60 protein-coding genes, 1 tRNA gene, 1 pseudogene and 1 riboswitch (2 of these 63 cut by a window edge) are annotated in these 53,845 nt (G+C 63.8%); of the genes and pseudogenes, 37 read left to right on the top strand and 25 right to left on the bottom strand.

Annotated features, from left to right (window positions below; genetic code table 11):
- The 12 genes and pseudogenes from Q4S45_RS20410 to Q4S45_RS20355 all read left to right on the top strand — a co-directional run.
- Nucleotides 1-173, top strand: partial view of an ATP synthase subunit I gene (locus tag Q4S45_RS20410; protein ID WP_305507234.1) — the 3' portion only. Its footprint begins 166 nt before the window's first position; only the last 173 of its 339 coding nucleotides appear in the window; the start codon falls outside the window, past its left edge; it ends in the stop codon at nucleotides 171-173.
- 2 nt (nucleotides 174-175) lie between these two features.
- The gene (gene atpB, locus Q4S45_RS20405; protein WP_305507233.1) at nucleotides 176-1,060 is read left to right on the top strand and encodes a F0F1 ATP synthase subunit A; all 885 of its coding nucleotides are present in this window, start codon (nucleotides 176-178) and stop codon (nucleotides 1,058-1,060) included.
- A gap of 66 nt (nucleotides 1,061-1,126) precedes the next feature.
- Nucleotides 1,127-1,369, top strand: coding sequence for a F0F1 ATP synthase subunit C (gene atpE, locus Q4S45_RS20400; RefSeq protein ID WP_305507232.1), 243 nt, complete (start codon nucleotides 1,127-1,129; stop codon nucleotides 1,367-1,369).
- Nucleotides 1,370-1,442: 73 nt separating this feature from the next.
- On the top strand, nucleotides 1,443-1,913 hold the full coding sequence (locus Q4S45_RS20395; RefSeq protein ID WP_305507231.1) for a F0F1 ATP synthase subunit B: 471 nt from the start codon (nucleotides 1,443-1,445) through the stop codon (nucleotides 1,911-1,913).
- A gap of 2 nt (nucleotides 1,914-1,915) precedes the next feature.
- Nucleotides 1,916-2,449 (top strand): F0F1 ATP synthase subunit delta, encoded by a 534-nt coding sequence (locus Q4S45_RS20390; protein ID WP_305507230.1) that lies wholly within the window; start codon nucleotides 1,916-1,918, stop codon nucleotides 2,447-2,449.
- 62 nt (nucleotides 2,450-2,511) lie between these two features.
- Nucleotides 2,512-4,053, top strand: a complete 1,542-nt coding sequence (gene atpA, locus Q4S45_RS20385; protein ID WP_305507229.1) for a F0F1 ATP synthase subunit alpha — start codon at nucleotides 2,512-2,514, stop codon at nucleotides 4,051-4,053.
- A gap of 57 nt (nucleotides 4,054-4,110) precedes the next feature.
- The gene (gene atpG, locus Q4S45_RS20380) at nucleotides 4,111-4,986 is read left to right on the top strand and encodes a F0F1 ATP synthase subunit gamma (RefSeq protein ID WP_305507228.1); all 876 of its coding nucleotides are present in this window, start codon (nucleotides 4,111-4,113) and stop codon (nucleotides 4,984-4,986) included.
- A gap of 33 nt (nucleotides 4,987-5,019) precedes the next feature.
- Nucleotides 5,020-6,420: a F0F1 ATP synthase subunit beta gene (gene atpD / locus Q4S45_RS20375; RefSeq protein WP_305507227.1), complete on the top strand. Its 1,401-nt coding sequence runs from the start codon at nucleotides 5,020-5,022 to the stop codon at nucleotides 6,418-6,420.
- 30 nt (nucleotides 6,421-6,450) lie between these two features.
- Nucleotides 6,451-6,873, top strand: a complete 423-nt coding sequence (locus tag Q4S45_RS20370) for a F0F1 ATP synthase subunit epsilon (protein ID WP_305507226.1) — start codon at nucleotides 6,451-6,453, stop codon at nucleotides 6,871-6,873.
- Nucleotides 6,874-7,055: 182 nt separating this feature from the next.
- Nucleotides 7,056-8,156 (top strand): M28 family peptidase, encoded by a 1,101-nt coding sequence (locus Q4S45_RS20365; RefSeq protein WP_305507225.1) that lies wholly within the window; start codon nucleotides 7,056-7,058, stop codon nucleotides 8,154-8,156.
- A 58-nt stretch (nucleotides 8,157-8,214) separates the two neighbouring features.
- A pseudogene (locus tag Q4S45_RS20360) lies at nucleotides 8,215-8,393 on the top strand (ATP synthase delta/epsilon chain alpha-helix domain-containing protein); the annotation flags it as partial.
- 144 nt (nucleotides 8,394-8,537) lie between these two features.
- Nucleotides 8,538-9,581 (top strand): putative phage abortive infection protein, encoded by a 1,044-nt coding sequence (locus tag Q4S45_RS20355; RefSeq protein ID WP_305507224.1) that lies wholly within the window; start codon nucleotides 8,538-8,540, stop codon nucleotides 9,579-9,581.
- Nucleotides 9,582-9,605: 24 nt separating this feature from the next.
- Here the strand turns inward: Q4S45_RS20355 and Q4S45_RS20350 are convergent, their stop codons facing one another.
- The 3 genes from Q4S45_RS20350 to Q4S45_RS20340 all read right to left on the bottom strand — a co-directional run bounded on the left by Q4S45_RS20350 (nucleotide 9,606) and on the right by Q4S45_RS20340 (nucleotide 12,341).
- Entirely contained in the window at nucleotides 9,606-10,478 is an 873-nt protein-coding gene (locus Q4S45_RS20350) for an SIR2 family protein (protein ID WP_305507223.1), read from the bottom strand.
- On the bottom strand, nucleotides 10,468-11,529 hold the full coding sequence (locus Q4S45_RS20345) for a ParA family protein (RefSeq protein WP_305507222.1): 1,062 nt from the start codon (nucleotides 11,527-11,529) through the stop codon (nucleotides 10,468-10,470). The genes Q4S45_RS20350 and Q4S45_RS20345 overlap by 11 nt, the downstream gene beginning before the upstream one ends.
- Before the next feature lie 197 nt (nucleotides 11,530-11,726).
- The gene (locus tag Q4S45_RS20340; RefSeq protein WP_305507221.1) at nucleotides 11,727-12,341 is read right to left on the bottom strand and encodes a peptidoglycan recognition family protein; all 615 of its coding nucleotides are present in this window, start codon (nucleotides 12,339-12,341) and stop codon (nucleotides 11,727-11,729) included.
- 174 nt (nucleotides 12,342-12,515) lie between these two features.
- Between Q4S45_RS20340 and Q4S45_RS20335 the strand changes: the two genes are divergently transcribed.
- From Q4S45_RS20335 to Q4S45_RS20325, 3 genes are all read left to right on the top strand, one after another.
- Nucleotides 12,516-13,880: a S41 family peptidase gene (locus Q4S45_RS20335; protein ID WP_305507220.1), complete on the top strand. Its 1,365-nt coding sequence runs from the start codon at nucleotides 12,516-12,518 to the stop codon at nucleotides 13,878-13,880.
- A 185-nt stretch (nucleotides 13,881-14,065) separates the two neighbouring features.
- Nucleotides 14,066-14,491: a CoA-binding protein gene (locus Q4S45_RS20330; protein ID WP_305507219.1), complete on the top strand. Its 426-nt coding sequence runs from the start codon at nucleotides 14,066-14,068 to the stop codon at nucleotides 14,489-14,491.
- Nucleotides 14,488-15,318 carry a PPK2 family polyphosphate kinase gene (locus Q4S45_RS20325; RefSeq protein WP_305507218.1) on the top strand — a complete coding sequence of 277 codons (831 nt, stop codon included), beginning with the start codon at nucleotides 14,488-14,490 and terminating at the stop codon, nucleotides 15,316-15,318. The genes Q4S45_RS20330 and Q4S45_RS20325 overlap by 4 nt, the downstream gene beginning before the upstream one ends.
- 127 nt (nucleotides 15,319-15,445) lie before the next feature.
- On the opposite strand, the gene Q4S45_RS20320 is transcribed toward Q4S45_RS20325, so the two are convergent.
- Complete coding sequence (locus Q4S45_RS20320; protein ID WP_305507217.1) at nucleotides 15,446-16,801, bottom strand: HD-GYP domain-containing protein; 1,356 nt, start codon at nucleotides 16,799-16,801, stop codon at nucleotides 15,446-15,448.
- A 193-nt stretch (nucleotides 16,802-16,994) separates the two neighbouring features.
- Between Q4S45_RS20320 and Q4S45_RS20315 the strand changes: the two genes are divergently transcribed.
- Nucleotides 16,995-17,585 carry a glutathione peroxidase gene (locus Q4S45_RS20315; protein ID WP_305507216.1) on the top strand — a complete coding sequence of 197 codons (591 nt, stop codon included), beginning with the start codon at nucleotides 16,995-16,997 and terminating at the stop codon, nucleotides 17,583-17,585.
- Nucleotides 17,586-17,702: 117 nt separating this feature from the next.
- Here Q4S45_RS20315 and pabB read toward each other — a convergent pair whose 3' ends face one another.
- The 3 genes from pabB to Q4S45_RS20300 all read right to left on the bottom strand — a co-directional run bounded on the left by pabB (nucleotide 17,703) and on the right by Q4S45_RS20300 (nucleotide 20,906).
- Entirely contained in the window at nucleotides 17,703-19,523 is a 1,821-nt protein-coding gene (gene pabB, locus Q4S45_RS20310) for an aminodeoxychorismate synthase component I (protein WP_305507215.1), read from the bottom strand.
- Nucleotides 19,524-19,649: 126 nt separating this feature from the next.
- The gene (gene slmA / locus Q4S45_RS20305) at nucleotides 19,650-20,228 is read right to left on the bottom strand and encodes a nucleoid occlusion factor SlmA (protein ID WP_305507214.1); all 579 of its coding nucleotides are present in this window, start codon (nucleotides 20,226-20,228) and stop codon (nucleotides 19,650-19,652) included.
- Between the two features lie 33 nt (nucleotides 20,229-20,261).
- Nucleotides 20,262-20,906: an HAD-IA family hydrolase gene (locus tag Q4S45_RS20300; RefSeq protein ID WP_305512161.1), complete on the bottom strand. Its 645-nt coding sequence runs from the start codon at nucleotides 20,904-20,906 to the stop codon at nucleotides 20,262-20,264.
- 117 nt (nucleotides 20,907-21,023) lie between these two features.
- Here Q4S45_RS20300 and Q4S45_RS20295 point away from each other — a divergent pair, with 117 nt between their 5' ends.
- Nucleotides 21,024-21,893 (top strand): TraB/GumN family protein, encoded by an 870-nt coding sequence (locus Q4S45_RS20295; protein WP_305507213.1) that lies wholly within the window; start codon nucleotides 21,024-21,026, stop codon nucleotides 21,891-21,893.
- A gap of 22 nt (nucleotides 21,894-21,915) precedes the next feature.
- Here Q4S45_RS20295 and Q4S45_RS20290 read toward each other — a convergent pair.
- Nucleotides 21,916-21,990: transfer RNA gene (locus Q4S45_RS20290), tRNA-Thr, on the bottom strand.
- A 33-nt stretch (nucleotides 21,991-22,023) separates the two neighbouring features.
- Nucleotides 22,024-22,950, bottom strand: coding sequence for an acetylglutamate kinase (gene argB / locus Q4S45_RS20285; RefSeq protein WP_305507212.1), 927 nt, complete (start codon nucleotides 22,948-22,950; stop codon nucleotides 22,024-22,026).
- Between the two features lie 113 nt (nucleotides 22,951-23,063).
- Between argB and Q4S45_RS20280 the strand changes: the two genes are divergently transcribed.
- The 4 genes from Q4S45_RS20280 to Q4S45_RS20265 are packed head-to-tail and all read left to right on the top strand — an operon-like array spanning nucleotide 23,064 to nucleotide 24,293.
- Nucleotides 23,064-23,627: a sigma-70 family RNA polymerase sigma factor gene (locus tag Q4S45_RS20280; RefSeq protein ID WP_305507211.1), complete on the top strand. Its 564-nt coding sequence runs from the start codon at nucleotides 23,064-23,066 to the stop codon at nucleotides 23,625-23,627.
- A gap of 11 nt (nucleotides 23,628-23,638) precedes the next feature.
- Nucleotides 23,639-23,836, top strand: coding sequence for a zf-HC2 domain-containing protein (locus Q4S45_RS20275; RefSeq protein ID WP_305507210.1), 198 nt, complete (start codon nucleotides 23,639-23,641; stop codon nucleotides 23,834-23,836).
- On the top strand, nucleotides 23,833-24,030 hold the full coding sequence (locus tag Q4S45_RS20270) for a cysteine-rich CWC family protein (RefSeq protein ID WP_305507209.1): 198 nt from the start codon (nucleotides 23,833-23,835) through the stop codon (nucleotides 24,028-24,030). Before Q4S45_RS20275 ends, Q4S45_RS20270 begins: the two co-directional genes overlap by 4 nt.
- A complete protein-coding gene (locus Q4S45_RS20265; protein ID WP_305507208.1) occupies nucleotides 24,027-24,293 on the top strand; it encodes a SemiSWEET transporter in 267 nt (88 codons plus the stop codon). The genes Q4S45_RS20270 and Q4S45_RS20265 overlap by 4 nt, the downstream gene beginning before the upstream one ends.
- A gap of 113 nt (nucleotides 24,294-24,406) precedes the next feature.
- Here Q4S45_RS20265 and Q4S45_RS20260 read toward each other — a convergent pair whose 3' ends face one another.
- Nucleotides 24,407-25,609, bottom strand: a complete 1,203-nt coding sequence (locus Q4S45_RS20260) for a PHB depolymerase family esterase (RefSeq protein WP_305507207.1) — start codon at nucleotides 25,607-25,609, stop codon at nucleotides 24,407-24,409.
- Between the two features lie 23 nt (nucleotides 25,610-25,632).
- Complete coding sequence (locus tag Q4S45_RS20255; protein WP_305512160.1) at nucleotides 25,633-26,073, bottom strand: CopG family transcriptional regulator; 441 nt, start codon at nucleotides 26,071-26,073, stop codon at nucleotides 25,633-25,635.
- 75 nt (nucleotides 26,074-26,148) lie between these two features.
- Between Q4S45_RS20255 and Q4S45_RS20250 the strand changes: the two genes are divergently transcribed.
- From Q4S45_RS20250 to Q4S45_RS20230, 5 genes are all read left to right on the top strand, one after another.
- The gene (locus Q4S45_RS20250; RefSeq protein WP_305507206.1) at nucleotides 26,149-26,352 is read left to right on the top strand and encodes a DUF1289 domain-containing protein; all 204 of its coding nucleotides are present in this window, start codon (nucleotides 26,149-26,151) and stop codon (nucleotides 26,350-26,352) included.
- Complete coding sequence (locus Q4S45_RS20245; protein ID WP_305507205.1) at nucleotides 26,353-26,796, top strand: hypothetical protein; 444 nt, start codon at nucleotides 26,353-26,355, stop codon at nucleotides 26,794-26,796.
- On the top strand, nucleotides 26,793-27,704 hold the full coding sequence (locus tag Q4S45_RS20240) for an MBL fold metallo-hydrolase (RefSeq protein WP_305507204.1): 912 nt from the start codon (nucleotides 26,793-26,795) through the stop codon (nucleotides 27,702-27,704). The genes Q4S45_RS20245 and Q4S45_RS20240 overlap by 4 nt, the downstream gene beginning before the upstream one ends.
- Nucleotides 27,705-27,773: 69 nt before the next feature.
- Nucleotides 27,774-28,727 carry a nitronate monooxygenase family protein gene (locus Q4S45_RS20235; RefSeq protein WP_305507203.1) on the top strand — a complete coding sequence of 318 codons (954 nt, stop codon included), beginning with the start codon at nucleotides 27,774-27,776 and terminating at the stop codon, nucleotides 28,725-28,727.
- A gap of 156 nt (nucleotides 28,728-28,883) precedes the next feature.
- Nucleotides 28,884-29,043, top strand: a riboswitch (FMN riboswitch).
- Between the two features lie 177 nt (nucleotides 29,044-29,220).
- Entirely contained in the window at nucleotides 29,221-29,754 is a 534-nt protein-coding gene (locus Q4S45_RS20230; protein WP_305507202.1) for a 6,7-dimethyl-8-ribityllumazine synthase, read from the top strand.
- A 103-nt stretch (nucleotides 29,755-29,857) separates the two neighbouring features.
- Here the strand turns inward: Q4S45_RS20230 and Q4S45_RS20225 are convergent, their stop codons facing one another.
- From Q4S45_RS20225 to Q4S45_RS20185, 9 genes are all read right to left on the bottom strand, one after another.
- Complete coding sequence (locus Q4S45_RS20225) at nucleotides 29,858-30,418, bottom strand: hypoxanthine-guanine phosphoribosyltransferase (RefSeq protein ID WP_305507201.1); 561 nt, start codon at nucleotides 30,416-30,418, stop codon at nucleotides 29,858-29,860.
- A gap of 90 nt (nucleotides 30,419-30,508) precedes the next feature.
- Nucleotides 30,509-31,762, bottom strand: a complete 1,254-nt coding sequence (locus tag Q4S45_RS20220) for a phenylacetate--CoA ligase family protein (protein WP_305507200.1) — start codon at nucleotides 31,760-31,762, stop codon at nucleotides 30,509-30,511.
- On the bottom strand, nucleotides 31,762-32,109 hold the full coding sequence (locus Q4S45_RS20215; RefSeq protein WP_305507199.1) for an MmcQ/YjbR family DNA-binding protein: 348 nt from the start codon (nucleotides 32,107-32,109) through the stop codon (nucleotides 31,762-31,764). The genes Q4S45_RS20220 and Q4S45_RS20215 overlap by 1 nt, the downstream gene beginning before the upstream one ends.
- A 10-nt stretch (nucleotides 32,110-32,119) precedes the next feature.
- Nucleotides 32,120-32,935, bottom strand: coding sequence for an ABC transporter ATP-binding protein (locus Q4S45_RS20210; protein WP_305507198.1), 816 nt, complete (start codon nucleotides 32,933-32,935; stop codon nucleotides 32,120-32,122).
- 94 nt (nucleotides 32,936-33,029) lie between these two features.
- Complete coding sequence (locus Q4S45_RS20205; RefSeq protein WP_305507197.1) at nucleotides 33,030-34,334, bottom strand: ABC transporter substrate-binding protein; 1,305 nt, start codon at nucleotides 34,332-34,334, stop codon at nucleotides 33,030-33,032.
- 49 nt (nucleotides 34,335-34,383) lie between these two features.
- Nucleotides 34,384-35,442, bottom strand: a complete 1,059-nt coding sequence (locus Q4S45_RS20200) for a branched-chain amino acid ABC transporter permease (protein ID WP_305507196.1) — start codon at nucleotides 35,440-35,442, stop codon at nucleotides 34,384-34,386.
- Entirely contained in the window at nucleotides 35,443-36,339 is an 897-nt protein-coding gene (locus tag Q4S45_RS20195) for a branched-chain amino acid ABC transporter permease (protein ID WP_305507195.1), read from the bottom strand. It lies immediately after the preceding gene.
- 10 nt (nucleotides 36,340-36,349) lie between these two features.
- Nucleotides 36,350-37,153, bottom strand: coding sequence for an ABC transporter ATP-binding protein (locus Q4S45_RS20190; RefSeq protein ID WP_305512159.1), 804 nt, complete (start codon nucleotides 37,151-37,153; stop codon nucleotides 36,350-36,352).
- A complete protein-coding gene (locus Q4S45_RS20185) occupies nucleotides 37,153-39,141 on the bottom strand; it encodes a long-chain fatty acid--CoA ligase (protein ID WP_374046060.1) in 1,989 nt (662 codons plus the stop codon). Before Q4S45_RS20185 ends, Q4S45_RS20190 begins: the two co-directional genes overlap by 1 nt.
- Before the next feature lie 88 nt (nucleotides 39,142-39,229).
- Here Q4S45_RS20185 and Q4S45_RS20180 point away from each other — a divergent pair, with 88 nt between their 5' ends.
- The 8 genes from Q4S45_RS20180 (at nucleotide 39,230) to Q4S45_RS20145 (ending at nucleotide 45,360) form a co-directional block, all read left to right on the top strand.
- Nucleotides 39,230-39,916, top strand: a complete 687-nt coding sequence (locus Q4S45_RS20180) for a Crp/Fnr family transcriptional regulator (protein WP_305507194.1) — start codon at nucleotides 39,230-39,232, stop codon at nucleotides 39,914-39,916.
- A 216-nt stretch (nucleotides 39,917-40,132) separates the two neighbouring features.
- On the top strand, nucleotides 40,133-41,950 hold the full coding sequence (locus Q4S45_RS20175) for an aminopeptidase P family protein (RefSeq protein WP_305507193.1): 1,818 nt from the start codon (nucleotides 40,133-40,135) through the stop codon (nucleotides 41,948-41,950).
- A complete protein-coding gene (locus tag Q4S45_RS20170; protein WP_305507192.1) occupies nucleotides 41,951-42,217 on the top strand; it encodes a hypothetical protein in 267 nt (88 codons plus the stop codon).
- Entirely contained in the window at nucleotides 42,204-42,947 is a 744-nt protein-coding gene (locus tag Q4S45_RS20165; RefSeq protein ID WP_305507191.1) for an MgtC/SapB family protein, read from the top strand. Before Q4S45_RS20170 ends, Q4S45_RS20165 begins: the two co-directional genes overlap by 14 nt.
- Nucleotides 42,948-42,961: 14 nt before the next feature.
- Nucleotides 42,962-43,540 carry a DUF924 family protein gene (locus Q4S45_RS20160; RefSeq protein WP_305507190.1) on the top strand — a complete coding sequence of 193 codons (579 nt, stop codon included), beginning with the start codon at nucleotides 42,962-42,964 and terminating at the stop codon, nucleotides 43,538-43,540.
- Nucleotide 43,541: 1 nt separating this feature from the next.
- Nucleotides 43,542-44,357 (top strand): Rossmann-like and DUF2520 domain-containing protein, encoded by an 816-nt coding sequence (locus Q4S45_RS20155; RefSeq protein WP_305507189.1) that lies wholly within the window; start codon nucleotides 43,542-43,544, stop codon nucleotides 44,355-44,357.
- The gene (locus Q4S45_RS20150) at nucleotides 44,354-44,854 is read left to right on the top strand and encodes a GNAT family N-acetyltransferase (protein ID WP_305507188.1); all 501 of its coding nucleotides are present in this window, start codon (nucleotides 44,354-44,356) and stop codon (nucleotides 44,852-44,854) included. Before Q4S45_RS20155 ends, Q4S45_RS20150 begins: the two co-directional genes overlap by 4 nt.
- Before the next feature lie 140 nt (nucleotides 44,855-44,994).
- Nucleotides 44,995-45,360, top strand: coding sequence for a hypothetical protein (locus Q4S45_RS20145; RefSeq protein WP_305507187.1), 366 nt, complete (start codon nucleotides 44,995-44,997; stop codon nucleotides 45,358-45,360).
- 10 nt (nucleotides 45,361-45,370) lie between these two features.
- Here the strand turns inward: Q4S45_RS20145 and Q4S45_RS20140 are convergent, their stop codons facing one another.
- Nucleotides 45,371-45,970 carry a molybdopterin-dependent oxidoreductase gene (locus Q4S45_RS20140; RefSeq protein ID WP_305507186.1) on the bottom strand — a complete coding sequence of 200 codons (600 nt, stop codon included), beginning with the start codon at nucleotides 45,968-45,970 and terminating at the stop codon, nucleotides 45,371-45,373.
- A 46-nt stretch (nucleotides 45,971-46,016) separates the two neighbouring features.
- On the opposite strand from Q4S45_RS20140, the gene Q4S45_RS20135 reads away from it, so the two are divergent.
- On the top strand, nucleotides 46,017-46,613 hold the full coding sequence (locus Q4S45_RS20135; RefSeq protein ID WP_305507185.1) for an alpha-ketoglutarate-dependent dioxygenase AlkB: 597 nt from the start codon (nucleotides 46,017-46,019) through the stop codon (nucleotides 46,611-46,613).
- A 193-nt stretch (nucleotides 46,614-46,806) separates the two neighbouring features.
- A complete protein-coding gene (locus tag Q4S45_RS20130; RefSeq protein WP_305507184.1) occupies nucleotides 46,807-47,361 on the top strand; it encodes a porin family protein in 555 nt (184 codons plus the stop codon).
- Nucleotides 47,362-47,533: 172 nt separating this feature from the next.
- Here Q4S45_RS20130 and Q4S45_RS20125 read toward each other — a convergent pair whose 3' ends face one another.
- The 4 genes from Q4S45_RS20125 to Q4S45_RS20110 all read right to left on the bottom strand — a co-directional run bounded on the left by Q4S45_RS20125 (nucleotide 47,534) and on the right by Q4S45_RS20110 (nucleotide 52,600).
- Nucleotides 47,534-48,013: a transposase gene (locus Q4S45_RS20125; protein WP_305507183.1), complete on the bottom strand. Its 480-nt coding sequence runs from the start codon at nucleotides 48,011-48,013 to the stop codon at nucleotides 47,534-47,536.
- A 181-nt stretch (nucleotides 48,014-48,194) separates the two neighbouring features.
- Nucleotides 48,195-49,862 (bottom strand): energy-dependent translational throttle protein EttA, encoded by a 1,668-nt coding sequence (gene ettA, locus Q4S45_RS20120; protein WP_305507182.1) that lies wholly within the window; start codon nucleotides 49,860-49,862, stop codon nucleotides 48,195-48,197.
- 141 nt (nucleotides 49,863-50,003) lie between these two features.
- Nucleotides 50,004-50,873 (bottom strand): EamA family transporter RarD, encoded by an 870-nt coding sequence (gene rarD / locus Q4S45_RS20115; RefSeq protein WP_305507181.1) that lies wholly within the window; start codon nucleotides 50,871-50,873, stop codon nucleotides 50,004-50,006.
- 125 nt (nucleotides 50,874-50,998) lie between these two features.
- Entirely contained in the window at nucleotides 50,999-52,600 is a 1,602-nt protein-coding gene (locus Q4S45_RS20110) for a hypothetical protein (protein ID WP_305507180.1), read from the bottom strand.
- A 125-nt stretch (nucleotides 52,601-52,725) separates the two neighbouring features.
- On the opposite strand from Q4S45_RS20110, the gene Q4S45_RS20105 reads away from it, so the two are divergent.
- A protein-coding gene (locus tag Q4S45_RS20105; protein ID WP_305507179.1) for a hypothetical protein crosses the window boundary here: on the top strand, nucleotides 52,726-53,845 show its 5' portion. Its footprint extends 962 nt past the window's final position; only the first 1,120 of its 2,082 coding nucleotides appear in the window; its start codon is at nucleotides 52,726-52,728; its stop codon lies beyond the right edge, outside the window.

Raw genomic sequence — 53,845 nt, 5'->3', positions numbered from 1 at the left:
CCGGTGGCGCGAACCCGATGACGTTCATGATCGGTGAATTTATCAAGATTGCATTGACGGTGGCGCTGCTTGGCGCGACCGCATGGCTGTACCGCGATTTGAACTGGCTCGCACTGATTTGCGGCTTCATCGTGGCACTGAAAAGTTACATCATCTTATTGTTTAGGCGCTAGACATGACTACTGAAACCGTGGCGGCAGCAGCACACCCGGCAGCCGAGCATACGCTCACTGCAGGGCAATACATCACCCACCACCTGGGACACCTGCGTTCGGCGCCCCAGCCTGGCATCATCGATTTCCACGTCATCAACTACGACACCATCCTGTGGTCGGTGCTGATGGCGATCGTCGCCTTCTTCCTGCTGCGCGCGGCCGCTACCCGCGCCACCTCCGGCGTGCCGACCCGCTTCCAGGCGGCTGTCGAAGCGCTGGTCGAGCTGGTGGAAGACCAGTCGAAGGCCATCGTCCACGGCGACCGCAGCTTCATCGCCCCGCTGGCGCTGACCGTGCTGGTCTGGGTCATCCTGATGAACTCGATGGACTTCCTGCCGGTCGATACTTTCGCCTGGATCTTCGACAAGATGGGCATCCACAACGCCGAAGGCCACGGTCCGTTCTTCCGCGTCGTGCCGACCGCCGACCTGAACGGCACCTTCGGCATGGGCCTGGTGGTGTTCGCCTGCATGATTTACTACGGCATCAAGATCAAGGGCGGCGGCGGCTTCGTGCACGAGCTGTTCACCGCACCGTTCGGCAAGCACCCTGCGCTGTGGATCTTCAACTTCGGCCTGAACCTGATCGAATACGCGGCCAAGACCGTTTCGCTGTCGATGCGACTGTTCGGCAACATGTTTGCCGGCGAACTGCTGTTCCTGCTGATCGCGCTGCTGGGCGCTACCTGGGTCGGTTTCACCACCCAGAGCGTCGCACTGGCCGGCCTGCATGTTCTCCTCGGCACGGGCTGGGCGCTGTTCCACCTGCTGATCGTGCCTCTGCAAGCGTTCATTTTCATGATGCTGACGCTGGTGTATATCGGCCAGGCGCATGAAGGGCACTAAGTTTTAATTGTAGGTCGTAGTTTTTATTTTAACGTTTTACTTTTTTGATTATTTAAGGAGTTTTTGATGACTAACATCGCTTTCGTAGCACTGGCTTGCGGCTTGATCATTGGTTTGGGTGCTATCGGTGCATGTATCGGTATCGGCATCATGGGCGGTAAGTTCATCGAAGCTTCGGCACGTCAGCCAGAACTGATGAACACCCTGCAGACCAAGATGTTCCTGCTGGCCGGTCTGATCGACGCTGCATTCCTGATCGGCGTTGGTATCGCGATGATGTTTGCGTTCTCCAGCCCGTTCCCTGCGTAAGCGGTAGTTCTCAATAGCCGGGCTTTGCGTTTGCGCGGGGCCCGGCATACGTCATTCTGAGAAGGAAAATGCTGTGAATTTAAATTCGACAATGTTCGTCCAGGCGATCGTCTTCCTGATCCTGGCATTTTCGATCGCCAAATTCGTGTGGCCGCCGATCATGGGCGCACTCGATGCCCGCGCGAAGAAAATCGCCGAAGGCCTCGCCGCCGCCGACCAGGGCAAACTGGCCATGGCAGCTGCCGAGAAGCGTGTGCAAGCCGAACTGGCTGGCGCCCGCGACGAAGGCCAGAAGCGCATCGCCGACGCTGAAAAGCGCGCGCAGATGGTCGCCGACGAGATCAAGGCCAACGCCAACGCTGAAGCCGCCCGCATCGTGGCGCAAGCCAAGGCCGACGCCGAGCAGCAAGTGACCAAGGCCCGCGAAGAACTGCGTGCGCAAGTTGCCGGCCTGGCCGTCAAGGGCGCCGAGCAGATCCTCAAGCGCGAAGTGAACGCATCGGCCCACGCCGACCTGCTGTCGCAACTGGCAACCGAGCTGTAATCATGGCAGAACTCGCAACCGTCGCCCGTCCCTACGCCGAAGCGCTGTTCCGCGTCGCCCAAACCGGCGACATGGCAGCGTGGTCCGGCCTCGTGTCCGAACTGGGCAACATCGGTGTCAACCAGGATGTGCAGGCCTTCGCCCGCAATCCGAACGTGACGCCGGCTCAGGTCAACGACACGTTCGCTTCGCTGGTCAAGTCGCCGCTGGGCGCTGAAGGCAAGAACTTCATCGCCATGCTGATCGAAAACGGCCGCGTCGCGCTGCTGCCTGAGATCGCCGCGCAATTCGCTGTGCTGAAAAACGCCCAGGAAGGCGCTGCCGACGCCAGCATCATCAGCGCGTTCGACATGTCGAGCGACCAGGTTGCGCAACTGGTCTCGACACTGGAAAAGAAATTTGGCCGCAAGCTCAACCCAACGGTGACAGTGGATCCATCGCTGATCGGTGGTGTGCGCGTGGTCGTCGGTGATGAAGTGCTCGATACCTCGGTACGCGCCAAGCTGCAACAGATGAATGTTGCGCTGGCGTCGTAACGCTCGCACACACCGGCGCCCCGCCTCTTGCCCTACGCATCAAGAAACTATTAGGAGTTAGCATGCAACTTAACCCATCTGAAATCAGCGAACTGATCAAGAGCCGGATCCAGGGCCTCGAAGGTTCCGCTGAAGTTCGTAATCAAGGCACGGTTATCTCCGTCGCCGACGGTATCTGCCGTATCCATGGTCTGTCGGACGTGATGCAGGGCGAGATGCTGGAATTCCCAGGCAACACCTTCGGCCTGGCCATGAACCTCGAGCGCGACTCGGTCGGCGCCGTGATTCTGGGTGCTTACGAGCACATCTCGGAAGGCGACACCGTCAAGACCACCGGCCGCATCCTGGAAGTGCCGATCGGTCCTGAGCTGCGTGGCCGCGTGGTCAACGCGCTGGGCCAGCCGATCGACGGCAAGGGTCCTGTCAACGCGCAGCTGACCGCGCCGATCGAAAAGATCGCTCCGGGCGTGATCGCCCGCCAGTCCGTGTCGCAGCCTATGCAGACCGGCCTGAAGTCGATCGACTCGATGGTACCTATCGGCCGTGGCCAGCGCGAGCTGATCATCGGCGACCGCCAGACCGGTAAGTCGGCTGTCGCAGTCGATGCGATCATCAACCAGAAGGGCCAGAACATGACGTGTATCTACGTCGCGATCGGCCAGAAGGCATCGACCATCAAGAACATCGTGCGCTCGCTCGAGCAGCACGGCGCGATGGAGTACACCATCGTCGTGGCCGCATCGGCGTCCGAATCGGCGGCGATGCAGTACATCAGCCCGTACTCGGGTTGCGCCATGGGCGAATACTTCCGCGACCGCGGCGAAGACGCGCTGATCGTGTACGACGACCTGTCGAAGCAGGCAGTCGCCTACCGCCAGATCTCGCTGCTGCTGCGCCGTCCGCCAGGCCGCGAAGCGTACCCAGGCGACGTGTTCTACCTGCACAGCCGCCTGCTCGAGCGCGCAGCACGCGTGAACCCTGACTACGTCGAAAAGTTCACCAACGGCGCCGTCAAGGGCAAGACCGGCTCGCTGACCGCGCTGCCGATCATCGAAACCCAGGCAGGCGACGTGTCGGCCTTCGTTCCGACCAACGTGATTTCGATTACCGACGGCCAGATCTTCCTGGACACCTCGCTGTTCAACTCGGGCGTGCGTCCGGCCATTAACGCGGGTATCTCGGTATCGCGCGTCGGCGGTGCAGCACAGACCAAGGTCATCAAGAACCTGTCCGGCGGTATCCGTACCGACCTAGCGCAGTACCGTGAGCTCGCTGCGTTCGCGCAGTTCGCATCGGACCTGGACGAGTCGACCCGCAAGCAGCTCGACCGTGGCGCGCGCGTCACCGAACTGCTCAAGCAGGCTCAGTACTCGCCGCTGCCGATCTCGCTGATGGCCGTGTCGCTGTTCGCCGTGAACAAGGGCTTCTTCGATGACGTCGCCGTCAACAAGGTGCTGGCGTTCGAAGCCGGCCTGCACGGCTACATGAAGACCAAGCAAGCTGCCCTCCTGGCCAAGATCGAAGAAAGCAAGGCAATGGACAAGGACGGCGAAGCCGCGATGTCCGCCGCTGTTGCTGAATTCAAGAAATCCGGCGCATATTAATAGTCTGACGGCGCCGCGGTGACGCGGCGCCCGAAAGCGCACAAGGAGTAAGGACTCATGGCAGCAGGCAAAGAGATACGAGGCAAGATCAAGAGCGTAGAGAATACGAAGAAGATCACCAAGGCGATGGAAATGGTCGCCGCGTCGAAAATGCGCAAGGCGCAGGATCGCATGCGGGCCGCCCGTCCCTACAGTGACAAGATTCGGAATATCGCCGCCAATCTGGCCAGTGCCAATCCGGAATACACGCATCCGTTCATGGCGCAAGCCAAGGGCACGGAAGCGAAAGCCGTCGGCTTCATCATCGTCACCACCGACAAAGGTCTGTGCGGCGGCATGAACACCAACGTGCTGCGGATGGTCACGCAGAAAACACGCGAGCTGGAAGCAGCTGGCAACAAGATTGAAGCAGTTGCCATTGGCAACAAGGGTTTGGGTTTCTTGAATCGGGTGGGCATCAAGGTCGTGTCGCATGCGATCCAGATTGGCGACACGCCGCACCTGGAAAAGTTGATCGGGCCGGTCAAGGTCATGCTCGACGAATTCCAGGAAGGCAAGCTCGACGCCGTCTACCTGTGCTACACCAAGTTCGTCAACACGATGAAGCAGGAGCCGATGGTGGAGCAGTTGCTGCCGCTGCCGGCCGCCAAGCTCGAAGGCGACAAGGGTAACCACTCGTGGGATTACATCTACGAGCCGGAAGCGCAAACCGTGATCGACGAATTGCTGGTGCGTTACGTCGAGGCGCTGGTGTACCAGGCAGTGGCGGAAAACCTGGCATCTGAGCAGTCGGCGCGCATGGTCGCGATGAAAGCGGCGAGCGACAACGCCGGCAGCGTCATCGGCGAGCTGAAGCTGGTCTACAACAAGACCCGCCAGGCAGCGATTACCAAAGAACTCTCCGAGATCGTCGCCGGTGCGGCAGCGGTCTAAACCCGAATTAAATTAAATATAGAAGGAACGAACATGGCTGATGGCAAAATCGTTCAGTGTATCGGCGCGGTGGTGGACGTTGAGTTCCCACGCAATGCAATGCCGAAAGTTTTCGACGCACTGAAAATGGAAGGCTCCGAACTGACCCTGGAAGTACAACAGCAGCTTGGCGACGGCATCGTCCGTACCATTGCGCTGGGCAGCTCGGAAGGTCTGCGTCGCGGCATGACCATCCAGAACACCGGCAACCCAATCATGGTGCCGGTTGGCGTCGCGACCCTGGGCCGCATCATGGATGTGCTGGGCAACCCGATCGACGAGTGCGGTCCTGTCTCGAACGAGCGCACCGCCTCGATCCACCGCGTGGCTCCTGCGTACGACGAACTGTCGCCGTCGCAAGACCTGCTGGAAACCGGCATCAAGGTTATCGACCTGGTCTGCCCGTTCGCAAAAGGCGGCAAGGTCGGTCTGTTCGGCGGTGCAGGTGTGGGCAAGACCGTCAACATGATGGAACTGATCAACAACATCGCAAAAGCGCACTCGGGTCTGTCCGTGTTCGCCGGCGTCGGTGAGCGTACCCGTGAAGGTAACGACTTCTACCACGAGATGGCTGACGCCAAAGTGGTTGACCTGGAAAACCCTGCCAACTCGAAAGTGGCGATGGTCTACGGTCAGATGAACGAGCCGCCAGGTAACCGTCTGCGCGTCGCGCTGACCGGCCTGACGATCGCTGAATCGTTCCGTGACGAAGGCAAGGACGTTCTGTTCTTCGTCGACAACATCTACCGCTTCACGCTGGCCGGTACCGAAGTGTCCGCACTGCTGGGCCGTATGCCATCGGCGGTGGGTTACCAGCCGACCCTGGCCGAAGAGATGGGCCGCCTGCAAGAGCGCATCACCTCGACCAAGACCGGTTCGATCACCTCGATCCAGGCCGTGTACGTGCCAGCGGACGACTTGACCGACCCGTCGCCTGCAACCACCTTCGGCCACCTGGACTCGACCGTCGTTCTGTCGCGTGACATCGCCTCGCTGGGTATCTACCCTGCGGTCGACCCGCTCGACTCGACCTCGCGCCAGCTGGACCCGCTGGTCGTCGGCCAGGAGCACTACGACACCGCGCGCGCTGTCCAGGGCACCCTGCAGCGTTACAAGGAACTGCGTGACATCATCGCGATTCTGGGCATGGACGAGCTGGCTCCTGAAGACAAGCTGGTCGTCGCTCGCGCACGTAAGATGCAGCGTTTCCTGTCGCAGCCGTTCCACGTCGCTGAAGTGTTTACCGGTTCGCCGGGCAAGTACGTTTCGCTGAAAGACACGATCAAGGGCTTCAAGATGATCGCGTCGGGCGAACTGGACCACCTGCCTGAGCAAGCGTTCTACATGGTTGGCACGATCGAAGAAGCAATCGAAAAAGCCAAGAAGCTCGGTTAATTCGGCTCCTTCACAGCGATAGGACAACACATGGCAAACACTATTCACGTTGACGTTGTATCGGCAGAGTCCCTGATTTTTTCGGGCGAAGCCGAGTTCGTCGCGTTGCCGGGTGAAGCGGGTGAGCTGGGGATCTATCCCAAGCACACCCCGCTGATCACGCGCATCAAGCCGGGTGCTGTACGGATCAAGGTAGTTGGCCGCGAAGAAGAAGAGTTCGTCTTCGTCGCGGGCGGCCTCCTGGAAGTGCAGCCGAACGCGGTGACGGTCCTGGCCGATACCGCGATTCGCGGGCATGACCTTGACGAAGCAAAAGCGCTGGAAGCCAAGAAGATGGCCGAAGAGCTGATGGTCAACAAGGACTCGAAGATCGACTACGCGAAAGCGCAGGCTGAGCTGGCAACCGCCATCGCCCAGCTGGCCGCAATCGCCAAGCTCCGCCACAAGCGGTAAGCGTCGCGCATGCACAAAAAAAAGGCAGCCTCGGCTGCCTTTTTTCATTGTTGGCGTCGACGCCGGGGGCGGGTACGGCGGCCCAGGCTTTACTTGCATCGCAAGATCAGCGATACTCGGGCGCAATCATTCCCTTTAAACAACTTCTGGAGAGGGGCGTCCCTTGCCGGGCGCAAGCACCCATGACCGTACTTCGCCTCATTCCCCTGCGCGCCATCCTGTCCGCCGCCGCGATCGCCCTTTGCACGCCGTCGATGGCGCACGCCGCAACCCCGGCGCCGCTGCCGCCCGACACGGTCCGCCTGCTCGGCCATATCTCCGCCGACACCATGCGCACGCACCTGACCTACCTGGCGTCCGATGAGCTCGGCGGACGCGGCACGCCGTCGCCGGGGCTGGACCTCGCCGCCGATTACATCGCCGCCCAGTTCCGCCGCGCCGGCCTCGAGCCGCTGGGTGACGACGGCTATTTCCAGACCGCCGACTGGAACCTGATCAACCCCCGCCGCCACAAGAATCCGCCGGCCCCCGACGCCGCGCCGGTGAAGGTGCGTAACGTCGTCGGCATTCTGCGCGGCTCCGACCCGGTCCTGCGCGATACCTACATCCTGGTCACCGCGCACTACGACCACCTCGGTACCCGCCCGGGCAGCGGCGACCAGATCTACAACGGCGCCAACGACGACGGCAGCGGCACCGTGTCGGTGATCGAGCTGGCCAGCGCCTTCGCCGCGCAGCCGGTGCGCCCGAAGCGCAGCATCGTCTTCATGACCGTATTCGGTGAGGAACATGGAATGGTCGGTTCGCGCTATTACGGCGCCCATCCGCTGGTGCCGGTCGAGCGCACCGTCGCCGGCATCAATCTCGAACAGGTTGGCCGGACCGACGATGACGAGGGCGAGCAGAAGCTCTCGGCCGGCGTGACCGGCTTCGATTTTTCCGAAGTTGGCGCCATCCTCCGCCAGGCCGGCGAGCAGACCGGCATCCGGATCTGGAAGCACCCGGTCAACAGCGACAGGTATTTCGCCCTCAGCGACAACCAGGCGCTGGCCAACCACGGCATCCCGTCGCATACCGTCAGCGTCGCCTACAGCTACCCGGACTATCATCGCGCCACCGACCACGCCGACAAGATCGACTACGACAACATGGCGGCGGTCGACCGCGCCATGGCGCTGGGCATCTCGATGATCGCCAATAATCCGAAGGCGCCCGCATGGGACACGGCCAATCCCAAGGCGGCCGATTACCTGAAAATCTGGAACCAGCGCAACTTGAAATAGGGATACGGGCCGTATACATGCCGGCGGATGACTTGACCGACCCGTCGCCATCACCTCGGCCGATACCGCGATTCGCGGGCATGACCTTGACGAAGCAAAACCGCTGGAAGCCAAGAAGATGGCCGAAGAGCTGAAGGTCAACAAGGACTTGAAGATCGACTACGCGAAAGCGCAGGCTGAGCTGGCAACCGCCTCGCCCAGCTGGCCACAATCGCCAAGCTGCGCCACAAGCGGTAAGCGTCGCGCAAGCACAAAAAAGACAGCCTCGGATGCCTTTTTTAATGGTGGCATCCTATAATCCCACGAAATGCTTGACCCATACGCAAGATAGTCGGAAATCGGCGATGAATTTTCAATCGAACCCAAAGCAAGGAACATTCTGTGAATAAGATCTATGAGCGCTTCGCGGGGCTTTTTATCGATAGCGAGGGCGGCGTCGAGTTGCTTAAGAAGCATCGAAACGTTATTCGAACATTCTTTTGGTTGTTTGCCTTCGCCGGAATTGCAACGATTTTGGTCTTCGTTATTGACGTCGCATTTGGGTTATCCGGGGAAAGTGCAGCTCCAAGTGCAATCGGCAGCGCGCTTTCGACCAAAAAGCCGTTAGGCGAACTACTTGGACCTTTCGGAGATTTTTTCGGCGGCGTGCTTAACCCGATATTTACATTCCTCACATTTTTTGGCGTTATCGTCACAATTGTGATGCAACGCGTCGAGCTATCGCACACGAAGGATGAAAACACGAGGAACGCCGCAGCACAGACCGTCCGGGCGGTTGAAAACACCGTTTTCAACCTTATCGAGCTGCATCATAAAATTATTGACGGACTAGTTTTTTCGCGGTCAATGATCCCTCAGCCGCAAATGGACGTAATTCGGCGGAATTCAGGACAGCCCCCCCTGCCCGATGTTATTACTTCCGGGAGGGCGGTTTTCGGGGAGGTAATCATTGGATTGACCAATTTGTCCAGCACAGCCGAAATAGTTGCTGCATACAAAAGCCTGCAGAACAGAAATAATGGTGTCATGGGACATTATTTTCGAAACCTATACCAAGCACTAAGAATAATTGATGATCACCACGAGCCCATTTTGCCGCTCGAGATTCAACAGAGGTATGCGAATATTTTCCGAGCACAACTTTCTTCCGCTGAACTGGCGATCCTCTTTCTAAATTGTTTGGACGGCATGGTCGATCATGGCGAGTTTAAGCGTCTGCTAATAAAATATCGTTTTCTAGAGCATATCCCACTCGAGCGCAAGGGAACGAACTACTCTTACTCTGGAAACGGGCGAACGATCGCTTCGCCCGAGATGATTTCGCAATACGTGATGGACAGCGGCGACCGGGCGGGGTTGCCGTCCGAACGTATAAGCGCGTTCGGCCGGAACCCAGAGGTTCTCGATCTCGTTAAGAGCGTTTGATCGGTGTTTCGGTCAATAGTGGTTTCAAGAAGGCAGCCCGAATTTCTTCCTTGCAAGTTCTACCTGATCCGCTAATTCTGTTAGTTTTTGTGAAAATTTCGAGTGGTCGTCGGCGTGCGCTTGCTCGTAAATTATTAAGTCGATATTGTATTGACTCTTTACCGTATCTTTCACTTTCGCCGCGTATGACATCGATCCGACCATTGCGTAACTCGGATGGTTAGTATCTGCTTGAACCTGATTGTTTTCTAAAATAAGATTTATGTCCGGATCTTCGATTCCGCAGCCGATAAAGAGAACAGTATTCAATTTGTACACTGCGGATATTAGCTCGAAGAAACTGCCATATTTTTTTCTAAGTTTAAAGTAATCGGACCTACACAAGACGATCTCAGTCGGATGCTTCGCGCAGCCATGCATTTTTATTAGTATGGGCGTCGGTGATCGTAAAGCGTCAAGCAAACCTTCTCGAGTGTGCTCATATTGAGTGAAGGAATTGTGGCCGGACTCGCTGATTAATGCGCCTTCAATTATGGTGTCATAATTCGTCGTCACCAAGATCTTCGGAGCGATGGAAACGAGAAGCTTATGGGCGTCTGAGACTTGGTAGTCTCTCTGGATAAATGTGCTCTTTATCTTGGCGTTAAAATCTGCTGAGCGTCCTTTTAGGCGAATGATTTCGGCTGCGTCCAGGTATCTTTTATCGGCAATGAATTCGGCAGTCAGCTGAAGTGAAGCATCATCGTGAAGCGTTGTTGTCCGGAGGGATTCAAGCAGGGCGGGCCACGAAGGAGGGCGGTTTCCATCTTGATCGGTTGCTTGGCACGACATTCCCGATCCAACTCGAATCACACAACGTTTCTCGATAAGTTCCCGCACTAGTGATTCAGGCCACATTCAACGGCTCCCCGAGGTTCTTCATTATTTTTTCGGTAATAACGTTGAACGCCAATACGTAGTTCTTAGCTTGCGCATACTGGGAACCGGCCATGCCATCGCTCGCGTTGAGATTAGTGATCGGTGCAGCGACATATTGTGAAAGGGCCAAAATACCGAACATATGCGGAATTTCGCCTAGATTCAAATCCGCGTTCTTTGTAACCGATGGCATTTTAAATGGACTCAAATGCCGTTCGATTTCCGGTTCAAAATTGTCGATAATTCGCTGGTAAGAATCAGTTGTGCGAACATTTCCAGCAGCATCTTTTCGCGATATATAGGACTGGAGCGTGTAGCCTAGGAAGCCCTGATCAATATTTACACCAGCCTTGATTTCGCCCGGAATCTGAGCGAGGATGTGTCCTTTTTCTTTGGCAAATATCTTATATTTCTCGTTGTAATACGAAACCCACTTGTCAAACCAAATTTTTATGTTTTTTATTGCGACTAAACTAAAGATATCACAACTCATTGGGGCGATGAAATAATCCGCCGCCAGTAACGCGGTTCGATTTAATGCGCCGATGCTCGGGCTTAGATCGATAAAGGCGTAGTCATAATCTTCGCTTTTGCTCTGTAGCAGCGTATGAATCCAGTTTGATATGCGTATCCCTCCAACCATATCCGGATCGGAAAGTTCGTTCCACTTCTTGCTGAGAATATCCTCAAAACTTGCCAAAAAAGGATTTCCCGCAATCAACGAAGTCTCGAATCTTTCGCAATATATTTCTTTGATGTCCGTATTGATTACGCTTTCCCCTAGTTCGTATCGGTCGAAGGCATCCACAATACTATTGTGAACTTTTGGGATCGTTCGGTCATAGTAAGGCGCAACGACGCTTCCTGCCATTTCGGCGCCTAACATATAGTGAGTGATGTTCGCCTGGGGATCAAGGTCCAGGACCAATACCCGCTTCTTATGTGTCATCGCGAAGTGTGTGGCGATGTTGGCGCAGAAGGTGGTTTTACCTACGCCGCCTTTATTGTTGAAAATTGCGATTGTTTTCATATTTTTCACGCGTTAAATTGGTTGACCGAGGTGGAGATCGCTCCCAATATCGATACCGGCACACTACTCTAAAAATTGACGCTCGTCACTAAATGAACGTCACACATTCGCACGCCGATGAACTCCAAGAGCGACAGGCGACTTTTACCGTTTTTGACCGAACGACAAGGGAGCGGTGCCGCGCGCAAGATGATCGTTCAGCGGCTCTGGGCCAGGCGCAGCGCCACCTTCTGGCGGAAATAACCGTCCTGCAGGTAAGCATACAAGTGCTCGCCCGGGCACACCGTCTGCGCCGAGTAATCCTTGTGGCCGGCGATCTGGTCGATCGACACGTGATACTTCTTCGCCAGCAGCGCCATCAGGTCGACCACGGCGTCGAGCTGCTTCTGGTTTGGCTGCACGTCCTCGAAATTGCCCACCACCTCGATCAGCGCGTGGCCCTTCGGGTCGTATTCCGTGTTGGTATCGCCCGCATATTCCAGCTTGCGTCCTTCGTAGATCTTGCCGTCCAGGTCGATGATGTAGTGATACGGAATGTCCAGCCAGTGCTTGGTGCTGCGCGACCAGGTCTGCAGGTTGCGCAGGTAGGCGACCGGATCCTTCCCCTGCGGGAAAGGCTCGCCCTGGTGATGCAGCGTGATGTGGGTGATCTCCTGCTTGCGCGCCAGCGCCGGATCTGCCGGCGTGCCGCCCCATTGGGCGACCGACACGATGTGCTGCTCGACCTCGTCGAGGGTCGGTGCGGCGAAAGCGAGGGCAGGCAGCAGCAGGGCGCCGAACAGCGCGCGGGAAAGGTGGGAAGTCAAAGTCATGGGTAACGGCTCCTGGTGAGGCCGCTATCTTTTCACGTTTTGGCCGACGCCGCCATTGGGCCGCGCATTTTTACCGTTAATCCTGCCAAACATACAGCTTGTCGCATTTTTAATATTTACTGAACAGACTCATCTATAGTCGCTTCATTCCCATCCCGTTCGAAGGAGACGACCGTGTTCAGACTTTCCGCAATCTGCGTCGCGACGCTGCTGTTGGCGCCGGCCGCTTTCGCCCAAGACACCCCGCGCGTCGACACCGTCGCCCAGGCGCCAACGCTGGACGCCGCCGCGCGCGCCCAAGTCATCGACGCCCTGGTGCGGCATCTGAACGACTATTATGTCTTCCCTGACGTCGCCGCAAAGATCGAAGTGGCGCTGCGCGACAAGCAGAAGCGCGGCGCCTATGACGGCCTGGTGCGGCGGCAGGACTTCGCCGAGGCGCTGACCGCGGACGTGCGCGCCGCCGGTAACGATCTCCACCTGGGCGTACGCGCCAGCGACACGCCGATGGCGCCCGAGCCAGCCCGCGACAAGACCGGCCCGGCGCCGGACGAGGCACGCATGCTCGCGCGCATGAAGGAGTTGAACTACGGGCTGGGCGGCATTGAAAAACTGCCTGGCAATATCGGCTACCTCGAAGTGCGCGGTTTCGTGCCCGTCAAGCACGCGGAACAGGCGCTCACCGCCGCCATGACGCAGCTGGCCGATTGCGACGCCCTGATCGTCGACCTGCGCCGCAACGGTGGCGGCGACCCGGCCGGCGTCGCCTTTCTCACCAGCTACCTGTTCGATCAGCGAACCCATCTCAACGACCTGCACTGGAGGGAAGGCAACCGTACCGAGGAATTCTGGACCCGCGCCGACGTTCCGGGGAAGAAGTTCGGGCAGCAGAAGCCGGTGTATGTGCTGACCAGCTCGAAGACTTTCTCCGGCGGCGAGGAGTTCAGCAATAACCTCAAGGTACTGCAACGCGCCACCCTGGTCGGCGAAACCACCGGCGGCGGCGCCAACCCCGGGCGCGGGCATCAGCTGACGCCGTATTTCAGCGCCTTCATTCCGAACGGCCGGGCCATCAATCCGATCACCAAGACCAGCTGGGAGCACACCGGCGTGGCGCCGGACGTCAAGGTGGCGGCGTCCGACGCGCTTGCAGTGGCGCAAAAAATGGCTTTGGAAAAGCTCGCCGCCGCAGCCAGCGATCCACAGCATGCGAAATCGCTGCGCGCCACCGCTGCGGCGCTCGGCAGCCCGGTTCGAGCGGATTCTCAGGTCATCAAGGTGGCGCCGGCGGTGCTGGACGGCTACATTGGCCGCTACCAGGTCTCGCCAAAGATGATTATCGACATCACCCGCGATGGCGACCGGCTGTACGGACAGGCGCAGGGACAGCCGGTGATGGAATTGTTCGCCAAGAGCGACACGGAGTTTTTCGTCCGCGAGGTCGATGCCCAAGTGCGGTTCAACAAGGCCGACGATGGCTCGCCGCAGCTGGTCCTGATCCAGAACGGGCGCAACATGCCGGGCAAGAAGCTCAACTGAGCGCCCAGAATGGGGTCAGGTCCGCGGGACCAGACCCCGGGTACCTCACGCGGCGGCGGCAAACCGGGGACTCGGCGTCCCCGTCGCGCCTGCGGACCTGCCCCCATTTTCCTGCGTGGCCCGCGCCGCCATTCTTGACGAACTGCTACGCTAAAGCCTTCACAACTGTCGCGTAAAACATCGTCATGAGGTCTATCCCGCAAATCCTGGAGCAAGCCCGCACCATCGCCGTGGTCGGCCTGTCGCCAAATCCCGAGCGCGCCAGCCTGGGAGTGGCCACTTACTTACAACGCCACGACTACCGCATCGTACCGGTCAATCCATCGTACGCCGGCCAGCAAATCCTGGGCGAGACGGTGTACGCCAGCCTGCCCGAAGCCGCCGCGGCCGGCGTGCGCATCGACGTGGTCGACTGCTTCCGCAAATCCGAAGATATTCTCCCCATTGCCCGCGACGCGATTGCGGTCGGCGCCGGCTGCCTGTGGATGCAGCTCGGCATCGAGAATCACGAAGCCGCCGACCTAGCCGGGGCGGCCGGCCTCGACGTGGTGATGAACCACTGCATGAAAATCGAGCACCTCAAACTGAGCGATACATCGGAGCCATCATGAAAGCACGCGAACGCCTGCGCGCCGGCAAGAACTTCAAGGTCCGCGAGGAGGATGCCGACGACAAGCCCCTGCGCAGCGGCGACAACGGCGATTCGAAGAGCGAGATCAAGCAGGACGAGCGCGAACTGACCGAGCAGCAGACCGACCAGATCGCCGTCCTGCAGGAGATGCTGTATGCGCAGCGCAAGCACAAGGTGCTGCTGGTGCTGCAGGGCATGGACACGGCCGGCAAGGACGGCACCATCCGCGCGCTGTTCAGCCGCATCAATCCGATGGGCCTGAACGCGGTCGGCTTCAAGGCGCCCACCGACGCCGAGCTGGCGCACGATTTCCTGTGGCGCATCCATCCCTACGTGCCGGGCTGGGGCGAGATCACCATCTTCAACCGCAGCCATTACGAAGACGTGCTGATCACGGTGGTGCAGGGCATCATCGACGAGAAGGAATGCAAGCGCCGCTACCAGCAGATTCTCGACTTCGAGCGCATGCTGGCCGAGTCCGGCACCCTGATCGTCAAGGTATTCCTGCACATCTCGAAGGAAGAACAGCGCCAGCGCCTGCAGGAGCGGCTGGACGATCCGGACAAACAGTGGAAATTCGATCCGAACGACCTGGTCCAGCGCAAGAAGTGGGATGACTATCAGCACGCCTACCAGCGCGCCATCGCCGCCACCGACGCCGACCACGCGCCGTGGTACGTGATTCCGGCCAATTCGAAAACCCACCGCAACCTGCTGATCTCGACCTTGCTGCTCGAAGTGCTGCAGGATCTGAACCTGTCGTTTCCGAAGGCCGATCCGGCGCTGTCCAAGCTGAAGGTCGAATAGGCGACGCAAGCGCGAGAGGGGGTCTGGTCCTGCGGACCTGACCCCATTTTGGGGCGAGTGGCGAACGTTTGAAATTCGCGGGTTTTCTTAAAATGGGGTCAGGTCCGCAGGACCAGACCCCGACAGGTCAGCTGGCGTAGGCGAGACTGCCCGCAAATGATGCCGGCAAACGTGCCGCCAGTTTCGGCGCCGGCGCGTTCTTCGCCTCGTGCGCCAGCGGGCCGTCCGAGTCGTCGTCGAGCAGGGCGATCAGGCCGGCGAACAGCGCCTTCTCGTCGGGCGAGCCGGCCGAGTGCAGCGCCAGGTCGCGCGCGATGTCGCGCAGGCGCCACTGGATCTCGCGGGTGGCCACCGATTTTTCGAACAGCAGCACGCCGTCGTCGACCAGGCCGATGTCATGGCTCAGCCCGGTGCTGATGAAAGCGCGCTGGATCGTCTCGATGCGCACCAGCATCTGGCCCAGCATCTCCGTCGAATGCGGCGACTTGGCGCCCGGACCGCCGAGCAATTGGTCGCCCAAGTCGAGCGCGGCGGCGATGCGCCGGTGCAGCCGCTGCGGCTCTTCCGTGCCACTCATTTCCTCGTGCGCGGCCGGCGCCTGGCGCGCTTCCTGGCGCAGCGCCCCGGAAATGGCCGACACCAGGTCGCGCGCGTGTTCGCCCGGCACGATCTTGAGCGCCAGTTCGGCGCGTTCGAGCGGGTGGTCCTTGCCCAGCACGCCGGCGATCATCTCGGCCACCAGCACCGCCTGTCCCGGCGCGCTGATGTGCTTGCCCGGCGCCTGGCGCGGATAGCCGGTGCCGTCGCAGCGCTCGTGGTGTTCGGCGATCGCGCGCGCGACCGACGGCGGATAGTCGGCCAGCTCGGCTACCAGCATCTGCCCCAGGCGCGGGTGGATCACCAATTGGGCCCACTCGTGCGGCGCCAGCCGCTTGCCCGGTTCCAGCCAGGCCGGCGCGATGTACAGTTCGCCGATGTCGTGCAGCAGTCCGGCCAGGCCGGCGGCGAACTGCTCCTCCGCCGGCAGGCGCAACGTGGCGGCCATGCCCAGCGACAGCAGGCTGACGCTGACGGCGTGCTCGAGCGCGTGCGGACCCTCGTTGTGCACCAGGGTCAGCAGCAGGCGCATCGGCTCGTTGAACGTCATCGCCGCGAGCAGCTCCAGTGGGGACGATGCGCCGGCTGCGCGCAGGATGCGCCGGACCGGCACGCTGGTGTCGATGATGCGCCTGGCCGTGTCCACGATCAGTGGCGTGTCGACGGGATGCTCGACCCGCAGCGACGATTCGATGGTCTTCTTCAGCTTGCGGCCCGCCAGCGCGTCGAAATGGTCGGCCTCGAGATGCGTCCCATTCGCCACCACGAGGGCGCCGTGGATGTCGACGATATCCTGGGTGGCGGTGATGCGCCGGGCTTGCGCCAGCTGCAGCAGCCTGCGCAGGAGGTGCTTGTTGACGGCGGTGGTAAGGGGAACAATCGACATGAATTCGGATTGCTGGGAGGAAAGTGCCATCATATCAAATGATTGCCGGGGTGCATTATGTCAACGCGCAAAGAGGCGTCGCGGACCTGTCGCCGTCGCGTGAAATCCTGCGAGGAAGTTTCCCAGGACGTGGCGTTCTGGCGGAATTGACATAGAATGAACTCCCGCCAACCCAGACCGTATGGAAAAGAACATGTTCAAGACCCCAGCCATCGCCGCGCTGTCCCTCGCCGCCGTCATGCTGGCGGGCGCGCCCGCCGTCGCCTTCGCGCAGGCGCCTGCCGCCGCGCCGGCCGCGGCAAGCTGCCCGGCCATCCTGCACCAGACCTTCAACCGCCTGCAGGACGAGGCGCCGCAGGACCTGTGCCAGTACTCCGGCAAGGTGGTGCTGGTGGTGAACACCGCCAGCTACTGCGGCTACACCAAGCAGTACGAAGGCCTGGAGAAGCTGTACGCCAAATACAACAAGCAGGGGCTGGTGGTGCTGGGCTTCCCGTCGAACGATTTCGGCCAGCAGGAACCGGGCAGCGCGAAGGAAATCGCGGACTTCTGCTACAACACCTATGGCGTGAAGTTCCCGATGTTCGCCAAGTCGTCGGTGGCCGGCGCCAACGCCAATCCGCTGCACACCAGCCTGATCAAGGCAACCGGCAAAGAGCCGAAGTGGAACTTCACCAAGTACCTGATCGACCGCAAGGGCAACGTCATCGAATACTTCCCGAGCAAGGTCACGCCGGAAGACAAGCAGCTGGTCAGCAAGATCGAGTCCGCGCTCGGGTCCTGATGCGGCGACGGAGGTTTTTCCGGGCCGGGTAAGATGGGGTCAGGTCCGCAGGACCAGACCCCGGATTTGCGGCAGCCTCCAGCATTGGGGTCTGGTCCTGCGGACCTGACCCCATTTTCAAACTAGCAGAAAAGCGCGCAGCGGCCCGCGCAATGCGTTGCACACTATGATGTCGTCGGCGTGTTCCAGCATGGTGCGCGTGATGACGCCTTCGCTGGCCTTCCACGCCGGCGCGTCCAGCAACACCGCGCGCATCACGCCCGGCAGCACGCCGCACGACAGCGGCGGCGTCAGCCAGCGCCCGTTCACGCGCACGAACACGTTGCAGCGGCCGCCTTCGGCGAGTTCTCCGCGCTCGTTGAAAAACAGCGTATCGAAGCCTCCCTGCGTTTCCGCTTCGCGCCACGCCGCGTCGTAGCGCGAGCGGATGCTGGTCTTGTGGCGCGCGAACAGGTCGTCGGAGCGGACCGCGTCGCCGGCCACCAGCAGGCCGACCGGCTCGGCCAGCGCGGCCAGCGGCGCCGACTGGACCCTGAACTCCCCGGACTGGCCGAGAGCGAGCCGCAAGCGGTAGCGCACGCCAGGCTCGAATCCGGCGCAGGCCTGGTTCAGGGCCGCGGTGGCGGCCTGCGCATCGAATGGAAAGCCGAAGTAGCGTGCCGACGCGGACATGCGCGCCAAGTGCCGCCCCTGATGGCGTACCCCGGTTTCGTGGTCGGCACGCATCGTCTCGAACAGCTCGAACTCGTTGGACAGGCCGGTCAGGAAGCGCGCCTTCAGCTGGCATTCGGCATATTCCTCGACCGGATCGCTGTCGTACACGATGCCCGCGCCCACGCCCATCTCGCCCGCGCGCACGCCGCGGGCCTGCGGCTGCAGGGTCAGGGTGCGGATCGGCACAGACAGGCAGAAGGCGCCGATGTCGCGCCCGGCCTGCGGCGGATCGAACCAGCCGATCGCGCCGGTATAGATGCCGCGCGGCGCCGGTTCGATCTCGTGGATGATCTCCATCGTGCGCCGCTTGGGCGCGCCGGTAATCGAACCGCAAGGGTAGAGCGCCATGAAGATATCGGCCAGCGTGGCGTCGCCGCGCAGCTGCGCCTTCACCGTGGACGTCATCTGCAGCACGCTGCTGTAGCGCTGCACCTCGAACAGAGCCGACACTTCCACGCTGCCGGTCTGCGCGACCCTTCCCAGGTCGTTGCGCAGCAGGTCGACGATCATCAGGTTCTCGGCGCGGTTCTTGGTGTCGGCGGCCAGCGCGGCGGCGCGGCGCGCGTTCTCCGCGTCATCGGGCGAAGCCGGCGCCGTGCCTTTCATCGGCCGCGCGAGCAGCTCCCCGCCGGCGTGGCGGATGAACAGCTCGGGCGACAGCGATAGCAGTGCGCCGCCGTCGGGCAGCGCCACCAGCGCGCCGTACGGCACCGGCTGGCGCGCGCGCAGGCGGGCGTACAGCGCGTGGACAGTGCCGAACGCGTCGAAGCGCAGGCGATAGGTGTAGTTGACCTGGTAGGTGTCGCCGGCGGCGATCAGCGCATGGATGCGGGCCAGCGCGGCGGTGAACGCTTCCTCGTCCACGTTCGCGCGCACGCCGGCGATGCCGGCCGGGCCTTCGCCGGCACGCTCCTTCAGCCATTCCTGCACCTGCGGCGCCGACAGGTGCTCGCAGTGCTGGAACAGCAGCACGCGCGCCAGCGCGCCGGGCACGGCGTGGGCATCGATGCCCAGCAGGTGGCCGCCCAGTTCATACGTCAGCAGCGGCACCGCGTACAGGCCGCGCGCCAGCGCTTCCTGCATCTGCGCGAGCAGCTGCGGCCAGGCCGCCGCGTCGCTGCATTCGAGGGTCTCGGTAAGGCCGGTGTACAGGCGCGAGCGCGCCGCGGCCGGATCAGCGGCGCTGGCGTCGTCAAGCAGGGCGAAACAGTGATCGAAATTCATGGCGATACATCAAAATTACGTCGTTCCTGCGAAGGCAGGAACCCATGTTGAGTTTGAAGACACGGGTATTTCAAGCTCAGTATAGGTTCCAGCCAAGGGGGGCGCCGAGCCCTGGAACGACAGGAGTTACGCGGCCAGCAGCAGCGAGATTTGCAGGGCCGTGCCCTCGGTCGGATTTTGTTTGAAGCCGCTCTTGGCGAAACGGTGCCAGCGTCCGACCACGTAGCTGACCAGCAGGCCGGCGCGCGCGGCTACGTCGGCCTCGGCGCCATGCCCTTGCGTGACCGCCAGGCGCAGCGACTGTTTGCACGCCAGTTCCACCTTGTCGTAAAACTGGTTCATGCGCAGCTGCAGGCGCTCGTCCTCGCCCACCAGCGCATCGCCGATCAGCACCCGCGTCATGCCGGGATTGCTGGCGCCGAAACCGAGCAGCATCTGCAAAATCGCGTGGGCCTGGCCGACGCCGCTTTCCTCGCGTTCGGCGATCTGGTTGATCAGGCCGAACACGCTCGACTCGATGAATTCGATCAGCCCTTCGAACATCTGCGCCTTGCTGGCGAAGTGGCGGTACAGCGCCGCTTCCGACACGTCCAGCCGCGCCGCCAGCGCCGCCGTGGTGATCTTTTCGCCTTTCGGCTGTTCGAGCATTCCGGCCAGGGCCTGGAGGATTTGCAGTTTGCGCTGGCCCGGCTTGGTGCTTGCCATGTGTTCTCGATGAAGGTTGGTTGGGGACGCGGTTCAGCGCAGCCGGTGCAGGCGGGCGGGCAGCTGACGGACAGATTTTACTTTGACATCGACGTAAGCGGGGCGTTTTAGCATCCGCGGCAGCGGCGCCGTGCCGATCGGGTCGCTCATGCGCAGGTACTGGGTGATCCAGACCGTGCGCACGCCGAGCTGGCGCGCGGTGCGCAGGTTGGCCAGCGTGTCTTCGACCAGCACGCAGCGGTGCGCGGCCACCCCATGCCGGCGCAGCAGGCGGCGCAGCATCAGCTTCGACGGCTTGGGACGCAGCTGGCCGTGCACGTGCATGTCCTCGATCGCCACGTGGTGCGAGAACTGGCGGTGCAGGCCGAGATGGCGCATTACGTCGCGCGAGTAGCGCTGCGGCGCGTTGGTGAGCAGGATCTTGCGGCCCGGGAGCGCGCGCAGCATGCGCTCCAGGCCCCGTTCGGCGCGGATCATCTCGCGCAGGCCGGCCAGGTCGTGCGTCTCGCGCAGGAAGTCCGCCGCGCTGACCTGGTGGTGGCGGATCATGCCGAGCAGCGTGGCGCCGTAGCGCTTCCAGTAGCCCAGCCGCGCGGCGTTGACCTGTTCAGGCGTCGCCGGCGTGTCGCCGTCGCCCAGCACCCGCGCGATGTAGGTATTCATGTTCGCGCTGATCATCGGGAAGATCGCGTGCGATGCGTCATGCAGCGTGTTGTCGAGGTCGAACAGCCACACGAGGGGGGACGGGTTAAGATTCGGCACGGGCAGCTTCAGTAAATCGATCGGAGAAAAACAATGCGTCGCCAGATTATAGTGGTCTTCCTCAGTCTGTTCTGCCTGGCCGCTTCGGCGGCCGACCGCGGCGCGCTGTTCAAGGTCAGTGACGGCACCCATTCGATGTTCCTGTTCGGGACCATGCACGCCGGCCAGCCCGGGTTTTATCCGCTCGAACCGCGCATCGCCAACGCGGTCGCCGAGTCGGGAACGCTGGCGCTGGAAGTCGATCCCGCGCTCGATCCTGCCGCGGTCGCAAGCGCGATGCAGAAACATGGCATGGCGCGCGCCGGCAGCTTGACGCCGCCCGCGCTGGCGAGGCGCCTGCAGGCGCTGCTCAAGAAGGATGGCATCGATCCGGCGTCCCTCGCGCCGCTCAAGCCGTGGGTGATCGCGACCATCCTGGAGATGCACGAATTCGCCAGGCTTGGCTATCGGGCCGATCTCGCGGTCGACAGCGAGCTGGCCAAAATGGCGCGCGCCGGCAAGGCGAAAGTGGTCTCGCTGGAGTCGGTGGATTCGCAGATGGCGCTGTTCGACAACTTGTCCGAGAAGGAGCAGTGGGGCTTTCTGGCCGATACCGTGGCGCTGATCGAATCGGGCAAGCACGCCGCCGAAGCGCGCCAGATCGCCGAGGCCTGGAGCCATGCCGACCAGCCCGCGCTCGATGCGATGGCGCGCCGTGTCGAGAACGACAATACGATGGCCGGCCGCTTCATCCGCGAAGTCCTGCTCGATGGCCGCAACGGTGCGCTCGCCGACAAGCTGGCGCAGCTGCTGGCGAAGGAAGACAAGGCGGTGGCGGCGATCGGCGTGCTGCACCTGATCGGCAAACGGAGCGTGCCGGAACTGCTGCGCGCGCGCGGCATCAACGTCGAGCGAATTTACTGAAAGGGGAGGGTGCTGCGGGAAGTGGTGCCCTTGACGTGGATTGAACACGTGGCCTCTCCCTTACCAAGGGAGTGCTCTACCACTGAGCTACAAGGGCTGAAAATAATGGCGGGAGACCCCGCCAAAATGTTTAGTGCGACCGGATCATAGTGCCAAAAGCCTGTTCGGTCAAGACTTCCAGCAGCAATGAGTGCTCGATGCGGCCGTCGATGATGTGAACCGTGTTCACGCCCGACTTGGCTGCGTCCAGCGCCGATGAAATTTTAGGCAGCATGCCGCCGGAGATGGTGCCGTCGGCGAACATCTCGTCGATCTCGCGCGCCGACAGGTCGGTCACCAGATTGCCCTTCTTGTCCTGCACGCCGGCGATGTTGGTCATCATGATCAGCTTTTCGGCTTTCAGGATTTCCGCGATCTTGCCCGCGACGACGTCGGCGTTGATGTTGTACGCCTGGCCATCCTGGCCGAAGCCGATCGGCGAAATGATCGGAATGAAGGCGTCGTCCTGCAGCGCCTTGACCACGGCCGGGTTGATCGCGTCGATCTCGCCGACGAAGCCGATGTCGAGGAATTCGCCCGGCTTCTCGCGGTCCGGCATCGACATGCGGCGCGCGCGGATCAAGCCGCCGTCCTTGCCGGTCAGGCCGACAGCCTGGCCGCCGTAGTGATTGATCAGCATGACGATGTCCTGCTGGACTTCGCCGCCCAGCACCCACTCGACCACTTCCATGGTCTCTTCGTCGGTGATGCGCATGCCCTGCACGAAGGTGCCCTGCTTGCCGATTTTTTTCAGCGCGTTGTCGATCTGCGGGCCGCCGCCGTGCACCACGACCGGATTCATGCCCACCAGTTTCAGCAGGATCACGTCGCGCGCGAAGCCGTGCTTCAGGCGCTCGTCGGTCATGGCGTTGCCGCCGTATTTGATGACGATGGTCTTGCCGTGGAAATTACGGATGTACGGCAGGGCCTCGGCCAGGATTTGCGCCTTGATCTGCGGCGAAACCGCAGCCAGGTCGTTTTGCTGTTCGGTGGTGAGAGGGGGAAGGGCAGCGGTCATGGCAGGTCCAAATTTAATTTGACGAGATTTTACAGGCAAGCGAGCCGTGTCTGGGGCCATTATATGGTGATCTTGTTGTATTTTAATTCCCGATCCGCTAATGTAAGCCGGATATGAGCGCCACCCGCACACTCCACGCACAGCTCGAAGCGCTGCGGCCCCAGCTTGTGAGGTTTGCACAGTTGCAGCTTCGTAACGACGCCCAGGCCGAGGACGCGGTGCAGGACGCGCTGATCGCGGTGCTGGAAAAGCCCGACAGCTTTCGCGGCCAGTCGTCGCTGCGCACCTATGTGACGGGCATTTTGAAGTTCAAGATCATCGACGCGCTGCGCCAGGGCGGGCGCGAGCGCCAGTTCGACGTCGACGACGCGGGCGAGGAGCTGGTCGATGCGCTGTTCGCCGCCGACGGCCACACCCGCGAGATGCCGCGCGACTGGGGCGACCCGGACGGAACGCTGGAGCAGAAGGATTTCTTCCGCGTGCTCGAGGTGTGCCTCGACAAGCTGCCGGCGCAGGCCGCGCGCGTGTTCATGATGCGCGAGTGGCTCGAATTCGACACCGACGAAATTTGTAAGGAATTGTCGGTCAGCGCGTCTAATGTATGGGTGATCCTGTACCGTGCGAGGTTGCGCCTGCGCGAATGCCTGGACCTGAACTGGTTCGGCAGCGCGACGTGAACGGAAAGACAATGGAAGAACAACGAACAGGCTGGAAGCCGACCTGCCGCGAAGTGCACCGGCTGGTGTCGGAAGGGCTCGACCGCGACCTGTCGCTGGTCGAGCGTACCCGCGTGCGCCTGCACCTGTGGGTATGCGTCGCCTGCACCCGCTTCAGCGGCCAGATGGACCTGCTGCGCCGCGCGATGCGGCAAGGGCCGCCGCCGTGAGCACCTGCGCGCGTTGCGGCGCGCCGTTCGGCTGCGCGATGGCCGATGGCGGCGGCCACCCGTGCTGGTGCACCCAGCTGCCGGCCGCGGTGCCGGTGCCGGGACAGCCCGCCGCGTGCTGGTGCCCGGCCTGCCTCAAACAACATATCGCCGAACTCGAACGAGGGCGGCGCGATTTACCGGACAGTGAATGAATTTTAATATCGACTACATCGGCTTTGCGGCTGCCACACTGACCACCTGCTCGTTCGTGCCGCAGGTGCTGATGGTGTGGCGCCAGCGCGGCGCGCCGGGGATATCGACGGGGATGTACCTGACGTTCATCATCGGCATCGCGCTGTGGTTCTTTTACGGGCTGGCGCTGGGCGCCTGGCCGATCGTGCTGGCGAACGGCGTCACTTTGCTGCTGGCGATGAGCATTCTCGGCATGAAGTGGTACTTCGAGAGCCGCAAATAAAGGCCGTCGTTCCTGCGAAGGCAGGAACCCATACTGAGTTCGCAGGCCAGAAAAACTTGCGTCGTCAAATATATTCAGCATAGGTTCCAGCCTTCGCTGGAACGACAGGCGGATCAGCGCTTGGTCTGGAAGAAGCGCATCATCTCGCGGCTCGCATCCGGCCCCTTGCCGTCGGTGTAGCTGCCGCGCGCGCTGCCGCCCGACCACGCATGGCCGGCGCCGTGAATCAGCCACTGCTCCGCATGCGGCGTCCCGTCCGGATGCTTGTGCACCGTGCGCGTGTACGCATGCCCGTCCGGCACCCGCCCCGGCTCGACTTCGACCTCCTTCGCCGCCTTGTGCCTGCCGCGCGCGATCAGCTCGTCGCCATTCGCCGGATGCACCGTCGTATCGCGGTCGCCGTGAAACACGATGATCGGAATTGCCGTGCCCGGCGCCTGCGGCTTGCCGAACTTGCCCTTCATCGCCGCCAGCGCCGACGGCAGGTCGTGCGCCGACGCGAACGGCAGCCCCGAATGCACGCCGACCGCCGCATACAGTTCCGGATACAGCGTCCCCATGATGGTCGCCATCGCGCCGCCGGCCGACAGGCCCGCGACATACACCTGGCTGTCATCGACCCGGTGGCTGGCCTTCACGTCGCGCGTGATTCCGGCGATGATAGACGGCTCGCCCTGGTCGCGCTTCTGGTCCACCGCGGAGAACCAGTTCCAGCAGCGCTGCGCATTGGCCTGCTGCGACTGCGCCGGATACACCACCAGGCAGCCCATCTCCTCGGCCAGCTGGTTCATCTGCGTGCCGCTGGCGAAATCGACCGGATCCTGGGTACAGCCGTGCAGCATCACCACCAGCGGCACGGCCTTTTCGCTCGTGTAGCTAGCGGGGACATACAACTTGTAGCTGCGCGTGCCGGCGGCGTTGGTATGGCTGCCGTCGATGAACCTGCCCGGCAGCGCTTCGGCCGGCGCCCGCGCGCCCATCGCGCCGGACAGGTCGAACGAGGGCATCTCGAAATTGGGCATCTTGAAGGCCGCTCCGCCCGCGCTATCGAGGTTCGCCATCATCTCCGGCACCAGCTCGCGCATCATCGCGGCGACGTCCGGCGCCTGCGGTTGAGGCGGGGGAGGGGGCGGCGCCGCGCGGCTGGCGGCCGGCGGCGGATTGATGTCCCGCATCGGCGGGGCTTCGTTCGCGGCCCTGGCGGCGCCGCCTTTCAACACCTTCTGAATCGCCGACGTCGCTACGGCCGGTCCCTGCGCAAGCAGGGTGCGGGTTGCCAGGCGCATGCCGGCAAAGAGTTTGTCGTTCAGTTTCATGAGTGTTCCTTATTGTCGTCGCATCAAAGAATGCGGCCGGCCAGTGCCGCCTTCACCGCCTTGCTGGCGTGAAGGGAGCCAAGCACATAGATCGATTCGATCGTCGCCACGGCCAGTTCGGCCGTCACGTCGCTGGCGATACTTGCCATGCCGAGCACCTGGATGTGCAGCTTTTCGCCCGCGGCGAGCGCGGTTTCCAGGTCCGCTTTGGTGTAGTGATGCATGCCGAGCACCAGGCTTTTGCGCGCAACGGTCTGCCTCACCACATCGGCATGGGTGTTGAGCTGGTTTCGAATCGCCGTGCGGATCAGGTCCGTCCGGTTCGAATAAAAGCCCTCGTTCACCAGCAAGTCGATTTGACCCAAATCGATCAGGCCGAGATTGATCGTAATTTTTTCCGAATCATTTTTCGGTTTGAAGTCGTCCATTGTCCCCATATCATCCTCGTGGCATCCATCCACCATCTGCATGGATGGTATTGTACCCCTGAAAGATTTCAGGTCAAGCGCGATTCGATTGAATGCGCTAATCTGGCGGCCATGAATTCAGAATTGCCAGAACAGCAAACCCCGGTGCCATCGCCCTGCATCAGCCTGTGCGAGATGGCGCCCGACACGGGCCTGTGCCGCGGCTGCCTGCGCACGATCGACGAGATCGTGAAGTGGGGCGGCGCCGGCGACGATTACAAACGCGCGGTGTGGGCCGAAATCCGGCGCCGCGAAGCCGACATGGAGTTCCGCTAGATGCAGTTCTATCAACCGGCCGCCGCGGTCACCGGCCCGGCCTACGGCGGCGGCTTCAAGATTGTCGCGACCTTCATCACGCTGGTGCTGCTCGGTTACGGCGCCAGCATCGCGCTGCGCTTCCCGCTGTTCGGCTACGGCTTCGGCGCGAAGGTGCTGCTGGTCGGCGCGACCTCGCTGCTGCTGCTTAGTTATTACTGGTTCCTGCGCTCGCGCACCACCATCGACGCTGAAGGCATCCGCCAGAGCTGGGTGATGGACAAGCAGGTGGCGTGGCGCGACGTGCGCGGCGCGAAGATGATCGGCATCCCGTATCTGAGCTGGCTGTTCCCGCCGCGGATGGTCGTCAGGACCGGCAATTCGTTCACCACCTTCAACGGCGGCTCGCGCGCGCTGCTGGTGGAATTCGCGAAGATCTCGCTAGCTTTCCAGATGAAGAAATGAGCAAGCTGCCGCCCTCGATGCGCATCTTCGAGCGCGGCTGGCTCTCCGCCAACAACATCCTCTTCATCGGCCGCGACGAGACCGCGCTGGTCGACAGCGGCTACGTCACGCACGCGCCGCAGACGCTGGCGCTGGTGCGCCATGCGCTGGGAGAGCGCAAACTCGACCTGCTGGTCAACACCCACATGCATTCGGATCATTGCGGCGGCAACGCGGCGCTGCAGGAACATTACGGCTGCGCCACCGCCATCCCGCACGCCGAGGCGGACGCCGTGCGCGCCTGGGACGAGGATACGCTCAGCTACAAGGCCACCGGCCAGCAGTGCGCGCGCTTCGGATTCGAGCGCACCATCGCGCCTGGCGACGAGCTGATACTGGGCGACCTGCGCTGGCGTGCGCTGGCGGCGCCTGGCCACGATCCGCGCTCGCTGATTTTTTACTGCGCCGATGAAGGCATCCTGATCTCGGCCGACGCGCTGTGGGAGAACGGCTTCGGCGTGATCTTCCCGGAACTCGATGGCGAATCCGGCTTCGCCGAAGCGCGCGCCACGCTGGCGCTGATCGGCGGGCTCGAGGTGCGCCTCGTGATCCCCGGCCACGGCGCGCCGTTCGGCGACGCCGGCGCCGCGCTGTCGCGCGCCAACGCGCGGCTCGACTACCTCGAGGCCGACCCGAAGCGCAACGCCGAAAACGCGGTCAAGGTGCTGCTCAAGTTCCTGCTGCTGGAGCGCCAGCGCATCCCGATGGCCGATGTGGCGGCAATGTTCGCGACGATCCCTGTGCTGGAAGGCGCGCGCACGCGCTTCCTGCATCGCCCTGCCGGCGAGCTGGCCGAGTGGACGGCCGCCGCGCTGGTGAAGGCCGGCGCCGCGCGACGCGACGGGATAGTGCTGGTCAACGCCGGTTAATTCCCGCACGATCGTTCTTTTTTGGTTCATAATGATCCGACCCGATCAACCCTGTTTCGAGAGTTCGCCATGGCGCTGCCCGTCGCACTGCAAAACCTGTCCCTTCCCGTTATCGGCTCGCCGATGTTCATCGCCAGCGGCCCGGCGCTGGTGGCGGCCCAGTGCAAGGCCGGTATCGTCGGCGCGTTCCCGGCGCTGAACGCGCGCCCCGCCGACCTGCTCGACACCTGGCTGACCGACCTGCAGGCCGAACTGGCGGCGTACCAGGCGGCCAACCCGGGCGCCAAGGTCGGTCCGATCGCGGTCAACCAGATCGTCCACCAGTCCAACGACCGGCTCGCGCACGACGTTGAAATCTGCGTGAAGCACCAGGTCCCGATCATCATCTCGTCGCTGCGCGCGCCGCCGAAGGAGATGCTCGACGCAATCCACAGCTACGGCGGCATCGTGCTGCACGACGTGATCTCGATCCGCCACGCCAAGAAGGCGCTGGAGGCTGGCGTCGATGGCCTGATCCTGGTGGCGGCGGGTGCGGGCGGCCATGCCGGCGCGCTATCGCCGTTCGCCCTGGTGGGCGAAGTGCGCAAGTTCTTCAAGGGTCCGCTGGCGCTGTCCGGCGCGATCGCCAGCGGCGACGCCATCCTCGCGGCGCAGGCGATGGGCGCCGACTTCGCCTACATCGGCTCGCGTTGGCTGGCGACGAAGGAATCGAACGTCAGCGATGCGTACCGCGACGCGATCGTCGAATCGGCGGCGGCCGACGTGGTGTACACCAACCTGTTCACCGGCGTGCACGGCAATTACCTGAAGAAGTCGATCGTCAACGCGGGGCTCGACCCGGAGGCGCTGCCGGAGTCGGACAAGAGCAAGATGAGTTTCGGATCGGGCAGCGCCAAGGCGTGGCGCGACATCTGGGGCGCGGGGCAGGGCGTGGGCATGATGGACGACGTGCCGACGGTCGCCGAAATGGTCGCGCGCCTGAAATCCGAATACGACGCCGCGCGCGCCCGCCTGGCGCTGTAGCCTGCCGCTCTAGTTTGTCGTTCCTGCGAAGGCAGGAACCCATACTGAAGTGACGCTTCTTCAGCATGGGCCCCTGCCTCCGCAGGGGCGACAGTAGATACTTCGAAGCATGCTAGAATCACCACGCGCTGCCGCCGCACCTGGTGTGACGACAGCGCACGTTCTCAGGGCGGGGCGCAATTCCCCACCGGCGGTAATGGCGCACGCAAGTGCGTTTAGCCCGCGAGCGCTTGTCGACGATCCTTCGGCGACAAGGTCAGCAGACCCGGTTTGATTCCGGGGCCGACGGTATAGTCCGGATAAAGAGAGAGCGGGATTGATCATGCATGCCAGGGTGGCGGTCGCAGCCCGGATCGACGGTTCTTTTCGAACGTCGGCCGGCCGGCGGTCGCGGCGTTGCGCGCGCATTTTCAGGCATGGCTGCTGCATGCCTGCAGATCCCATTCGATCCACATGCCCTGTTTTTTAATTTTCTAAAAACAGGAGTAATCAAATGTCTCAACTTCCATTCGCAGCACCTCCCGCAGTCAAGGTCGACGCACGCATTGCGTTCATCCAGGCCGGCTGGCATCGCGACATCGTGCAGCAATGCCGATTGTCGTTCGTGGCCGAGATGTCCACGCTGGGCTACGTCGAATCGGACATCGATTTTTTCGATGTCGCCGGCGCCTTCGAGATCCCGCTGCATGCACAACGACTGGCCAATAGCGGCCGATATGGCGCAGTCGTCGCGGCTGCCCTTGTGGTCAACGGCGGAATCTATCGGCATGAATTCGTCGCCGACGCGGTCATTTCGGGAATGATGCAAGTGCAGCTCGCCACGGGCGTGCCGGTGCTCTCCGCTGTGCTCACTCCGCATCACTTCCACGCCGCCGAGGAACATCAGAAGTTCTTCTTCGACCACTTCAAGGTCAAGGGTGTGGAGGTGGCGCGAGCGTGTGCCGCGACGATGCACTCGTTGCGACAGTTGCCGCCAGCCGAGGGCATCCACGTTCGCGATCGCGTGCAGGAATTGCGCGCGTCGTAGTCGCTAACTTTTAGACCGTCGTTCCTGCGGAGGCAGGAACCCATGCTGAACATGAATCGCCTCAGTATGGGCTCCTGCCTCCGCAGGAGCGACAGGCGAGAGGTCAGCGTGGCTTGAGGTCTTCCGGCCGCAGTGCCCACAAGCCCGGCAGGTTGCGCCAGTAGCCTTCCGCGTCCATCCCGAATCCCACCACGAAGCGGTTCGGAATGCTGACGCCGACGATATCGGCCTTCACCGGCTTGCCGCGCTTGTGCGCCTTGTCGGCGAACACCGCGATCACCACTTCCTTCGCGCCCATCTCCAGCAGGCGCGCCTTGACCTGCGCCAGCGTCTCGCCTTCGTCCAGGATGTCGTCGAGCAGGACGATCGTGCGGCCGGTCACATTCGGCCGCGGCACAACCTTCCATTTGCCGTCGTAGCGGCTCACGTGGATGTAATCGAATTCCAGCGGAAAGCGCAGCTGCGGCAGCAGCTGGCCGGTGAACACCACCGCGCCGCCCATCACGCCGAGTACCAGCGGGAAGTGTTCTTCTTCCGCGTTGCCGAAGCGGTCGTTCAGCGCCGCCGCGACATCACGCACGGCCGCCCGGGCCGCTTCTTCATCGACGATTTCTTCCGCGTGGGCGAGGAGGGATTTGGCGCGGGCCAGGTTGAACTCTTGCATGGCGATCTACTCGAAAAAGTACATCGCCAATTATGCTGCATCTGGCGCAAAGCCATGGGCGCGCAGTTGGATTTACGCCACAGCCCGCCTTCAGCTGTAATCGCGCCGGTCCTCGATCACCTTGCCGTCGTCGGCCAACGCCCCCTGCGCTTCGCACACGACTTCGCCGCGCAGCTTCGTCACATCGCGGATGGAGGCGACGATCGCCGCGACCTGTTCGGCCGCCAGCGGCTGCGCCACCTCGCAATGCAGCGTCATCACGTCGTTGGCCATGCTGCCGGTGACGACCAGCCGCGCCTTGAGGATCTCGGGATGGCGCCGCACGATGTTGGCCACCTGCGCCGGATGCACGAACATGGCGCGCACCTTGGTGGTCTGGTCGGCCCGCCCCAGCCAGCCGCGGATGCGCACGTTGGTGCGGCCGCCCGGCGCTGGCGCATCGGTCAGCAGCGCCGACATGTCGCCGGTCGCAAAGCGGATCAGCGGATAGTCATGATTGAACAAGGTGACGACGATTTCGCCGATGTCGCCCGGCGCAACCGGCTCGCCGGTGCCGGGACGGACGATTTCGACGATCACGTCTTCATCGACCACCATGCCGGCATCGATCACGCCGCCGCTTGCGGTTTCGTACGCGATGCTGCCGATATCGGCCGAGGCATAGGTCTGCAGCACGTTGGGCACGCCGTTGGCGCGGAACCAGGCGCGCAGCGACTCGGGCAGGGCTTCGGCGCCCATCAGCGCATTTTTCACGCTGCTGATGTCGGCGCCCATCTCGCGCGCCTTTTCGATGATGATGCGCAGGAAGGAGGGCGTGCCGACGTAGGTGTCGGGCCGCAGGTCGGCCATCGCCTGCACCTGCATCTCGGTCTGGCCGGCGCCGGCGGGAATCACCGCGCACCCGATGCGCGCGGCGCCGCCTTCGACCATGAACGCAGCCGGCGTGAAGTGATACGAAAAGCAGTTCTGCAGCAGGCCGCCCGCGCGCACGCCGGCCGCGTGCATCGGCCGCGCGAAGCGCCACCAGTCGCGCCCTTTGCCCTCGGGGTCGTAGATCGGACCGGGCGACACATAGACGCGGCGCAGGTCGCTCGCCGGCGTCGCGGCCAAGCCGCCGAACGGCAAGGACGCCTGCTGCAAGGCCTTCAGCTCCGACTTGCGCGTGACGGGCAGCGCGGCCAGCGCGGCGCGGCTGGTGACGCTGGCGGCATCGACGCCGGCGAGTATGCGCGCCCAGCCGGGCGCCTGCTGGGCGCGCGCGACCAGCTGCGGCAGGCGCGCCATCAGGTCGCGTTCACGCGCCTGCGGATCGCGCGTTTCGAGCTCGTCGAGCGTATCGGCCATCAGGCTTCTCCAATTTCCCGCTGCAGTTTCTTGGTCAGTTTGGCGAACACCAGTTCGTACGAACGGCGCAGCAGTTCGGCCGCCTCCTTGTCGCCAAGCGCATCAGCGTGCTCGACCCGCACCCACTTGGCGCGGGCCAGGTAGGGCGCCGGGATGATCCCGGGCCGGTCGGTCAGTTCGAGAAATCGTTCGTCCTCGACCTTGAAGCTCATGCCTTGCGGGTTGTCGGCGCCGGTCACCATGAACATTTTCTCGCCGACCGAAAACACCACGTCCGCGCCCCATTTGATGTCCTCGGTCGCACCGGGAAAACTGCGGCACACGTCCTTCGCTTTTTCGAAATTCATTCCTGCTTCCTCAAGCCAGCCAGCGTTTGCGGCGGCGGTAAAATTTCATGTCCCTGAAGCTCTTGCGGCCCGCCCCGGACACGCCGAGGTAGAACTCTTTGACGTCTTCGTTGGCCGCCAGTTCCGCGGCGGCGCCTTCCATCACCACGCGGCCGTTTTCCAGGATGTAGCCGAAATCGGCGTAGCGCAGGGCGACGTTTGTATTCTGTTCGGCCAGCAGGAAGGACACGCCTTCCTTCTGGTTCAGGTCCCTGACGATGTCGAAGATCTCTTCGACGATCTGCGGCGCGATGCCCATCGACGGTTCGTCGAGCAGGATCATCGACGGCCTGGCCATCAGCGCGCGGCCGATCGCGCACATCTGCTGCTCGCCGCCGGAGGTGTAGCCGGCCTGGCTGGAGCGGCGCTCCTTCAGGCGCGGGAAGTATTGGTACACCGCTTCCAGCGACGCCTTCTGCTCGGCGCGCGAATCGGAGCGTGTGTAGGCGCCGGTGAGCAGGTTTTCTTCGATGGTCAGGTGGCCGAAGCAGTGGCGGCCTTCCATCACCTGCGACAGGCCGCGTCTGACCAGCGCGTTAGGCGTCAGCTGATCGACGCGCTCGCCGTTGAAGCGCACCTCGCCCTTGGTGACGTCGCCGCGCTCGCCGCGCAACAGCGTGGAGATGGTTTTCAGCGTGGTCGATTTGCCGGCGCCGTTCGCGCCCAGCAAAGCGACGATCTTCCCTTTCGGGACCTGCAGCGATACGCCTTTCAGGACCAGGATCACGTGGTCGTAGATGACTTCGATGTTGTTCACCGAAAGGTATGGCGCTTCTGCGTTTGTCATAGCTTCTCGAATATTCTGTCGTCCCTGCGGAGGCAGGGACCCATACTGAATTGGCTCAGCATGGGTTCCTGCCTGCGCAGGAACGACGATCAGGTCAGTTCATGCAGGCCGGGGTGATCTTCTTTTCGGCCGCATACGCCATTGACGATTCCTCCAGCAGCTTGCGGGTCAGCGCCTTGTCGCCCACGATCCAGTTTGGCGTGATGGCGACCCATTTGCTGCCGTTCCACTGCTGCACCTTGACGGCGCCCGAGCCTTCATGGTCGTCGCAGCTGGTCTTCACGGTCGGGAACATGCCGAACACGCCCAGCGCTTTCTGGCGCGCCGCATCGATGTTCAGGTTTTCCAGGCCCCAGCGAATCTGCTCGCCGGTCATCACTTTGCCCTTGCCGAATTTTTCCTGCGCGGTGCGGATCGCTTCGACCCACAGCACGCCCAGCGTCATGCCGCGCATGTGATACACCGATCCGATGCGGGCCTGGTCCGACAGGTTGCCCTTGCCGGCCGCGTATACCTTCTTGCGGATGTCGTCGATCAGCGGGTAGTTGCCCGGCGTGTTGAAGGTCATCGAGCTGTAGCCCTTGGCCGCTTCGCCCGACGGGATGGTGTCTTCCTCGGAACCGGCCCACCACACGCCCAGCATTTTCTCGCGCGGGAAGCCGTTGCGCTGCGCGGTCTTGATGGCGACCGAATTCATCACGCCCCAGCCCCACAGGATCACGTGGTCAGGCTTGGCCTGGCGGATCTGCAGCCACTGCGACTGCTGTTCGTTCCCCGGCGGCGCGACGGCGATCTTCAGCAGTTCGAAGCCATACTGTTTGGCCTGCGCCTCCAGCACCGGCAGCGGCTCCTTGCCGAACGGGGAGTCGTGATACAGGTAGGCGATCTTCTTGCCCTTCAGCTTGGCCATGCCGCCTTCCTTCTCGCCCAGGTACTTGATCATGCCGGCGGCCTGGTCCCAGTAGCTGGTAATGAGCGGGAAGACATACGGGAACACCTTGCCGTTGGCGGCGTCCGAGCGGCCGTAACCGAGCATCGTCATCGGGATTTTGTCATTGGCGACGCGGTCGAGGATGCCGTAGGCGATGCCGGTGGACAGCGGCTCGACCAGCGTGGCGCCGCCGTGCTGGGTCTTCAGACGCTCATAGCATTCGACGCCGCGCGACGGGTTGTACTCGGTCTCGCACTCTTCCCACAGGATCTTCACGCCATTGACGCCGCCGTTGGCGTTGACCAGGTTGAAGTAGTCGATGGCGCCGCCGTAGAATCCTGAGCCGCCGGCCGCATAGGCGCCGACACGGTACGACGGCAGCGCCACGAACTGGTCGGCCGCCTGCGCCGCCTGGGTGAATGCGCCGAACAACGCCGCGCACAGCATGATCGATTTGAAGCCTTTCATTCTCGTCTCCTCATTGTCACTGCATTGAATCGATTGCTACCTGCTGTTCCTAGTGCGGGAACGGCCACAGGCGCAACTTCTCTTTACCCACTTGCCACAAGCGCGCGAGGCCATGCGGCTCCACGATCAGGAAAAATATGATCAACGCGCCAAACACCATCAACTCGAGATTGGATGCGAAACTGGTCGGCAGGCCGAGGAAGTGGCCGAACATATTCAGCATCACCGGCAGCAGCACGATGAAGGCGGCGCCGAGGAAGGAGCCGAGCACCGAGCCGACCCCGCCGATGATAATCATGAACAGGATGCGGAACGACAGGTCCAGGTTGTACGCTTCCGGCTCCACCGTGCCCAGGTAGGCGAAGGCGTACAGCGCGCCGGCCACGCCGCAGTAGAACGAGCTGACCGCGAACGCCATCAGCTTGGTCGGCAGCGGGCGAAAGCCGATCACCTCGGCCGCCATGTCCATGTCGCGGATCGCCATCCAGGAGCGGCCGACGTTCGAGCGGATCATGTTCTTGGCCAGCAGCGCGAGGAAGGCGACGACCGCCAGCACGAGCAGGTATTTGCTGGCCGGCGTATTGAACTGGTAGCCGAAGATCTGCATGCGCTGCACCGTCACCACGCCCGACGCGCTGTAGTTGGTGAGGTAGGGGATCTTGGTCAGGCACCAGACCACGAAAAACTGCGTCGCCAGCGTGGACGCGGCCAGGTAGAAGCCGCGCACCCGCAACGACGGCAGACCGAACACGATGCCCACCAGCGCCGCGCACAGCCCCCCCAACACGAACGCCAGCAGCATCGGAATGCCGGGGACGCGGGCGATGAAGTTGAACGAGGCGTAGGCGCCGACCGCCATGAACGCCGCGGTTCCCAGCGAAAGCTGGCCGGCGTACCCGGTCAGGATGTTCAGGCCCAGCGCCGCCAGCGCGAAGATCAGGAACGGGATCAGGATCGCCGACAACAGGTAGGGCGTGGCGAACAGCGGCACGATCACCGCGGCAAGCACCAGCAGCGCGGCGAGGGCGATGCGATCCTGCCGGATCGGGAAGATCTGGCTGTCGGACTGGTAGCTGGTCTTGAACTGGCCGGCTTCGCGGTAGAACATCTAGATCCTCCGGATGATTTTTTCGCCGAACAGGCCTTCCGGCCGGACCAGCAGGAACAGCAGGGCGAGCACATAGGGGAACCAGCCTTCGATGCCGCCGCCCACCATCGGGCCGATATACACCTCGGCCAGCTTTTCGGAGGCGCCGATGATCAGGCCGCCCACGATAGCGCCGGGGACTGACGTGAAGCCGCCGAGGATCAGCACCGGTAGCGCCTTGAGCGCGAGGAAGGTGAGGGCGAACTGCACGCCGTTGCGGGCGCCCCACAGGAGGCCCGCGACCAGCGCCACCAGGCCGGCGACCGACCAGACGATGGCCCAGATCCGCTGCAGCGGGATGCCGACCGCCAGCGCCGCCTGGTGGTCGTCGGCCACCGCGCGCAGGGCCCGGCCCACCTTGGTCTTCGAGAACATCAACGCGAGGGCGATCACCAGCACGGCGCAGATGCCGGCGGCGGTCATGTCGAACTTCGACACCAGGATGTTGAAGTTGTCCATCAGCCAGGGGATCGGCACGTCCTCGATCGGCAGGTCCAGCTTGTGAACCTGCGAGCCCCACACCAGCTGCGCCAGGCCCTCGATGAAGAAGGCCAGGCCGATGGTGGCCATGAACAGCGTGATCTCGGGCTGGTTGACGAGGGGGCGCAGCACCACCTTCTCGATCGCCAGCCCCAGCGCGATCATCACCACGATCGTGGCGGGAATCGCGATCCACATCGGCACGTGGAACTTGTCGACCATGCCCACGCAGGTGAGCGCGGCGAAGAACACCATCGCGCCTTGCGCAAAGTTGAACACGCCGGAGGCCTTGTAGATCAGGACGAAGCCGATCGCCACCAGCGCGTACATCACGCCGGAAAGCAGGCCGCCGATCAGCACTTCGAAGAAAAAGCTCATGGATGCAGTCCTAATGGGCCGCGCCGAGGTAGGCGCGGATCACCTCCTCGTTGGCGCGCACTTCGTCGGGTGTGCCGTCGGCGATCTTGCGGCCGTAATCGAGCACCACCACGCGGTCCGAGATATCCATCACCACGCCCATGTCGTGCTCGATCAGGACGATGGTGGTGCCAAACTGGTCGTTCACGTCGAGGATGAAGCGGCACATGTCCTGCTTCTCTTCGACGTTCATGCCGGCCATCGGCTCGTCGAGCAGCAGGATGTCCGGCTCGGCCGCGAGCGCCCGTCCCAGCTCGACGCGCTTTTGCAGACCGTAGGGCAGGCGCCCCACCGGCGTCTTGCGGATCGCCTGGATCTCGAGGAAGTCGATGATCTCCTCGGCCTTTTCGCGGTGCGCCAGCTCCTCGCGCCGCGCCGGCCCCCAGTACAGCGCCTGCATCAGGAAGTTCGACTTCATCTTCAGGTTCCGGCCCGTCATGATGTTGTCCAACACCGTCATGCCCTTGAACAGCGCGATATTCTGGAAGGTGCGCGCGATGCCGGCCGTGGCGGCGCTGTGGCAGTCCATGTTGCGGCGCTGGACGCCGCGCAGCGAGATCGATCCCTGCTGCGGGCGGTACACTCCATTGATCACGTTGAGCATCGAGCTCTTTCCCGCGCCGTTCGGCCCGATGATGGCGCGGATCTCGTGCTGGCGCACGTCGAACGAAATGTCGGTCAGCGCCCTGACCCCGCCGAACGCCAGCGAGATGTTCGCCAGGTCGAGGATCACCGGGCCGACCTTGCGGGCGAGCGCTGGCTGGTTCATGTCCATCACGCGGCAGCCTCCATCGGCGGCCAGGTTTTGGCCTCGGCGATGCGCAGATCGGCGCTGGCGGTGCCGACGCGCCCGTCCTCGAACCGGACCTGGGTGCTGATGAACTGCGAGGCCTTGCCTTCGTACAGGGCGGATATCAGCACCGCGTATTTTTCGGCGATGAACTTGCGGCGCACCTTGCGGGTGCGGGTCAGCTCCTCGTCGTCGGGATCGAGCTCCTTGTGCAGCACCAGGAAGCGGTGAATCTGGGTGCCGGCCATGTTGGGCTCGGAGGCCAGGTCGGCGTTGACCTTCTCGACGCAGTCGCGCACCAGGTCATAGGTCTGTGGGTTGCCCGCCAGGTCGGTATAGCCGGAATAGGCGATGTTGCGCCGCTCGGCCCAGTTGCCGACGGCGTCCATGTCGATGTTGATGAAGGCGCAAACCTGGTCGCGGCCGTTGCCGAAGGCGACCGCCTCTTTGATAAACGGGAAGAACTTCAGCTTGTTCTCGATGTAGTTGGGCGCGAAGATGGCGCCGCCGTTCATCTTGCCCACGTCGGCGGCGCGGTCGATGATCTTCAGGTGGCCGTCGCGGTCGAACATGCCGGCGTCGCCCGTGTGGAAATAGCCGTCGGCGTCGATCACTTCGGCGGTGGCGTCCGGCCGCTTGAAGTAGCCGTCCATCGTCGCCGGCGACTTCACCAGCACTTCGCCGTTGTCGGCCAGCTTGACCTCCACGCCTGGCGCCGGCAGCCCGACGCTGTCGAACTTGATGTTCCCGTCCGGCTGCAGGCACACGTAGGCGCAGGTTTCGGTGGACCCGTACAGCTGTTTGAGGTTGACGCCGATCGAGCGGTAGAAGCGGAACAGGTCGGGGCCGATCGCCGCGCCGGCGGTGTAGGCCACGCGCACGCGCGAGAGCCCGAGCACGTTCTTCAGCGGGCCGTACACCAGCACGCGGCCGATGGCGTATTGCAGGCGGTCGCTTGCGGACACCGGCTTGCCATCCAAAATCGCGGAGCCGCAGCGGCGCGCCACGTCCATGAAGTGGTGGAACATGCGGCGCTTGATGGCGCCGGCGTCCTCCATGCGGATCATCACGGTGGTGAGCATGTTCTCGAACACGCGCGGCGGCGCAAAATAATACGTCGGGCCGATTTCGCGCAGGTCGGTCAGCACGGTGTCGCCCGACTCGGGGCAGTTGACGGTGAAGCCGGCCACCAGCGCCTGCGCCAGCGAGAACAGGCAGTCGCCCACCCACGCCATCGGCAGGTAGGACAGGATGTCTTCGTGGTCGGTCAGCTTGTCGAAGCCGACGCCGCCCATGCCGGCCGCGATCAGCGCGGCGTGCGACTGCACCACGCCCTTTGGCTTGCCGGTGGTGCCGGAGGTGTACAGGATGATGGCCGGGTCGCTGCCCTGGCCCGCCTCAACGGCGGCGTCGAACCTGCCGGGATTGGCCTGGTCCCATGCGCGGCCCAGTTCCTGCAGGGCGGCGAAGGCGACCACGCCGGCCTGGTGGTAGTGGCGCATGCCGCGCTCGTCCTCGTAGACGATGTGGCGCAGTTTGGGGCATAGTTCGGTCAGTTCGAGCAGCTTGTCGACCTGCTCCTGGTCTTCCGCCACGGCGAATGCGATGTCGGCGTCGCCCAGCACGTAGGCCATGTCGGCGGCGGGGGCGTCCTGGTACAGCGGCACCGGCACGCCGCCCAGGCACTGCGCGGCCAGCATCGCCCAGTACAGGCGCGGCCGGTTGTCGCCGATGATGGCAAGGTTCATGCCGCGGCCGAAGCCGAGCGAGGCCAGGCCGCAGGCCAGGTCGCGCACTTCGCGATTGACCTCGCTCCAGCTCCAGGTCTGCCAGATGCCGAGATGCTTTTCGCGGAAGGCCGGGCGCGCCGGCCGCTGCTGGCCGTGCGCGCGCAGGCGCCGCGGAAAAGTCTGCAGTTGCGAGCTGTCCGATGTATCCACCAGGTCCCCTGTTGTTGGCTGCGCCGTGCGCATTTTTTGTGTGATGATATTAGCTTGTGGTTGAGTCCGATGTTGTCTTTTGAGTGACAATTGGGGACACTTTCGATGCTGCACCGCACAAATGACATCACACACACAGACACTGACTGAACACCTGCGATCGACCATCTGGGCGCGCGGCCTCACGCCGGCCGAGATGGCGCGCGTGGAAGCCGACTGCTTCGAGCAGTTCGTGCCCAAGGGCGGCTTCGTGTGCCGCAAGGGCGAGGCGCTCGAATACTGGATCGGCATCATCGACGGGCTGGTCAAGATCAACAATTTTTCGCCGTCGGGGAAGAACGTGACCTTCGCGGGGGTGCCGGCCGGCGGCTGGTTCGGCGAAGGCTCGCTGCTCAAGGACGAAGCGCGCAAGTACGACGGCATGGCGCTGCGCGACACGCGGGTGGCGCGCATGCCGCGCGCGACCTTCGACTGGCTGCTCGAAACCAGCCTGCCGTTCAACCGCTTCCTGCTCATGCAGCTCAACGAGCGGCTCGGCCAGTTCATCGGGCTGGTGGAGAACGACCGCACGCTCGATGTCGACACGCGGGTAGCGCGCTGCTTGGCCGCGATGTTCAACTCGCACCTGTATCCGGGGCTCGAAGCGATGGTGCAGATCTCGCAGGAGGAGATCGGCTATCTGTCCGGCGCTTCGCGCCAGCGCGCCAACCAGGCCTTGCAGCTGCTGGAGAAGGAAGGGCTGGTCAGGCTTGATTACGGCGGCATCCGGGTGCTGGACCTCAATGGCCTGCGCCACTTTCAGGCTTAGATTGAGCGAAGAGGTGGCGCACGCTCAGCATAGGTTCCTGCCTCCGCAGGAACGACATTTTTATGCCAACTAGATAAATGCTTGTCGTTCCTGGGCTCGGCGCCCCCCTCGTCAGGAACCCATACTGAGCATGCCCGTGCCTCTCCGCTCGATTCAGCATGAGGTTCCTGCCTTCGCAGGAACGACAAACGGGGGCGCTGGTAGTATCATGGAGACATGCAAAATTCATCTTCCCTCTCCGAGCGCGCCGCCATGCTGGACAAGCTGCGCACCGTGATGCGCCGCGAGCGCATCGACGCCGTCCTGATTCCATCGGCCGATCCGCACCTGTCCGAATACCTGCCCGGCCGCTGGAAGGGCCGCGAGTGGCTGTCCGGCTTCACCGGCTCGGTCGGCGCCTTCATCGCCACGAGCGACTTCGCCGGCGTGTGGACCGACGCGCGCTACTGGGATCAGGCCGAGGTCGAACTGGCCGGCAGCGCGGTGTCGCTGATGAAGATCCCGTCGGGCGCCAGCCTGCTTTACATCGACTGGCTGGCCGCCAACCTGCAGAGCGGCCAGACGGTCGCCGTCGACGCCCGCGTGCTCGGCCTGTCCACCGCGCGCCTCCTGGCCGACGCCTTGGGCGCGCGCGGCATCAAGCTGCGCACCGATATCGACCTGCTCGACGAAGTCTGGGCCGACCGTCCCGCGCTGCCGGCCGAACCGGTGTTCGAGCACGCCGCGCCGCACGCCGTGGCCAGCCGGGCGGACAAGCTGGCGCAGGTGCGCGCCGAAATGGCCAGGCTTGGCGCCACCCGCCACTTCATTTCGACTCTCGACGACATCGCCTGGCTGTTCAACCTGCGCGGCGCCGACGTCAATTACAACCCGGTGTTCCTGGCGCACGCGCTGGTGGGCCTTGACCGCGCCACGCTGTTCGTCGGCGACAACAAGGTGCCGGCCGACGTCGAAGAGCGCCTGCGGCTTGATGGCGTCGAACTGGCCAGCTACACGCAGGCCGCAGCGGCGCTGGCCGCGCTGGGCGCCGGCGAAGTGCTGCTGATCGATCCGCGCCGCGTCACCGCCGGCATGCGCGCCGCGGTGCCGGCCGGCGTCAAGGTGGTCGAGTCGATCAATCCGAGCACCTTCGCCAAGTCGAAGAAGTCGGACGACGAAGCGGTCCACGTGCGCGCCACGATGGAGCAGGACGGCGCCGCGCTGTGCGAATTCTTTGCCTGGCTTGAAGTGCGCCTGGCCGACAAGCGCCGCGGACCGGCGACCGAAATCGACATCGACACCCATATCTGCGCCGCGCGCGCGCGCCGGCCCGGCTTCATCAGCCCGAGCTTCGGCACCATCGCCGGCTTCAACGCCAACGGCGCCGTCATGCACTACCGCGCCACGGAACAGGCCCATGCGATCATCGAAGGCGACGGCCTGTTGCTGATCGACTCCGGCGGCCAGTACCTCGGCGGCACCACCGACATCACCCGCGTGGTGCCGGTGGGGACGCCGTCCACCGAGCAAAAGCGCGACTTCACGCTGGTGCTCAAGGGCGTGATCGCGCTGTCGTCGGCGCAGTTCCCGCGCGGGACCAAATCGCCAATGCTCGACGCGCTGGCGCGCGCGCCGATCTGGGCCGCGGGCGTGGACTACGGCCACGGCACCGGCCACGGCGTGGGCTTCTTCCTGAACGTGCACGAAGGCCCACAATCGATTTCGCCGACCACCATGCCGGAGCCGCACACGGCGATGGAACCGGGCATGATCACCTCGGTCGAGCCGGGCATCTACCGGCCTGGCCGCTGGGGCATCCGGATCGAGAACCTGGTGCTCAACGTCGCCGCGGAATCCACCGAGTTCGGCGACTTCCTGCGCTTCGAGACGCTGACGCTGTGCCCGATCGACACCCGCTGCCTCGATCTGTCGCTGCTGCGCCCGGACGAAATCAAGTGGCTCAACGACTACCACGCGCAAGTGCGCGCGCGCCTGTCGCCGCACGTCGACGGCGCCGCGAAAGCCTGGCTCGACGAACGCACGCGGGAGGTCTGAATGGCCGGCCCACGCTCCACCCGCGCCAGCGCCGCGGTCGACCGCCTGAAGAACCGCAGCGGCAACCAGGGCTATTCGATGGCGCGCACCGGCGACGGGCTGTTCTTCCTCAGCGAGCGCCCCGGCGCGCCGCCGTTGTGCGAGCCGCTCGAACTGGACGCCTTCGTCGCTTTCGTCAACGGCCTCGGGCCGCAGGTGGCGCGTCGCGTCAGCAAGCTCGATGTCGCCTTCGAAAAGCAGCTGGTCAAAAAAAATGCCGACACCTGACATGCTGGCGGCCTACTGGACCGGTCCGGAGATGGCCGCCAACGGCATCATCCTGCTCAACCTGATCGGCGCGCTGCTGCTTGGCCTGCTGGTCGGCTACGAGCGCTCCTACCACGGCCGCGCCGCCGGCATGCGCACCTACGGCATGGTGTGCATGGCGTCGGCCGCGCTGACCATCATCGGCGGGTATCCGGGCCTGTGGTACGGCGCCCACGCCGGGCCGCTGATCGTGGCCGATCCGACCCGCATCATCCAGGGCGTGGTCACCGGCATCGGCTTCCTCGGCGCCGGCGTGATCATGCGCGAAGGCTTCAACATCAGCGGCCTGACCACGGCGGCGTCGATCTGGGCTTCGTCGGTGATCGGCATCCTGGTCGGCATCGGCTTCTACCTGGCGGCGATGGGGCTGGCGTTCCTGGCGTCGATGATCATGATCTACCTGCACCGCATCGAAGCGTGCCTGCCGTCGCGCCACGCCGTCGCCATCATGATGCGCTTCAAGAAGGACTTCACGCCGGTCGAGGCCACCCTGCGCCGCGTGGCGCTGGAGCGCGGCTACGAAATCGCCGGCGGCACGCTGGCCATCGGCGCTGTCGGCGGCGCGCAGGAATGGCGCTTCGTGGCGCTGGCGCTGTCGCGCAAGAGCGGCGCCACCTTGTCCGCTCTGGCCGACGAACTGGCCCGATTCGACGGCATCGACAGCTTCCAGCTGTCGCACGCCCGCAATTAAGGAAACCTCCAACAATGCATTCTCAAGAAGTACTCGATTTCTGGTTCCTGCCGCCGGCGGCGGAGGGCCATGGCAAGCCGCGCGACGAATGGTTTCGCAAGGACGCGCGCTTCGACGCCGCGATCGCCGAGCGTTTCGGCGGCGCCATCGCGCTGGCCAAGGCCGGCGGCCTGCGCGAATGGGACCAGCAGGGCGCAAAGGGCACGCTGGCGCGCATCCTGCTGCTCGACCAGTTCACCCGCAACGCCTTTCGCGGCACGCCGGAATCGTTCAGCGGCGACGCGCTGGCGCTGGCCGCCGCCATCGAGCTGGAGGCCTCCGGCGCCGACCGCACCCTGGCGCCGATCGAGCGTTGGTTTGCCTACATGCCGTTCGAGCATGCCGAGGACGCGCGCATGCAGGAAAAATCGGTCACGCTGTTTGCCGAACTGGCCAGGGACAGCCATGACTTCGACGGCGCGCTCGATTACGCGCACCGGCACCGCGGCGTGATCGCGCGCTTCGGCCGCTTCCCGCATCGCAATGCGATCCTGGGACGCGCCTCGACGCCGGAGGAACTGGCGTTCCTGAGCCAGCCCGGTTCCGGCTTCTGACGTGGCGCTCACGCTCAACATCGTCGGCGCGGGGCACTTGGGCCGAACGCTGGGCCGGCTGTTCGCCGCCGGCGGCGTCTTCGCCGTGCAGGATGTGCTGACCCGGTCGAAGGCCAGCGCGAACGACGCGGTGGCCTTCATCGGCGCCGGCCGCGCGGTGGATTCGGCCACGACGATGCGCCATGCCGACGTGGTGATGCTGGCGGTGAGCGACGACCAGATCGAGGCGGCGTGCGAAGCGCTGGACGGCGTCGACGGCGTGGTGGTATTTCACTGCAGCGGCGCGAAATCTTCGGCCGCGCTGCAATCGGCCGCCGCCAGGGGCGCGCTGACGGCCAGCGTGCATCCGGTGCGCAGCTTCGCCGATCCCGAGAACGTGGCGCGCGACTTTGCCGGCACCTGGTGCGGCATCGAGGGCGACGCGCGCGCGCTGGCGCTGCTGGAGCCGGCGTTTGCCGCGATCGGCGCGCGCCTGGTGGCGATCGACCCGGCGGCGAAGACCGTGTACCACGCGGCCTCGGTGTTTGCCTCCAATTACCTGGTGACTGTGCTCGATGCGGCCTTGCGCGCCTATCAGGCGGCGGGCATACCGGAATCGGTGGCGCGCGAACTGGCGCGGCCGCTGGCGAGCGAAACGCTGGAAAACGTGTTCCGGCTCGGCGCGCGCGCCGCGCTCTCGGGCCCGATCGCGCGCGGCGACTTTGCCACCGTCGCGCGCCAGCAGGCGGCGCTGGATGGCTGGCAGGACGAGGCCGGGCAGCTGTACCGCGCGCTGGCGGACGCCACCACGTCGCTGGCGAAGCGGGATAAACCATGATCCGCAAGGCGGTGGCGGGCGACCGCGCGCAGGTGCTGGCGCTGTACAAGCTGGTGGCGACGGTCCCGGACGGCATCGCGCGCACGCCGGAGGAAGTGACCGGCGAGTACATCGACGGCTTCATGCACAAGGCGGCGACGAACGGCGTCGAACTGGTGTGGGAAGAGGGTGGCCGCATCCTGGGCGAGATCCATGCGTCCAATCCGGGCATCGCTGCGCTGGCCCACCTGCTGACCGACCTGACGATCGCGGTCGCACCGGACGCGCAGGGACGCGGCGTGGGGCGCGCGCTGTTCCAGGCGCTGCTGGACGAAGTCCTCGCGCACATGCCGCACATTCACCGCGTCGAACTGTTTGCCCGCTCATCGAACCTGCGGGCGCGGGCCTTGTACCACTCGCTCGGCTTCGTCGACGAAGGACTGCTGCGGGCCCGGGTCAACAACTCGCGCGGGATTCCGGAAGACGACACCCTCATGGGGTGGCTGCGGCCGGCGTGAAGCGCAGCGACTGTTGCTCACATGCAAAAAAGATGCGATAAAGCATCGACTTTCGTGCCATTTCGCAATAAGCTCAACTCTCCAGATGTTTTAATTGAGCAACTCCCCGCGTCGGGCGGGCGCTGTTACCGAAGGAGAGCATGATGCTGTTTTTGAAGAGCACCGCCGTCACCAGAGCCCCTGGGATCTACGAGCTGGACATCGCCGCGAAGCCGCCCGGCAAGACCTTCGGCATTTTCCTCGCCACCGATCCGGACAATCCGCCCACCGAGGTGCTGACGGGACTGTCGCTGCTGGGGTTCCACAACACGCATCAGCAAGCCTATACCCACAAGGACAAGGGCAAGGTGCTCGACCTGCATTTCCAGAAAAACGGCACCGACCTGTTCAACGGCTGGAAAACCGAAGAGTGCGCCGCCAACATGGCCGCCATCGAAGCGTTGTTCGCCGGCATCGGCCTGAAAATCACGCCGCGGGTGATGACGCTGGCCGAAGCCTACGCCTGATATCAGCCCCTTACTGCACCTCGATGTGATACAGCGCCCACGGGCATTCGCCGAAGCGCTGCTCCACCGGTTTCGACGCCAGTTCCGCCACCCGGTCGGCGTCGATCACCGCCCATAAGGGACCGAGCCCGCCCAGCGGCATCGGCTTGCCGTCCAGCTGCAGCGCCACCATGAAGCGCTGGCGGCGCGCCTTTTCCACGCTGATCGTCACGGCGTAGCCGTCCACCGCGCGCAGCACCAGCCTGGCCGTATCGGGCAGCCTGGCGCCGGCGGCCGCAAGCACGTCGAGCAGCAACGGGCCGCGCAGGCTGTGGACCTTGCCGTCGTACTCGAGCGTGGGCCGGACCGTCGCCGCGGGCAGGCGCTCCAGCGCGGCATAATCAAAGGCGAACGCGCGCTCGAAGCTGATCTTCTGCTTGTGCATCATCTGGTCCAGCGCGGGATCGAACGGGCCGCGATTGGTCCTGTCGATGTTTCCGGTGACCGTGAGCAGGGCCGGGCCGCTGGGGGCGGCGCCGGGCGCCGCGAAGGCAGGGGCGGCGCCGGGCGCCGCGAAGGCAGGGGCGGCGCCGGCCAGTGCGGCGGCGCCGAGGAATTGGCGTTTGTTCATGGCGCTCCTATGGCATGATTGGCAGCTTCGGACATCATTCTGAGCGATGGACCTGTTCTCATCAAGCACAAAGCTGGAGCCGATTCCGGTGCGGGACGGCGAACTGGCGTTCCTGCCGCAGCTCCCGCTGAGCCTGCCCAACGAGCAGGTGCTGGCACGGCTCATCGACGAGACCGCCTGGCGCAGCGAGGTCATCACCGTGTGGGGCAAGCAGCACCCGCAGCCGCGCCTGACGGCCTGGCATGGCGAGGCTGCCTACAGGTACTCCGGCTTGCGGCTGGAACCGCTGCCGTTCACGCCCTTGCAGCAGGAAATCCGTGAAGCGGTCGAGGCGGCTACCGGCCGGCGTTTCAATAGCGTGCTGCTCAATTACTACCGCGACGGGCGCGACAGCATGGGCATGCACAGCGATAACGAGCCCGAACTCGGGCCGGAGCCGGCGATCGCATCGGTCAGTTTCGGGGCCGAACGGACCTTTATCCTGGCGCACAAGGCCAGCGGCGAGCGCCGCAAAATTGTCCTGACTGACGGCAGTCTGCTATTGATGGCCGGAAAACTGCAACAACACTGGGTTCACGGCATTCACAAAACCGCCCGGCCGGTCGGCTCAAGAGTGAACCTAACCTTTCGCATGATCGTCTAACGTCTGGCATCGTGGTCGAAACTCAGCGTCAAAATAATTGAACGGCGGGTCAGTAATCGGGCCTTTCGCTTACATCTCATTACATTTCTTACTTTATCAGCAAGGACGTGTCCGGTTTCCGATGCTATCTTGGAAATAACCGCGATTCAACGGAATTGCGGTCCAGACGATTAACAACATCAAAGGATTCCGCATGAAAAAGCTTATTTTTGCATTGATCGCTGCTGCGACTGCCATGGGCTCGGCCCAGGCCGCAGGTCCTTACGTCGGCGTGGGCGTCGCTTCGGCCGACCACAGCTACAGCCTGCCTGGCGCCACCAACGTCAACAGCGACGGCTGGAAGGCCTCGGGCAAGATTTTCGGCGGCTACGACATCGACCAGACCTGGGGCGTGGAAGCCGGCTATACGGATTTCCGCAAGTCGGACTATAGCCGCACCGTCGCTGGCGTGAACGGCACCGGCAACTCCGATGGCCACTCGTTCTACGTGGCCGGCAAGGCGACCGCGCCGATCAGCGACCAGTTCGCTATCTACGGCAAGCTGGGCGCGGCCAACAACAAGCGCACCCTGAGCGATCCGGTGTACGGCCGCAGCGACAGCAAGACTGAACTGTACGCCGGCGTCGGCGCGCAGTACAACCTGAACCAGAAGGTTGCGCTGACCCTGGAATACGAGCGTTATGGCAAGAAGAAGGATTTCGGTCCTAAGCCAGACGTGATCACCGCGGGCGTGAAATACGCCTTCTGATGACGGGGGCGGCTGCCGCTGGCCGCTTGCCCTCATGACAAATAGCCCGTCCGGTCCAGCCGGCGGGCTTTTTTCATTGGTGGAGGGAAAATGGGGTCAGGTCCGCGGGGCCAGACCCCCGGCATCGTCGCCGGCGCGGCCGGGAAGCGGGTGACGTCATGTTCGACGGTGATCAGATGCGGCGGACGCGGTCGCCCGACAAGCCGGCGGCGGCAAAGCGGTGCAGCGACGACCATTGCCATTCGGCGGCGTCGGCGCAGAGGCCGTGGCGCATCGGGTTGCTGTGCACGTAGTCCACCAGGCGCGCATAGTCTGCGTCGTTGTCGATGCGGTGATTGCGGTAGTGGCGCTCCCACACCATGCTGCCGGGGCCGGCGCCGGATTTGCGCAGCGCCTTCGAGAAGGCAATCTTGACGGCGCGCCAGCGGCTGGCGCAGTCGTGGTCGCCAGGCGGCAGGGTCCAGATCGCGTGCGCGTGGTCGGGCAGCACGACCCAGGCGTCGACGTGGAAGGGACGCCTGGCGCGCGCCTGGCGCATGGCGTCGCCGAATGCGGAGAAATGGTCGGTCAGCAGGGAGCTGCCGGGCTCGAGCAGGCGCACGGTGAAGAACCAGGTCGCGCCCGGAACGCGGTTGTGGCGATAGTCGGTCATGGATTTAGTGTGCCAACGCGGCCACCGGGTCGTGTCGATTGGCGCAAACGCGCGCGCGTTTCTGGCGAGTTCATCCGTGGGAATATACCGCGCGATGTGATTCGGTGCGGCACGATTGCACGCGTAACCCTCGCCAACAAAAAAGCTCCCCGGAGGGAGCTTTCGTCGAGCGTGCCGGCGGTCAGACCGTCAGCGGCTTGTAGCGGATGCGCTTCGGCTTGGCGCCTTCTTCGCCGAGGCGTTTCTTCTTGTCGGCTTCGTATTCCTGGTAGTTGCCGTCGAAGAAAGTGACCTGCGAGTTGCCTTCGAACGCCAGGATGTGGGTGGCAATGCGGTCGAGGAACCAGCGATCGTGCGAAATCACCATCACGCTGCCGGCGAACTCGAGCAGGGCGTCTTCCAGCGCGCGCAGGGTTTCCACGTCGAGGTCGTTGGACGGCTCGTCGAGCAGCAGCACGTTGCCGCCCTTGAGCAGGGTCTTGGCCAGGTGCAGGCGGCCGCGTTCGCCGCCGGACAGGTTGCCGACGATCTTCTGCTGGTCCGAGCCCTTGAAGTTGAAGCGGCCCAGGTAGGCGCGCGACGGCATGTCGAAGCGGCCGACGCTGAGGGTGTCGGCGCCGCCGGAGACGTCGTCGAACACGGTCTTGGCGTCGGACAGCGCGTCGCGGCTCTGGTCGACCAGCGAGATGCGCGCGGTCTGGCCGATCGTCACTTCGCCGCTGTCAGGCTTGTCGAGGCCGGCGATCATCTTGAACAAGGTCGACTTACCGGCGCCGTTCGGGCCGATGATGCCGACGATGGCGCCTGGCGGCACGATGAAGGACACGTTGTCCATCAGCAGGCGGTCGCCGAAAGCCTTCGAGACGTTCTTGAACTCGATGACGTCGTTGCCCAGGCGCTCGGCCACAGGGATGAAAATCTCCTGGGTCTCGTTGCGCTTCTGGTATTCGTATTCGGACAGCTCGTTGAAGCGGGCCAGGCGGGCCTTCGACTTGGCCTGGCGCGCCTTCGGATTCTGGCGCGACCATTCGAGTTCCTTGGCCAGCGCTTTCTGGCGCGCCGATTCGGTGGCTTCTTCCTGCTTCAGGCGCGCGGCCTTCTGGTCCAGCCAGGACGAGTAGTTGCCCTTCCACGGGATGCCGTGGCCGCGGTCCAGTTCCAGGATCCATTCGGCGGCGTTGTCGAGGAAGTAGCGGTCGTGGGTGATGCCGACGACGGTGCCGGGGAAGCGCACCAGGAACTGCTCGAGCCAGTCGACCGATTCGGCGTCGAGGTGGTTGGTCGGCTCGTCGAGCAGCAGCATGTCGGGCTTCGACAGCAGCAGGCGGCACAGCGCGACGCGGCGCTTCTCGCCGCCGGACAGGATGCCGATCTTGGCGTCCCACGGCGGCAGGCGCAGCGCGTCGGCGGCCATTTCCAGCTGCAGGTTCAGGTTGCCGCCGTCGGAGGTCGAGATGATCGCTTCCAGGCGCGCCTGCTCGGTGGCGAGGGCGTCGAAGTCGGCGTCTTCGTCGGCGTAGGCGGCGTACACGGCTTCCAGCTTGGCCTGCGCTTCGAACGCTTCGCCGAGGCCCGATTCGACCACCTGGCGCACGGTTTGTTCCGGATCGAGCTGGGGTTCCTGCGGCAGGTAGCCGATGTTCAGGCCTGGCATCGGCACGGCTTCGCCCTGGATATCGGTATCGATGCCGGCCATGATTTTCAGCAGGGTCGATTTACCGGAGCCGTTCAGGCCCAGCACGCCGATCTTGGCGCCCGGGAAGAACGACAGCGAAATGTCTTTCAGAATCTGGCGTTTGGGCGGGACGATTTTGCCCACGCGGTTCATGGTATAGACGTAATTTGCCATTGCAGTGATCTCAGGGTGTGACGGAAGGTGCACAGCATACCGGAAAAGCGTGCTCAAGGGTCTCATCCAGCGGCAAAACCGGGGACTCGGCGTCCCCGTCTGACCCCGCGGGGGCAGACCCCCGACGCGGCGGTAGCGAATCTACGTTCGGCTACGCCACAGGCCTTCGGCCGCATACAGCGCCAGCGCGGCCCAGATCAGCACGAAGCCGACCAGTCGCTCGGCCGTGAAGGCCTCGTGGAACAGCCAAACGCCCAGCAGGAACTGGATCGTCGGCGAGATGTATTGCAGCATGCCGAGCACCGCCAGCGGGATCTTGCGCGCTCCCGCGGCAAACAGCAGCAGCGGGATCGCGGTGATCGGCCCGGCCGCCGCCAGCAGCCAGCGCGTGCTGTCGGCCGGGCTGTTAATGAACGCATTTTCGCCATGCACCGTGAGCCAGATCACATACCCGAGCGCCAGCGGAAACAGCACCATCGTCTCGAACGCCAGCCCTTCGAGCGCGCCCAGCGCCGCGGTCTTGCGCATCAGCCCGTACGCGCCGAAGGTGGCCGCCAGGATCAGCGCGATCCACGGCACCGTGCCCGCCTGCCACGTCAGCCACGCCACGCCCAGCGCCGCCAGAGCGATCGCCGCCCACTGGCCGACCCGCAGCCGCTCCTTCAGCAGCAGGTAGCCGAACATGATGTTGACCAGGGGATTGATGAAGTAGCCCAGGCTGCCTTCGATCACGTGGCCGTTGTTGACCGCCCAGATGTACACCAGCCAGTTCCCGCTCAGCAGCAGGGCGCTGGCGACGAAGCTGCCGATCACGCGCGGCTGGCGCAGCACCGCAGGCAGCCATTTCCATTGGCGCCGCGCGGTCAGCACGATCACCAGGAACAGCAGCGACCACAGCACCCGGTGCGCCAGGATCTGGCCCGGCGGCACATTGTTCAGCGCATGGAAGTAGAGGGGGAAAGAACCCCAGCAGAGAAAGGCCAGGGTTGCATTGATGATGCCGGTGCGCATGGAGAAGCTCGGTGTTTTGCTGAGCCGGCATTATCCTCCAATTGCAGGAGTGCTGCTGAGCACTGCACCAGGGACTCGGCGTCCCCGTCTGACCCGGCGGGTCAGACCCTTGGCCGCCGCAACGCTTACTTCCCTACCGCGAACAGCACCGCGTTGTTGATCGCATACACCGTCCCGTCCGCGCCCACCGCGGTCGGCGTGTACGACTCGCCTCGCCCGCTGGTGAGCCGGACCTGCTGGCTCAGCGTGTTGGTCGCCAGGTCCCACCGGTACAAATAACCGTCCTCGCTGTTGACCAGGATGGATTTGGTGAACGGATCGACCGCCGCGGTGTTGATGCACCACTCAGTCACCCAGGCCTCGTTGGCCGGATCGCGCGTCGGCCCGAGGATCGACAGCACCTCCTTCATCACCGGCACGCTGGCCGTCACGCGGTCGGCCATCATCACGTTCGGATCGAGCACGGCGACCCGGTTTTGGCCTTCGCCGGTGCCGGAGCGGGCGTAGTTGTTATATTTGGTCATCAGCAGGTAGGCCGAGCCGCCGCTGTCGCCCGGCACCAGCGATGCCGGCACCAACGACGGCGTGTCGTCCCAGCCGAACGATCCCGGCGCCTTCGATTGCGCCAGCGTCGCGTCGAAATGCAGCAGCCAGCCGCGCGAGTTGTGCTGCCCCTGCACCGATTCGAGCACGCCGAAATACACGTCGCCGTCCGGCCCCACCATCGGCGACGCCGTGCTGTCCTCGCTCACCCGCGCCGCCGCCATCGTGGCCGGGTCGGTCAGCGCCGCCTTGCTCTTGCGCGCCAGGGTGGCGCTGTCCAGGGCCAGCAGCTGGCCGGCGATGCCGCTGCCCTTGACCACCACGTACACGGTCTTCTGGTCGGCCGACATCGCCGGCGCCGCGCCCATCGCCGGCTTGATCATGTTGATGTCGCCGGCCGCCGTGGCGGCGCTGACCCAGCTGCCCGCGCCGTCGGCGCCGATGCGCGCGATGCCGCTGACCAGCCCCGCCGGATTGGTGCCGGTGGTGACGAAGCCGAAGAACAGGTTGCCGGCATTGTCGACGGTGATCGGCGTGTTGATGAAGACCGATGCGTCGAACGCCGCCTGCCCCGAGCTGTACACAGCGCCGCCGTAGAACACCAGGCTGCCAGTCGCCGCGCCGGACGAATCGGCGTCGTCGCGGTAATACACCTTGCCGCCGGCGCCCGGCATCACCACGCGATTGGCCTTGGTCAGGGTGACGTTGTAGGGCGGCGTCCAGTTGTGCGGCGGGGTGACGTAATCGCTGTCGAAGCTCCAGGCCAGCTGACCGTTGCCGCCGTTGTGCGCCTCGACCCGGAAGGTGTTGGCGGCGCCGCGCTTGACCGGCACCAGCACCGTGTTCTTCGACGTAATCGCCGGCGATCCGTAATGCACCAGCAGGTAACCCTGGGTGCTGTACTGCGGCGCGACATCGACCGGCGTCTGCCAGACGATGCGCGACAGCGCCTGCGTCTGAACCTGCGCCAGCGCGGTATGCTGGGCGTCGCCGCCGTAGCCGAGCCACGCCGGCCCGTTCACCACGGGCGTCGGTGTCGGCGTCGGCGTTGGCGTCGGAGCCGGCGTGCTGCTTCCTCCGCTGCCGCCGCCGCCGCTGCACGCCACGACCGTCGCGCCGAGCATCAGGACGGAAATCGCCGCCACCGCCAGGCGGTTCTTGTTATTCGTATTCTGAAATCGCATGCAAGCTCCGTATCGGTCAGCGCCATCGGTGAAATTTTGAACGCAAGGTTGCACTGTTCCGGGAAAAAACTCAAGCACCACAATTGGCTGGGCTACACTAGCGCGTCGCCCGATTCCCGCTTCCCATGAGAATAGCCGTCCTGCGCTGCCTGCCCCTGGCCGGCGCCTTCCTGTTTACCGCGGTGGCTGCCGCCCCCGTCACGCCCTATCCGATCCTGTTCGTCACCCAGGTGCCGCTGCACACCGACGTCGCGGCGCGCTTGTCGGCCTTCGGCAATCACATGGGCGGCGTCACGCAGGCGCCGCGCGGCGGCGGCCTGATGCTGCGCTACCCGGACGGCACGCTGCGTAACCTGACCCGCGAAGCCGGCTTCGACGACGCCGCCGTGCGCGAGCCGGCCGTGCACCCCGGCGGCGAGCGCGCGGTGTTCAGCATGCTGGCCGGCGCCGCGCCCAACGCGGTGTGGCAGCTGTACGAGGTGCGCGGCCTGGCGAAGGGCCAGCGCGCTTCCATCGCCAGGGTCGCGCGCCAGCCGGCCGGCTACAACAACGTCGCGCCGCTGTACGCCAGCGGCGACGCGATGCTGTTTGCGTCCGACCGCCCGCGCGACGGCGCCGCCCACCTGTATCCGCAGCTTGACGAATACGAGGCCACGCCGACGGTGACGGGCATCTGGCGCCTCGACCCGGCCAGTGGCGCGCTGCGCATCCTGAACCACGCGCCCAGCGGCGCCTTCACGCCCATCCTGGACAGCTACGGCCGCGTGCTGTTCACGCGCTGGGACCACCTGCAGCAGGACCAGCTGGCCGAGCGCGATCGCGACGCGTCGCGCAATGGCGTCGCGCCGCCGTTCCGCTCCTTCAATTACGCCGCCGAGGACGCGCGCGCGCCGAAGCTCGACTCGCGCGCCGAGCCGTTCCCCGAATCGCGCAGCGGCAGCACCGGCCCTTACGGCGCCGTCAGCGGCTTCATCACCAACTTCTTCACGATCTGGTCGATGAACGAGGACGGCAGCAACGAGGAAACCCTGAACCACGTCGGCCAGCACGAGCTGGCGTTCGGCTTCCTGACGCCGAGCTTTCGCGACGATCCGAACCTGTCGAACCACACCGTCGATACCCACCACGCCAACCGCCTGGCGATCCGGCGCGAGGGCGGCCTGTTCCACCTGCGCGAAGACCCGCGCCGGCGCGGCAGCTACATCGCCACCGCGGCGCGCGAATCGGGCTCGTTTACCACCGGGC

Source organism: Massilia sp. R2A-15, from assembly GCF_030704305.1.
Lineage (GTDB): Bacteria > Pseudomonadota > Gammaproteobacteria > Burkholderiales > Burkholderiaceae_D > JAFCUW01.
This window is presented reverse-complemented; position numbering and strand designations above follow the sequence as displayed.

Excerpts from the sequence above, each read along its gene's own strand:
- rarD (WP_305507181.1), bottom strand. The coding sequence starts at position 50,873 with ATGCGCACCGGCATCATCAATGCAACCCTGGCCTTTCTCTGCTGGGGT.
- atpA (WP_305507229.1), top strand. The coding sequence starts at position 2,512 with ATGCAACTTAACCCATCTGAAATCAGCGAACTGATCAAGAGCCGGATC.
- Q4S45_RS20320 (WP_305507217.1), bottom strand. The coding sequence starts at position 16,801 with ATGTCGATTGTTCCCCTTACCACCGCCGTCAACAAGCACCTCCTGCGC.
- slmA (WP_305507214.1), bottom strand. The coding sequence starts at position 20,228 with ATGGCAAGCACCAAGCCGGGCCAGCGCAAACTGCAAATCCTCCAGGCC.
- Q4S45_RS20210 (WP_305507198.1), bottom strand. The coding sequence starts at position 32,935 with ATGACAAACGCAGAAGCGCCATACCTTTCGGTGAACAACATCGAAGTC.
- Q4S45_RS20295 (WP_305507213.1), top strand. The coding sequence starts at position 21,024 with ATGCGTCGCCAGATTATAGTGGTCTTCCTCAGTCTGTTCTGCCTGGCC.
- Q4S45_RS20195 (WP_305507195.1), bottom strand. The coding sequence starts at position 36,339 with ATGAGCTTTTTCTTCGAAGTGCTGATCGGCGGCCTGCTTTCCGGCGTG.
- Q4S45_RS20200 (WP_305507196.1), bottom strand. The coding sequence starts at position 35,442 with ATGTTCTACCGCGAAGCCGGCCAGTTCAAGACCAGCTACCAGTCCGAC.
- Q4S45_RS20175 (WP_305507193.1), top strand. The coding sequence starts at position 40,133 with ATGCAAAATTCATCTTCCCTCTCCGAGCGCGCCGCCATGCTGGACAAG.
- atpB (WP_305507233.1), top strand. The coding sequence starts at position 176 with ATGACTACTGAAACCGTGGCGGCAGCAGCACACCCGGCAGCCGAGCAT.
- Q4S45_RS20330 (WP_305507219.1), top strand. The coding sequence starts at position 14,066 with ATGAGGTCTATCCCGCAAATCCTGGAGCAAGCCCGCACCATCGCCGTG.
- Q4S45_RS20145 (WP_305507187.1), top strand. The coding sequence starts at position 44,995 with ATGATGCTGTTTTTGAAGAGCACCGCCGTCACCAGAGCCCCTGGGATC.
- Q4S45_RS20235 (WP_305507203.1), top strand. The coding sequence starts at position 27,774 with ATGGCGCTGCCCGTCGCACTGCAAAACCTGTCCCTTCCCGTTATCGGC.
- Q4S45_RS20180 (WP_305507194.1), top strand. The coding sequence starts at position 39,230 with ATGACATCACACACACAGACACTGACTGAACACCTGCGATCGACCATC.
- Q4S45_RS20215 (WP_305507199.1), bottom strand. The coding sequence starts at position 32,109 with ATGAATTTCGAAAAAGCGAAGGACGTGTGCCGCAGTTTTCCCGGTGCG.
- Q4S45_RS20345 (WP_305507222.1), bottom strand. The coding sequence starts at position 11,529 with ATGAAAACAATCGCAATTTTCAACAATAAAGGCGGCGTAGGTAAAACC.
- atpE (WP_305507232.1), top strand. The coding sequence starts at position 1,127 with ATGACTAACATCGCTTTCGTAGCACTGGCTTGCGGCTTGATCATTGGT.
- Q4S45_RS20225 (WP_305507201.1), bottom strand. The coding sequence starts at position 30,418 with ATGCAAGAGTTCAACCTGGCCCGCGCCAAATCCCTCCTCGCCCACGCG.
- Q4S45_RS20160 (WP_305507190.1), top strand. The coding sequence starts at position 42,962 with ATGCATTCTCAAGAAGTACTCGATTTCTGGTTCCTGCCGCCGGCGGCG.
- Q4S45_RS20265 (WP_305507208.1), top strand. The coding sequence starts at position 24,027 with ATGAATTTTAATATCGACTACATCGGCTTTGCGGCTGCCACACTGACC.
- Q4S45_RS20220 (WP_305507200.1), bottom strand. The coding sequence starts at position 31,762 with ATGGCCGATACGCTCGACGAGCTCGAAACGCGCGATCCGCAGGCGCGT.
- Q4S45_RS20260 (WP_305507207.1), bottom strand. The coding sequence starts at position 25,609 with ATGAAACTGAACGACAAACTCTTTGCCGGCATGCGCCTGGCAACCCGC.
- ettA (WP_305507182.1), bottom strand. The coding sequence starts at position 49,862 with ATGGCAAATTACGTCTATACCATGAACCGCGTGGGCAAAATCGTCCCG.
- Q4S45_RS20140 (WP_305507186.1), bottom strand. The coding sequence starts at position 45,970 with ATGAACAAACGCCAATTCCTCGGCGCCGCCGCACTGGCCGGCGCCGCC.
- Q4S45_RS20340 (WP_305507221.1), bottom strand. The coding sequence starts at position 12,341 with ATGACTTTGACTTCCCACCTTTCCCGCGCGCTGTTCGGCGCCCTGCTG.
- Q4S45_RS20205 (WP_305507197.1), bottom strand. The coding sequence starts at position 34,334 with ATGAAAGGCTTCAAATCGATCATGCTGTGCGCGGCGTTGTTCGGCGCA.
- Q4S45_RS20255 (WP_305512160.1), bottom strand. The coding sequence starts at position 26,073 with ATGGTGGATGGATGCCACGAGGATGATATGGGGACAATGGACGACTTC.
- Q4S45_RS20240 (WP_305507204.1), top strand. The coding sequence starts at position 26,793 with ATGAGCAAGCTGCCGCCCTCGATGCGCATCTTCGAGCGCGGCTGGCTC.
- atpD (WP_305507227.1), top strand. The coding sequence starts at position 5,020 with ATGGCTGATGGCAAAATCGTTCAGTGTATCGGCGCGGTGGTGGACGTT.
- Q4S45_RS20350 (WP_305507223.1), bottom strand. The coding sequence starts at position 10,478 with ATGTGGCCTGAATCACTAGTGCGGGAACTTATCGAGAAACGTTGTGTG.
- Q4S45_RS20325 (WP_305507218.1), top strand. The coding sequence starts at position 14,488 with ATGAAAGCACGCGAACGCCTGCGCGCCGGCAAGAACTTCAAGGTCCGC.
- Q4S45_RS20135 (WP_305507185.1), top strand. The coding sequence starts at position 46,017 with ATGGACCTGTTCTCATCAAGCACAAAGCTGGAGCCGATTCCGGTGCGG.
- Q4S45_RS20245 (WP_305507205.1), top strand. The coding sequence starts at position 26,353 with ATGCAGTTCTATCAACCGGCCGCCGCGGTCACCGGCCCGGCCTACGGC.
- Q4S45_RS20365 (WP_305507225.1), top strand. The coding sequence starts at position 7,056 with ATGACCGTACTTCGCCTCATTCCCCTGCGCGCCATCCTGTCCGCCGCC.
- Q4S45_RS20390 (WP_305507230.1), top strand. The coding sequence starts at position 1,916 with ATGGCAGAACTCGCAACCGTCGCCCGTCCCTACGCCGAAGCGCTGTTC.
- Q4S45_RS20230 (WP_305507202.1), top strand. The coding sequence starts at position 29,221 with ATGTCTCAACTTCCATTCGCAGCACCTCCCGCAGTCAAGGTCGACGCA.
- Q4S45_RS20370 (WP_305507226.1), top strand. The coding sequence starts at position 6,451 with ATGGCAAACACTATTCACGTTGACGTTGTATCGGCAGAGTCCCTGATT.
- Q4S45_RS20170 (WP_305507192.1), top strand. The coding sequence starts at position 41,951 with ATGGCCGGCCCACGCTCCACCCGCGCCAGCGCCGCGGTCGACCGCCTG.
- atpG (WP_305507228.1), top strand. The coding sequence starts at position 4,111 with ATGGCAGCAGGCAAAGAGATACGAGGCAAGATCAAGAGCGTAGAGAAT.
- Q4S45_RS20315 (WP_305507216.1), top strand. The coding sequence starts at position 16,995 with ATGTTCAAGACCCCAGCCATCGCCGCGCTGTCCCTCGCCGCCGTCATG.
- Q4S45_RS20190 (WP_305512159.1), bottom strand. The coding sequence starts at position 37,153 with ATGGACATGAACCAGCCAGCGCTCGCCCGCAAGGTCGGCCCGGTGATC.
- Q4S45_RS20165 (WP_305507191.1), top strand. The coding sequence starts at position 42,204 with ATGCCGACACCTGACATGCTGGCGGCCTACTGGACCGGTCCGGAGATG.
- Q4S45_RS20110 (WP_305507180.1), bottom strand. The coding sequence starts at position 52,600 with ATGCGATTTCAGAATACGAATAACAAGAACCGCCTGGCGGTGGCGGCG.
- pabB (WP_305507215.1), bottom strand. The coding sequence starts at position 19,523 with ATGAATTTCGATCACTGTTTCGCCCTGCTTGACGACGCCAGCGCCGCT.
- Q4S45_RS20185 (WP_374046060.1), bottom strand. The coding sequence starts at position 39,141 with ATGCGCACGGCGCAGCCAACAACAGGGGACCTGGTGGATACATCGGAC.
- Q4S45_RS20300 (WP_305512161.1), bottom strand. The coding sequence starts at position 20,906 with ATGATCAGCGCGAACATGAATACCTACATCGCGCGGGTGCTGGGCGAC.
- Q4S45_RS20125 (WP_305507183.1), bottom strand. The coding sequence starts at position 48,013 with ATGACCGACTATCGCCACAACCGCGTTCCGGGCGCGACCTGGTTCTTC.
- Q4S45_RS20130 (WP_305507184.1), top strand. The coding sequence starts at position 46,807 with ATGAAAAAGCTTATTTTTGCATTGATCGCTGCTGCGACTGCCATGGGC.
- Q4S45_RS20250 (WP_305507206.1), top strand. The coding sequence starts at position 26,149 with ATGAATTCAGAATTGCCAGAACAGCAAACCCCGGTGCCATCGCCCTGC.
- argB (WP_305507212.1), bottom strand. The coding sequence starts at position 22,950 with ATGACCGCTGCCCTTCCCCCTCTCACCACCGAACAGCAAAACGACCTG.
- Q4S45_RS20275 (WP_305507210.1), top strand. The coding sequence starts at position 23,639 with ATGGAAGAACAACGAACAGGCTGGAAGCCGACCTGCCGCGAAGTGCAC.
- Q4S45_RS20280 (WP_305507211.1), top strand. The coding sequence starts at position 23,064 with ATGAGCGCCACCCGCACACTCCACGCACAGCTCGAAGCGCTGCGGCCC.
- Q4S45_RS20150 (WP_305507188.1), top strand. The coding sequence starts at position 44,354 with ATGATCCGCAAGGCGGTGGCGGGCGACCGCGCGCAGGTGCTGGCGCTG.